Genomic DNA, 57671 nt, shown 5'->3' on the forward strand with positions numbered 1-57671 from the left:
AGAATCAGAAGTCGCTACACAAATATGTTCATTGGCAGAGTAATACATAAAGAATTTATTTATTTCCTTAATATAATATACCTCAGGTGCCCAAAACCATTTTCCACCCCAAGAATCTTCGGATTTTAAAGCTAAATCAGGCTCTTTTGTCCACTCTTTCAAATCATCAGAAGTATAAACTTCAATTCCTTTGTCTCCATTAGTTCCATAAGCATAATATTTTCCATCATGAAGCATGATAAACGGATCACCAAGCGGAACGGGATTTTTGAAAACAAATTCAGGTTTTTCAGATTTCGCACAGCTGTTTAATGAAACCAGCATAAGCATAATTAAATAACACAATCTTTTCATATCATAAAATTTAAAAGATTTGCCGGACAGGAATCCTCTGCCCAGCAAATAACAAACTAACTAATAATTCGGATTTTGTTTTACATTAGGGTTATTGTTTACCTCATCTGATGGAATTGGTAGAACCCTATGTTTCTTAACAACGAAATTTTCAAAATCAGGGTCTCGACTTTTCAATTCATTGACACCTTCTTGGTTGTCCAATAGACCCCATCTTTTTATATCCGCCCATCTATGACCCTCAGTAGCAAGCTCTAAGAGCCTTTCCATTTGTAAACGTTTTAAAAACGTTGTGCGATTAGTAGTAGCCGCAGTTTGGTTAACCGCCATTTTTGGCATATTTACTCGTGCTCGAACTCGATCTACCAACGCTACAGCTTCTGCTAATGAACCATTGGACTGCGCTACACATTCTGCATACATCAATAAAATGTCTGAATATCTAATCAACCGTACATTTGTAGGGTTATAATAATCATCGTAGTTACGATAATATTCTGAACTATATTTTCTAAAGAAAACTCGACCTCTATAATTGTCTTTGTTCCATTGCTCAGGATTGCTGGTCAGACTATAGATTTTAGTGTTGTTAGGAAAATCTAGGTGCATATCGCTATAGAATGCAGTATACCGGAGCCGAATGTCATTTTCATTATTGACATCTTTTTCTTTCTTGAATTCAGTAATCAACCACGGTCTCAATTCTCCATCGGTCCAGCCTATTCCTGGAGGAGCAAAGAATTGACCACGGTTAAGTCCTAAGTTTGGTTCTACTGCAAAATCTCCGTCACCTGCTGGTGCTGGGTTAGCGTCTGAATATTGAATTTCAAAAACTGACTCTTGATTGTTTTCTTTATCCTTACTGAAATTATCAAAATAATTTGCCGTGAGGTCATAATATTTCTTTCCAGCGCCGTTTACCAACCATTCTAAATCATTTTTAGCGTCTGTCCATTTATGTTGTTGCATATGGCATTTCGCACGGAAAGCAAATGCAGCACCCTTGGTTGCTCGCCCTTTATTGGGGTTGTCCCATTCTTCAGGTAATAATTCTGAGGCTTTTGTCAAATCAGCTACAGCTTGAGCAAAGATCTCAGTTTCAGTATGTCCCTCTGGTTGCATCCCTGGTGTCGAAGGCTCTAAGACAATTGGAAGACTTGGGTTTTCACTACCCCACAATAAGGCAAGGTAATAATAATACATCCCTCTCAGGAAATGCGCTTGACCTAAGACATATTCCTTCTGTTTTGCATCTGCAAACTCTATTTCTGGAACATAATGTAAAACCTGATTTGCCCGAAAAATTGCTTCATAAAAATCACGATAAGTCCATGCATTGCCTTCCCAAAAATTATAATTGTTATATCTAAACTGAGTCCATTCCTTTAATTCTGCCCAAGGACTTTGGCTGAAACCTTCATCAGAGGTAAGATCTAAGCGGAACCAAACCCAACGGCTAAAAGTTCCTGGCTTATAGAACATATTATAAACAGCATTGACACCGTATTGAGCATCTTTCTCAGTCTTCCAAAATGTAGTGGTCGTAATTGTATTTGGATTTTGAACATCCACATCACAGCTTGATAATAACCCAGCTGCAATTAATATATATACTAATTTTTTCATTGTTCGATCAATCTAGGTTAAAAAGTAATTTGTGCTCCGAAAGTAAATCCTTTAGGATTTGGAAATGCTCCACCATCATAGCTTCGTTCCCAGATACTGCGGTTCAAGAACTCGGGATCTAAACCTCTATATTTCGTAAAGGTGACTAAGTTCTGAGCGTTTACATATAATCTGATCTGACTGAACAAATCGCCGGTAATTGACTTTGGAAAGTTATATCCCAATGCCATTTGACGGATGCGAACATAATTTCCATTTTCCAACCAGCGGTCCTGATCACCACGAACATTCCTTGAGTCGGCATAAATTGGCCGAGGGTCTTTAGCATTAGGATTCTCAGGTGTCCAAGGGTCATAATCTACGCGATAATTGGAGTTATCATCAAACCTGTCATAACCACTCCTAGGACCATTGAATGAAAGGAATCCAAAAGCACCTGTGAACTGAAACTGCAAATCAAATCCTTTGTAGTCAAATCCTATATTTCCACCTATTTGATATCTTGGCATACTCCTTCCGATATACTGTCTATCAGCTTCGGTTATCTGACCATCATCATTGAAGTCGATAAATTTTACATCCCCAGGCTTAGCATTCGGTTGGATGAGTTCCCCTTTACTATTTTTATGATTCTGAACTTCTGCATCTGTACGAAAAAGTCCATCAGTTTTAATCAGATACCAATCACCTATAGATTCTCCGACTTTTGATTTTGTATTCCATTGTGTGAATTCATCTCGGTCGTAACCTAATTCAAGGATTTTATTCTTAATATATGAGCCGTTAAATCCAATCTGATAGCCAAATTCGCCTACACGATCTCTCCACTCAGCTGCCAACTCAACACCCCTATTCTGAAGGGATGCTGCATTCACAACAGGATTACCACCATTATTACCAGTTACCATTAAAATCTGCATTGGAGTTAACACATCTTTTGTTTGTTTATCGAAATAATCAATGGATAGGTTCAGCCTGTTATCCAAGAACACGGCATCAAAACCTGCATTCATTTGTGCAACCTTTTCCCATTTCAGGTCTTCGTTTGCTAATTGAATCTGGGTCATACCCGTATAAACCGCTTGGTCCGTGCCAAAAGCAACCTGAGGGAATACCGTAATAAAAGAAACCCAATCCCATACTCCTATATTGGAAGTTCCCAATACCCCGTAATTGGCTCTAAGCTTTAAATCATTGATCCAAGGAACATTAAAAAATTCTTCTTTACTGATACGCCAACCTGCAGCAACAGATGGAAAATAACCTACCCTGAATTTTGGGTTGAATTTCGACGATTCGTCTCTACGCATTGTTAAACTCAAAAGGTACTTCTCATCATAAGTATAGTTTACACGGCCAAAAACGGAAAATAATTTTTCAATATCTTGATAATTTCCGGTTTTAGGATTATTTAACGCAGCATCCAAATTGGTAAAATAATCATTTCCAGTCATTAAGACATCGTTTTTCGTTCCCCAGATTTGTTCATAGTTTGATGTTTGATAACTTGTTCCTACAACAGCTGAAACATCATGTTTACCAAATGTTTTGGCATACTCAATTGTGTTGTCATACACGTATCCGCGGTATTGAGCTTGATTTTTATTTAATGAAGACGGTACGTAAGGTTGGTTATAAGTCCAAAAACCTTCTTTGCGAAGTTGAAGATGTTTGTCATTGCTTAAATCAAAACCAAAGTTCAACCTATATTTTAATGATTTGAAAAATTCTAACTCTGTGAAAACATTTCCTCTGGTCCTTAAATTTCCATTTTCAGTCACCAAAAAATCTTCAATAGCGAACGGGTTTGTTCCAAAAGTTACATCTCTTCCGCCATCACCAAATCCATAGCCTCCTTTTGCGGCATTATTAGGGTCAAATACTGGAATGGTTGGCAACATTCGATATACATCAATTATGGGGTTTGTATTTAGTGCATCTATGCTATAGTTGCTTAATACAATATTTTCACCGATACTTAATTTGACATGATCTCCAAAATCTCTGGAAGTCGAAAGGTTGGACCTAAGGGTATATCGTTTACTGCTACTTCCAATAGTCGTAGCATCATTCCCTTGGTAATTTCCTGAAATGAAATATCTGCTTTGTTCGCTACCTCCTGAAAACGAAACATTATGGTCTTGTAACCATCCAGTTTTGAAAACTTCCTCTTGCCAATCAGTATTTGCTTCAAAGTGATTTGCAGGCTGTCTATTGGCGTTGCTGAATGCAAGGTCATTCAAGCTGATCCACAGATCTCGATCTGCCAAATCATATCTTGGCAACCATTGCGCTGTTCCTCTGGAAGAAACATCAATTTTCATCTTACCAGCCCTACCCTGTTTTGTTGTAATAATAATTACGCCATTACCTGCTCTAGAACCATAAATGGCAGCTGCAGAAGCATCCTTCAAGACCTGTATACTTTCAATATCATTGAAGTTAAAATCTCTATTAGCCCCCTGAACAATTCCATCCACAACATATAGGGGATTGCTGGAGCCAAAAGTTCCGGTTCCTCTAATTTCTACTTTACCTTCAGAACCTGGATTACCGGCAGTCCTCACATTTAAGCCGGGTAGAGTACCTAAAGCATCACCAACAGATCCACTGACTGTTGCATTCTTCATTTGGCTAGGATTGAAAACTGAAACAGCACCTGTCAAATCAGATTTCTTTACAGTTTGATAGCCAATCACGACAACTTCATCAACCTCCTCGTCGTCAGATAACATCGTGATTTGTAATGAAGGTTGATTTGAGATCACGACAGATTGGGAAGCCATCCCCACAGAGGTAAATTGCAGTTCCTGACCATTTTGTACAGAAATTTCGAAATCTCCATTATCATTGGTCATACTTACAGTGCTTGTCCCCTTTACGGCCACCGTCACATTAGCTAACGGCTCGCCAGCTTCGTTCGAAACCTTTCCCTGAATTATTCTGGTCTGCGCAAATGCACATACAGAAAATAAAATAGAGAAAAGGATAATTATACTTTTCTGCATTTTTGATTTTGGTTTATTAAATGGTTATTGATTTATATGGTTTATCTTTTATTCCAAATAAGCTGCTTACTTGGAATCAATTATTTTTCATCAAAATCGGTAAACATAAGTTTGAAAGTGTAAACTTTCAATCCTTTAAAACCCTTGGTTCGTGGTTCTAAATTTTAAATAAAAGAAAGTCAAAAAATTATCAATTCCTATCATTGGTTAATTTTTACAACTTTTTACTAATTATTACTATTTTTAAAAATAAACCTGCGTTATAAGCGTGCTTAAGCGATTAAACAAATTACCGTGAAAACTTACATCAATTATATTTCAACCTGCATTTTAGTACTTTTGATCCCACTCCTCTGCTTGAGTCAGAAATCCTCAAACATACACTTCAAAAAGTTACAAGTATCAGATGGACTATCTGAAAACAGTATATACTGTATACTACAAGACCAATCTGGCTTTATGTGGTTTGGAACTAAAGATGGCTTAAACCGATATGATGGTAATTCATTCAAAATCTTTCAAAAAGAAGATCATGATAAAAATAGTTTAGGGAATAATTTTGTAAGATCTATTGCCGAAAAAGATCAGAATACATTATATATAGGTACAGACCATGGTTTATTTATCATGGACAAGAACAAAGAAGTTTTCCAAAAGGTAGCCTTAAAAACTTCTAATAACACAAGGATAACTTCAGCCGTAAATTCATTGGTAATTACTAAAGATGGAACACTTTGGATAGGAACAATGAATCAGGGTATATTTCGGTATAACCCTAAGCAACAGAAGTTAGAACATCTGGAGATTGAAGGTATCGATTTGGGACAAAATGCCACTTGGTCGATTTTAGAAGACAAATCTGGAACTGTTTGGGCAGGAACTAGGTTGGGGTTGATAAAATTCAACTCTTCAATCCAAAAATTCCAAGCCATTCCTAATGTCTTTAATGCATCAGACAACCCTGAGTTTGAAATATTATCAATGAAGGAGGATAAAAAAGGTGATCTGTGGTTAGGAACGTGGAGAAAAGGACTTTTATGGTTCAATAAACAAAATGGTATAATTGGGTCATATATGAACAAAAGTGCCAATCCTTTTGTATCTCATATCCGATCAATTTTTGAATACAGTGAAAATGAATTTTTGATCGGGTCAGATGATGGCTTATATCTATTTGACTTATTTGGAAAACAAGTTAAAAGAGTTGATATCCCCCACTTCAAGCACAGCCTTAGTGATCAAAATGTATATTCTATCGCTCGAGATAGGGAAAATAGTATTTGGATAGGTACATATTTTGGTGGAATCAACTATCTGAACACTTCCCTGCTGCCGATTGAAACTTTTTATTCTGATGTCCTGAAAGGTTTTTTATCTGGAAAAGCAGTTAGTCAATTCGTTGAAGACTCAAAAGGAAATATGTGGATTGCGACTGAAGATGGAGGCTTAAACTACCTAGATAAAATAAATGGAACCATCAGTCAACCAATTCAGACTTCCTACCACAATACTCATGCGTTATTGCTTGAAAAAGATAAGTTATGGGTCGGTACTTTTTCTAGGGGTTTGGATGTTTATGATCTTAAAACAAAGACCTTAAAAAACTATAGGCATCATGCATCAAATGAACAAACAATAAATGATGATTGTATTTTTTCGCTATATAAAACTAAATCCGGTGACATATATATAGGCACACCAGTTGGAATCAATAAATTCAATAAAGAGACTGATACCTTTGAAAGGATTGAGGGAATACATAAGTTTATTTACGATATCAAAGAAGATAATGAAGGTAATATATGGTTAGCAACTTATGAATCTGGACCTATTAAATGGGATATAAAAAAAAGAACATGGATTCATTATGATCAAATAAAACCAAACGATCCAATTGCATCGAGTAAATTAACAAGTATATATCAAGACAGCCAAAATAGGATGATATTTACAAGTGAAGGGAAAGGCATATTTATCTATGATAGAACAAACGATAGTTTTAAAAATATTTCCCAAGCCAACGGCTTGCCCAACAATGTAATATATGGGGTTTTAGATGATCCTGATGGAAATTTATGGTTAAGCAGTAATAAAGGGATAATTCACTTCCACCCAGACAATCCCAAAAAACATGAATTATATACCATTGACAACGGTTTTCAAAGTAATCAGTTCAATTATAAGTCCTCGTATAAATCAAGAGACGGAAAGTTTTATTTTGGCGGAATAAATGGGTTCACTAGCTTCTACCCACAAACTTTCTCTGATATAAAGAATAAAGTAAAACCTAATATTGAAATTACGGGTCTTGAACTTTTGAATAATGAAAACAGTCAACTGTCAAAAGATATACAGGAGAAGTTGAACACCGATCAACCCATTATATTAAAACATGGTCAATCATCATTTACCATTTCATTCGTCAGCTTGAGTTACCTTTCTCCTAGTCAAAATCAATATTCCTATATGCTGGAAGGAGCAGATGATAATTGGACAAATGCAGCAAATCGACAATCAGTTTCCTATGTAAACTTACCAGCAGGAAAATATACATTTAAGGTAAAAGCTAGCAACAATGATAATTTATGGAACGAAGTAGGAACTAGTATACAAATAGAAATCTTACCACCATTTTGGTTGTCAATTCCTGCAAAAATATTTTACACTCTACTTGTACTAACTATTATATATCTAATTATCAGATATTATGAGAGATCAAATAAAGAAAAACATCAAAGACAATTAGCAAATTTCAAAATAGAGCAAGAACAGAAATCTTACGCTTCAAAAATTGAATTTTTCACAAATGTTGCCCATGAAATAAGAACTCCGGTAAGTTTAATTAGTGCCCCTTTGGAAGAAATTCTTGAAAAGAAAAACATAAGCACAGAGGTAAAAAACAACTTACATATAATCGAAAGAAACTGTGAGAGGTTGCATATTTTGATCAACCAATTATTAGACTTCAGAAAAATGGATGAAGGACGATTACAGATTCATCCTGAGAACATCGATCTGAAAGCTTTTCTGACCGAAATTTATGAAAGATTTAAAAAATCAGCTCATAGCAAAAAATTAAAATTGGATTTAGTTTTGCCATCCAAAGCAGAGGTAATTGTAGAGTCCGACTTAGAAGCAATTACAAAAATTATCAGCAACCTTTTGAGCAATGCAATTAAATTTGCAGATAGATTAATTGTTCTTGAACTCGGAATAAATGAGGATGAAACCTATTACATCAGTGTCAGTGATGATGGAAAAGGGATTCCTAATGAATACAAGAATCTCATTTTTGACCCGTTCTATCAGATTAGCTCCAATAAAAGTCATTCAGGAACAGGAATTGGACTTTCTTTAGTCAAACATTTCAGTAATCAATTGGGAGGAAAAATTGATATAAAGGACATAACACCAAAAGGAACAAGCTTTATTTTTAGCTTTACTAATTATCCAAAATTACCAGAAATAACATTAAATAGCTCTGACTTATATGACTTAGAAAATGAGCATTTTGAAACTTCCGGACTGCAAAAAATCCTATTAATCGATGACAATCCTGACATTACTTCTTTTATTGGGCAATCCCTTCAAGAGGATTATAAAATAGAAATCGTTGAAAATGGAAAATTAGCCTTGGAAAAACTTGAGGTGGAAAGCTATAACTTAATTATCTCCGATATTATGATGCCGGAGATCGATGGAATTAGCTTATCAGAGATTATCAAAAACAATGTTAATTATTCACATATACCTATAATTTTACTTTCAGCAAAAATTGAAAATTCAACAAAAATCAAAGGCTTGATGACAGGTGCTGATGTATTTGTTGAAAAACCCTTTTCTATTACTTACCTGAAAGCCCAAATAAGCAGTTTATTGAGAAATAGAAACAGTTTACTAGAGATTTTCAACAAAAATCCTCTAGCATCCTACTCTACCTTGGCGACTAATAAAAGTGATGATTCGTTCTTAAAAAACTTGAACGATGAGATTGAGAAAAATCTATCAGATGATCAATTTAATGTAGAATCATTGGTACATATTCTAGGTTTCAGCAGATCTAATTTTCAAAGGAAGCTCAAAGCCGTATCAGGTTATTCTCCTGGAGATTATGTTAGAACCTATAGACTCAAAAAAGCCTGCAACTTGCTCTTGGAAGGAAATTATCGAATAAATGAGGTCTGCTATATGGTAGGATTTAGTTCACCATCCTATTTTACAAAGGCTTTTATTAAAGCTTATGATATGACGCCAAAAGAATTTGTAAACAATTTTAAAGCTCAAGACGTGTAAATATGATTTTACAACATAATCGTAATTCAATAAATTCCAGAAAACTAGTATCTATATTCGGTAATAATTGTAAAAAGTGTATGGAAATCCGGTAAACCGTAAAGAATAGAGAATGTAATTCATTACATTCGACTATCACAATCACACTAACCACACATGGAAACTACTGACTTTAACATATGGCTTGACCATAATGTTAAGCTTTCTAACATCAATCAGGTTTGGACGCTGTACCATGCCGTAAGGTCTGAAAGCAATGAATTTTATTCCTATTCCATCCTTAGGGACGATGATAGGCTCTTGGTAAAATGTGCCAAAACTCAAGAAACGTTGATTATTCAAGATAATGAATCCAAAAACAGATTCTTGCACACCTTAGAATATCCTTTTCTGTATCAAGGGGGAATTGATACTGCCAAGGAATTGAACAAAGATTGGAGTTGAAGGATGGTTATTAATTAGATAAATGAAAATTAATTTTAAACTAGACATTAGGTAAAAAAAATCTGATTGGTAAAATACCAACCAGATTATCAAAATATTTCAAAATTCTTTTGTCAAAATATTATCTAATCAAAATCGAAGAGATCTGAAAGAAAGGATTTTTTCTTTCGAGGGTATTTCTGATTATGATTTCTGTAATCACGATCATCTCGTTGATCATAATATCGGTCATCTCTATAGTTTTCTTGATAATTTTTCATGTGTGAGGAATCACTGTTATCATAGCCTCTTGAAGGCCTATTTTGTTCAGGCCTATCTTCTCTGGAGATCGTTTGGCTAGAAGCATATTCCATCAACTTATCCAATTCACCTTTGTCCAACCAGACCCCACGGCAATTTGGACAATAATCTATCTCTATTTGATGACGTTCAGTCATTAATAATATTTCATTACAATTTGGACATTTCATAAGATATCTTTTTTAATTAAAGAGATAATTTAACCTAAATTTTTGTTATACCTGAATTATAAAGGTTTTTTTGACATTTTTTAACATGCAATTTTTTTTGATTCTCCTTTTCTATCGTCATTCGTTACTAAATCTGTAAATTAGTCAATCTAATTACAAACTATGTTTTCGACTCGCACTTATCAAGAAAGAAGGATTCAATTGGCCAAGGAAGTATCCAATGGCGTAATATTATTACTTGGAAATATTGAGAATCCTATCAATTTCGAACATAACACCTATCCTTTCAGACAAGACAGTACATTTCTATATTATTTTGGGATTAAAAGCCCATCTATTGCTGCAATCATTGACATTGATGAAAATAAGGAGATTATTTTCGGAGATGAATTAGACATGGATGCTCTTGTGTGGACTGGAAGACAAGAAACATTAAAAGAAAAAAGCATTAAATCAGGAGTTCAAGAAACACTGCCTTTTAAATTCCTTGAGAAATATTTGACCAATGCAAAATTTGCACACCGAACTATTCATTTCTTACCTCCCTATCAATCATCCAATAAAATCTTACTAAGTCGGGTTTTGGATCGTCATTTAGATGAGTTGAATCCTTCAGTCGACTTAATTAAAGCTGTTGTGAAACAACGCAGCATAAAAGAGCCACAAGAAATCGTTGAAATCGAGGAGTCCCTGCGCGTTTCTACAGAAATGCACTTATTGGCAATGAGGATGGCGAAGCCAGGAATCAAAGAATACGAGATCGTAAATGCGATGCAGAAATTTGCAGCAGACCAAAACTTCACATTTGCTTACCCTCCAATAGTTACTATTCATGGAGAAATACTCCATAATCAATTTCAAGAGAACTCGCTTAAAAATGGAGACCTAGTTTTAAACGATTCCGGTGCAGAATCTCCTATGGGATATGCTGGAGATCTTACAAGAACATTCCCCGTATCAGGAAAATTTAATGATCGACAAAAGGAATTATATAATATTGTCCTCGACGCTTATATGAAGGCTCGTGAATTGTTGAAACCTGGAATAAAGTTCAAGGATATTCATCTTCAAGCTGCAAAAACATTGGTTGAAGGATTGCGTAATGTAGGGCTAATGCGCGGAAATGTAGAGGACGCTGTTGCTAACCATGCTCATACCATGTTCTTTCAATGTGGACTAGGACATATGATGGGACTAGATGTACATGATATGGAAGATTTAGGAGAGCAATACGTCGGATACACAGAAGCTGAACCTAAGGACCAGAGTACATTTGGTTTAAAATCCCTCCGCATGGGCAAAGAATTGCAGACCGGAAATGTCCTTACCGTAGAACCTGGAATATATATCATTCCTGACCTTATTGATATATGGAAAGCTGAAAAGAAGAACCAGGAATTTATTAACTACGATGTCTTGGAAGAGTTCAGAAATTTTTCTGGAATTAGGATTGAAGATAATTTCTTGATTGAAGAAAATGGTTACCGATTGCTTGGACCTGACCTCATAAGGACCGCAGAAGATATTGAACAATATTGTTCTACGAACAGAATATAAATTAAAAATAAATCTGATTTTTTAACTTTCTTTAAACAAAGTTCCGCTGAATAAAATGTAAGTTTGCACTTGCTTATTTTCATAAAAATCAATAACTCAAATAGGCAATATTTTTTATTTATACAATGAAGTCGACCATTAAGTTCAACAACATAAACACCTTATTTTCAAAGTCTCTTAAGAAAAATATCAACGATTATTTTAATAGTACAGTACAGAAAAAAACCGGAAATAGAAAATTATTTCTAAAAGCAACTATCCTGATAATAAGCTTTATCACCTTATATTCTGTTTTGGTATTTGTGCAGCCTCATTGGGCTATCAGTATTCTGCTTTGCATAATTTTCGGAGTAAACCTAGCTGCAATTGGTTTTAATATTATGCATGATGCAGGTCATAATTCCTTTTCTGAGAACAAGAAGGTAAATAGTATCATGTCCTACTCTTTAAACTTGCTGGGAGGAAATATATACTTTTGGAAACAAAAGCATAATATCGCCCATCATACCTATACTAATATCGATGGTGAAGATCCTGATATTGAAGTTAGCTTTATGCGTATTCATCATGAACAAGAGCTAAAAAAACATCATAAATACCAACCTATTTATTTTATCTTCTTGTATGGCCTGTCATATTTGGCATGGATCTTTTATCAAGATTATGAAAAATACTTCCGCCAGAAAAAAAGCGGATTAAAAGATAAATTTGATTTTGACTTCCCTATTAAGGAAAAAGTAATTTTTTGGATCAGTAAATTAATGCATGCCTGCATATTTATTGTCATTCCGATTATCTACGTAGGCTGGCTTCCAACATTAATTGGAATTCTGATTATTGGAGCAGTTTGTGGAATCTGTCTAGCTGTAGTTTTTCAACTCGCACATGTTGTTGTTGGAACGGAATTCAAGTCTGGAGATCAACCAAAAATTGAAGAAGAGTGGATGATACATCAAATCCAAACTACTTCAAATTTCTCGACGAAAAACAGTGTGTTGACATGGTTATTGGGCGGATTGAACTTTCAGGTGGAACACCACCTTTTTCCAAAAATCAGTCATGTACACTATCCAGCCTTGAATAGAATAGTAAGGGAAACGTGTGAAAAGCACAATATAAAATACAACGAATTTGGCACCTTCTGGCAAGCCTTAAATTCCCACGTCAGAGTAATCAAGCAGATGTCAGTATAAACAAAAAAAAACAGCAATTAAATTGCTGTTTTTTTTATATCTATGAAATTCAAACTAGATTAATTCCACTTCAGAAATCTGATTTCCTTGTCTAGTACGTACTGCTTTATATTTAACGTTTTGATTAAGTGATAAAGGTTTTCCTGCTAGAGTGTCGTTAAAATAAACAGTTTCTCTAGTTTCATTATCACGAATAAATCCGTAATGTCCAGCTTCATTGTAATAAGAAACTCGTCCGATTAAAAACTCATCTTCAGCTTCTTTTGGTCTCTCTAAATCTTCTGGTTTAAACTTGTACTTTTCAGTTGGAGGAGTGTCAGAAATGTTACCAAACTCATCTACGTAAGCATACATTTCTTCCAGTGCTTTACCTTTATTGTTGTTAGCACGGTTTTGTTCTCTCTTCTCCTGCTTTTCTTGCAGTTTCTGTTGTTTTCTTTTTGCTAGTTCTTTTTTCTTGAATGTAAGTTGATTTCTCGGCATTAAAATGAATTAAGTTAAAAAATGAAAGGATAAATCTTAAGTGAGCTAGAATGGCTGAGGAAATAAGATAGGTGCCTTTTATGAATGTATACAAAGGTACGAAAAATTAAGGAGAATTGCTAATGAGATGATTGCTACCTTAAGTTCGAAATTATATTCTTACATGCTTCCTGAAGAATCCCTACATCTACAGAATATGAAATATAATCTATTCCAAATTGTTTCCATCTCAGCGCATCTTCCACATTATCTGTAAAAATTCCGGTTTTTTTACCTTTTGATTTACATTTGGATATAATAAATTCAATCTTTTCCAATACCAGAGGATGATTGATTTGGCCTGGAACCCCCATTGCCTGTGAAAGATCATAAGGCCCCAGGAAAATAATGTTGACATGCTCAACATTGATGATTTCCTCGATATTTACAATTGCTTCTGCCCCTTCCAACTGCAGAATTACATAAGTTTCATTGGATTGGGAGAAATACTCAAATCGATTCTTGTTGGAATACTCTGCCGCTCTTACAAACCTGCATACTCCCCTCATACCAATTGGTCCAAACTTAGCAGCTTTTACTGCTAGCATAGCATCTTCAGCATTGGTGATTTGCGGCACTTGCACTCCCTTTGCACCAATGTCTAAAGCTTTTCCTATATGAATTGCTCCATTTTCAGGCACTCTAATTATAGGGAAAGTTCCAGTCAGTTGTGCAGCTCGGACTAAATTCTGCGCATTTAGAATACTATTAGGTCCATGTTCTAGATCAATAATGATAAAATCAAAGCCCGCAAAACCCATCGCTTCTATCATGGATGGATCTGATGTTTTTGAAAATGGTCCGATTACACTCTGCCCTTTGTCTAGTTTGTTAATAAATCTCATGTCAATCAATAGGAATAGGTGAATAATTTTTAGAACGTGATTGAAATTCTGTAATAAATTTACTTATTTATTATAATATCCTCTTGAGTAAAAGTTTATTAAATAAAAAGTGCCCTTTCGGGCACTTTCAGAACATTATTTTCTTTCTTTAAACTTGTCGCCTTCAAAAATTAAAACTGGATTTCCTCGATCTATATTAACCTGATCATTCCAACGTTCTCTATTATAAAGAGCCTCTCCTTGTTTGTTATCACTTTCAAGCAAATCCCTTAATCTCTTTAGAGCAAGTTGCTTATTCTGCAGTTGAGACCTACTGTCCATCACTTGTACGGAATGGCCACTTGGTAAATGGATAGCCCTAACAGCTGAACTCACTTTATTCACGTGTTGCCCTCCAGCTCCACTGCTTCTCATAGTCTGGAATTGAACATCCTTTTCAGATAGACCTACATTTTCTTCCAATGGATCCAATTCTAGCACTTCAACAAACCAGTTTTTTCTAGGATGATTTGGCCTAAAAGGACTACGACAGATCCAAAGAACTACTCCAAGCCATCTGCTAATCAATTGAGGGCAGTTTTTACCTACGATTTTGAATTTCACTGATGATGGAAATGGGTCTTGAACATCCTTCACATTTATTATAATCTTCAAATCTAAAACCTCGGCTTCTTTTTGAATTTTCTGGAAAACATGCTGAACAGCTAAACAACATTCTTTGGGACCTCGTCCAGAACTTATTTCTATGATTTTTTCCATATCAAGTTATTTGTCCATTCTAACTATCTTAGGTGTAAATGTGCCTAAGACGTTTACCAATTCCTGTTGCAGGCTGATTACTTTTTCAATATCCTTGTAAGCCATTGGAGCTTCATCAACGGAACCACCAATCAATTCTACCTGATAGCTATCTAAAATCTTGGACATTTCACTTTTGCTGATGGAATTCTTACAAGCACCTCTAGACATCTGTTTTCCTGCTCCATGCGAAGCTGAATTAATACTTTCTATGTTCCCTTTACCTTCAACAATAAATCCTTTGGCTGTCATAGAGCCTGGAATAATACCCAACATTCCTACTGAAGCTGGGGTTGCTCCTTTCCTATGGACAATACATTCTTTATCACCTACTACTTCTTTCCAAGCAAAATTATGGTGATTTTCAATAGTAAGCCTTGGACGTTTACCAATGGCCTTAGCCAACCGTTGGTGGATGTTGTCATGGCAGGCTTTGGCATAATCGCCAGCAAGATTCATCGCAAGCCAATATTCTTGACCATCATGCGTATCAAGATCTAACCAAGCTAAGTGTTGAACATGTTTTGGTAAAGGACATTGCTTAATTGCCAAATAACTATAATGTTTGGCAATATTAGCACCAAGCCCACGTGATCCAGAGTGTGACAGTACAGCGAGATAAGAACCTTTTCCTAATTCCCAATTAGGTTTTGCATCAACGAGTTCTACAATTCCAAACTCCACAAAATGATTTCCACTTCCTGAGGAGCCTAACTGTTTGTAAGCTTTGTCCTTCAGTGATTTTAGTATTGGAATTTCTTGAAATTCCGGCCTTGAAAATAACTCATGATCAGTCCTAGTCTTTTGAGTTTCTGTTAACCCAAAGGCAGTATTATCTTTCAAGATATTTCTTAATTGAAATTCTTTACCTTTCATGTAAGATGCTGGAATATCAAAGATAGAAAGACTCATCCTGCAACCGATATCTACCCCTACACCAAATGGAATTACAGCATTGTCTGTTGCTAGTACCCCACCTATTGGCAATCCATATCCAGAATGTGCATCTGGCATAAGAGCACCCTGAACTGAAATTGGAAGCTTTAAGGCATCGTATAACTGTCTCTTTGCTACTTCATCGATCTCATTTTCTCCAAATACAGAAAATGGCACTCTTTGAGTTCTTAATTGTTGCAAGCGCACTTCAACAGGTTTTATCAATCCTTCAGCGACCTTCCCCCATGTTCCATGTCCTAGAAATTGATCGGGATTTAATAACACAGATCTTGCCTCTAATAATATTTGTTCTTTTTTTTCGCGTTTCCTATATCGCGTAATTTGACCCAATGCAATGTTAATTGCATTAATTTTTGGAAAACCCAATTTAATGAGGTCTTTCCCAGAAAGTTTACTTCCCATTATTATCTTATTATCTTATAAAATCCTGCTAAAAACAGGTGTTAAAATGGATAATTCGGGAATTTTTGAAGAATCAAATAGAATAATAAATAATAAATCTAACAGCCAACAAAAAAGCCCGAATGTCTTCGAGCTTTCTTCATATTGTGTTTAAAAACTATACGATTGAAAAAGCACGAAGAAAAGCTACAGCAAAACCATTTGCTGTTGAAGCTTGAAAAGTAGATTGAATCACAAACATATCTTCGTCTCTATTATTGGGTTAAAAAATATTTATCGCCACAAAGTTATTAAAATTTATTTCACAAAAAAAAATCCTAAAATCAATTTTCTATTTAAAAAATTTAAAAGTCATAATTATCTTGATAATCCTGCTCATTGTTATCAATGATTTTATCAATTAAAAACCATAAGATATCCCTTTCAGAACCAAATCGTTGAATCATTTTGTTCCAGGAATTTGCATTGAACTGTATTTCATTACCTTCATTATCTGAAAAATTCCATTTCCCAAAAACATCTTTTCCAATACTTGCAGAATAATTGTTCCATTTATACTCTAGATCTCCATGAACATTCCTTTTAATTGAAAGGGCACCATCCCTACCCTGCTCTTCAAAATAATCGTGGCCAAATATGTCTCTTCCAGATTCCGATTTATACCCCCTGTTATCTTCAACAATTTCTTTATTGAAAATATCGACCGAATGTTTAACCTTATAACCTTGTTCACGATACATCCTACGAACAAGCTTCCTGAATAATGCTGATTTTCCTGGATTATCGCTCATTATACCTGGATAATGCCTACCAAGATATTTCTCATCGAATTCAACAGAATTATTTGCATTATCTGAGAATTCTAATCCATTAAAAAAATTCTTCACCATGGTTGCTTTATATCTCCCATCCATCGAGTTGAATTCAAGATGTCCAAAAAAATCATTCCCGTAGGAACCCCTTTGAGCATATACATGAATACATAAAAATGTGGTAATAAGTAAGATTAGTAATTTTTTCATATCAAAACTTTTCAGTTGGAGTAAATTTATTTAAAAAAGATTAATGCAAATAAAAAATAATTTCTCCAATTGGTCTACTCTATTAATTTCACAAACATTTTAATTCGGAAAAATATAACATCATAACAGTTTTGTTTCAAATCACAAATTACATTTTAACCGCTATCCATTTTTTCTGAATTCTACTTTTGTATCTTTAGCTATTCAAACCAATATTATGAAAACTAATAGGCTTCTAGTAATCTACATAACCAGTTTACTTTTTCTATTTATCCTTGGATGTCAAAAGGATAATCACAAACCAAATGAAACAGACCAAATAAAAAAACTCACAACAAGCTCAAGAACTTCTCTTGGTGACAACTATTTAAATGGAGTCAATAATGAAGCTACTGAAAGTGAAATGGATTTAAAATATGATAAAGAAAACAAATTAATAGAAATTGGTTTGTTTAAATTCATTTATGGGGCAAACGGTAGAGTTGAAAAGAAAGTATTTATTAATCAGGATCCCAATTTTCCTTACGAAGAAATCTTTGAATGGGACCCACTCGGCAGATTGAAAGAAGTTAAAGTCTCAAGTGCTAACCAAAGTATTGAATTCACCACCGAGGATGGTGAGATCAGCAACAGCCTGATAATAGCTAAATTTGAATACAATTCAACAGAAAAAAAACCATCAAGAATTTATTATCGTGATCGTCTTTCCTTTTCAGACTCTAAGTTTTCAAAATTTATGAGTATCTCTTATAAATATCAGGGTGATGATATTTCAGAATGCTTGATGGAGGACATTAATATTCCCATTCTGAATCCTTATCACTTCATGTATATTGATATTAAAGTTTTCTACAAGAATGGAAATACAAAACATTATCTTAAAAATATTTACGATCAAATAGGCTTTAACCCTATTACAATTTATGAAGTAATTCCTGAGCATTTACCAGAAAAAGATATCGCAATCTTAGTGCAAGAGAATAATTCGGATCCAAATTTGGATTGGAATGATGCAACCAGCTACACAGTTGAAAAAGATAATAGATCAAGACCTATTGGGGTTTACAAGAAAAATTTGATCCTGAATCCTGAAAATGGAAATCCACTATTAAGCGAAGAATCAAAAACAATAATAGACTATAATTAGGTTAAATTAATGTTTATTGAATTAATATTTATTCAATTTAATTTCCATGTTTGAACATTTTTATTTACATTAGGGTTAATTATTGAACCACCGAACTAATTATTAATTATTATGAATGCTCTTGACGCGCATTTATACGAGATTTCCAAGGGAGTCAAATTTGGAGAATTGAATGTTCCGGATTTGGGTCAGATTGTTCCTGCGGCCTTAATGATGCAAGAAACCTCCAACAATGAACCTGTAGAATGTAGCTACATGAACAATTGGGGCACAAATTTTTTAGGAGTATGTCCTGAAGAAATTGTTGAACTTGGACCTTTGTATTATGAGAAATTCTTTATAAAAGAAGAAATACATTCTTTCTTTGGAGGGTTACAACAGTATATTAAAAATGCTGAATTTGATAAAACCTATAATTTTTTCCAAAGAGTAAAACATTATTCCTCTCAATCAATGATATGGTGTTTTACCACATGCAAAATCCTGGAAATTGAATCAACCAATAATTTAGTTGTATTGTCGACTCCAATTGATGGAATGGATTATTTAATCAAAAGAGTCAACAAAACATTAGACCTCGATGAATATCTAAGGGCAAATTATAAGAAATTTGCACAATTGACAAATCGAGAAAAAGAGATTATCCGATTGCTTTCCAATGGGCTGTCAACCCCTGAAATTTCAGATCAACTTTTTATTTCCTCACATACGGTAGCAACTCATCGGAAAAATATCTGTAAAAAGATTGAAAGTAGATCATTTGCAGAATTATTGAAATTCGCAGTCACATTTGATTTGACATAAATAAAAAACCTGAGCCGGGGAAGCTCAGGTTTTTTTTAACTAACCAATTATTAACCTAAATTATGAAATTATTTACTCATTACTCTTTTACTCTGTTTGTACAATATTAAACGCAAAGCCTATGCCCAAAGTATTTTATACATGTATAGTTAACATTTTTTAACAAGGATATAAAACTATATTACAAAACAAATGGCCTCTGGGAATCCCAAAGGCCATACTCATTAATCTGGTTAATATAGTTTGGTAAAATTTCTAAATCAATCCTCTATCCTTGCAATAAACCACTAACTGCTCATTTTTAGTGAATCCCAAAACTTCCTTCATCAGATTCAATCTCTTTTCGATACTACTCAATCCCGAAGGCTTGATATTTTTATCTTGGAGGATCTGTGGGATATTTTTTTGAAGAATTCCATTGGACAATGAAGAAATGATCTGTATATCCATGGCTGTAAATTCATGTGAATTTTTTGAACGCAATGCCAACCTTATATCAGGTGATTGGTAGATTTTATTGCTATCGACTGCTTTAAGGGCATCCTTAAAATGTTGGCCATCATGCCTAGCTTTTCTTACATAACCATCAATCTGATAATTTCTGAACAAGTCCTCAATTAAACTGATCCTTTCTATGGAAGAAAATACAATAACTTTGAGCTCTGGCTGTAATTCTTTTGCTGCTTTGATTAAATCTTTTCCATGTGTAATTTTTTGAGGTACAATATCATCCTCAAAAACAAGATCTGTAATCAATAAATCATAAGGTTCACCTTCGCGGATCGCATTTCTGATCCATGTTAGTGCATCGTCGCAATAATAAACATACTTTGTTTCTGCAACACCATATTCTTGAACAGTACGGTGAACAGATAAGTTTGCAACTTCATGATCTTCAGCAATCAGTACTTTTTTAAACATAAATGCCTATTTATTAATAGGGATTTCAATATTAATCCCTAATCCATTTTCAAATTGTTTCTCAAAAGTAATTTTACCTTTTAAATTATTTATACGGTTTTCCGTATTACTCAATCCATTTCCAAATTTTTTATCCTCAGGCATTCCAATCCCATTGTCTTTGTAAAAAATCAATAGATTGGAACCGTCATAATCAAATCGAATAATAACTTCATCAGCCCTACTATGCTTTTGCATGTTTACCATTAATTCCTGTAAAATTTCTTCAATGTTGATCTTTAGATTTGAACTGCACATATCCCAAACAGCTTGATCATTACCCGCAATTAATACTGTTCTATATTCATTTGAAAATGACTTTAGGAGATCTGAAACAACGAGATGGAAAGCTACTTCTTGTTCTGCTTCATCCTCAACCTCATAAGAAATGTCCCTCGATTTATCATACATGATTTCCAAGCGATCCAACAACTCCTCCCTATCAATTTTATCTTTGTTTTCTAGTTCAGCCATAACCCTATAAATTCCATTTGCAACAACATCGTGTACTTTCCGAGAAGTTTTCAGCTGACTTTCTTTAATCCGGTTTGCAGCAGCTAGCTCTAATGTAACTTTTCTGCGCTTATATAATATCCAGATATAATAACTGGTCAAACCAATAATTATTAAAACCATACAAAAAATTGCTAATTGCAAATTTATCCTATATTGTTTTTTATCGATTTCATTCTGAAGTTTAAGGTTATGAGCTTTATTCTTTTCAACTTCATATCGTACCAGAGCAAATTGATTTTTCGCGGTCATACGAGCCAACTCTACGCTATCTACTATTTCCTGGTATTTTTCAAAACTTGATTTATCAAATTCATCCATTGTCAATAACAAATATCTTTTCATGGAAGCTAATCTAGCATCTGAATTTTTAATTTTATTGGCAATTTCTATTTGTTTTTGAGTATAATAAAGTGCAGAATCCTGGTTTCTATCAAGATAATAATTTGCTATGTTGGAATAACTAGAATTCAGACCCCATAAATCATCCCGATCGGCTCTTATTTGTAATGCCTTCAGCATTTCTGGGATTGGATTGTAAGATGAATCTAATAAAAATTTAGCTCTTGAATAATTTGTTATAAATCGTGCATAATCTGTTGAATTAGAATCTGTTTTAGGAATGATTTCTTGAAAAATATCAATAGCTTTTTTGTAGTTCTTTATATGCATATAATTCGTTGCCAAATTGTTTATAAAAACATTACGACTTGTTGAATCTAAAGAATATTTAATAGCTAATTCAATATATTCGTTCGACTTTTCAGGCTCCTTTAAATATTCTGCGACATTACTCAAATTGCCATAAATACTACTAAGTACATTAAACTCACTACTGTCATTGGTATCTAAATAATTCAGGGCTTGAATTGACGTTTCTTGAGAACCATAGTAATCACCCAAATCTGTTTGATTAATTGCCATGTTTACCAAGCTACTCGCAACCCCTAGACTGTCTTTATTTTCCAAATAAAGTAGCCTAGCTTTTTCAAAGTATACAAAAGCACTATCAGGTTCATTCTTTTCCAAAAATTCATAAGCCTGCTCATAGAAATGATTTTTTTCATGAGGCTCGTCCGGATTCACTTGTTTATTGCAAGATACAAACAGCAATATCCCTGCAATCGCTAATAATGGTTTCAATGGTAAATAGTTAAAGCACTAAAATAATAATTTATGCATTATGTTTAATCCCTCCACACTAATAATTACAGATATGAAACAATTTTTCACTCAAGGAAAGCACAACTTATTAGAAATCTTTAGAGTAATCATCATATCAAACTCTTTTATTAAACTAAAAATCAAATATTTACAAAAACCAAATCAATTCCTCAATCTTTAACTTTTATAAAGTTACAAAGGATAATTTTTGAAAAATTTAATTTGACAATTTAACAAGAATGACACTAACATCCCGTTTCACAATAAAAATACCAGATAATTTATGCGTAATTAATATTCATCGATATTAATCGAGAATGTTTTTCGCTTATAAACAGTAGATATAACACTACGAAAAAAGAATTTCCTTTGTGATTACGCATATGTTATATCATAAATTCACTTGCCTTTCTTAACTTCAACAGCAAAACTCAACAAACAACAGCAAATACATACATTATGGGATTTTTAAATAGATTATTTGGAAAATCTTCATCGAAAAAAGAAACCGAAAAACCAGAAAAACAAACCACAGAAAATACTCCTACATTCGAGCCTATAAAAACAGAATTAGAATTATTAGAAAGATATGTTGCCTTGGGATTTGAGAAACAGATAGATTTTTCGGAACTAATTGAAGGGAGAAGCTGGGATGCGGATTTAACTCGCGGCACCATTACTTTTGGAGAAGACATGGAGTTTCCAATTCAAATTATAGGAAGTTTTTCCTATTCTGTCAACACCTGGTTATGGGCGTGGGCAAATAGTCAGTCAAACTTACCGGAAAATTTAATGGTAGACGCAAAGAAATTAAAAGCATACGGCGTGCAACATAAAATTGACCAACTCAGGACGCCAGAATATACTATTAAACAGGAGGACCTACATCGATTAGGATTAATAGCAGTCGGAATGTTTAATGCTGATGGATATTATTTCGCTGATTATGGAAGTGGAATAATGCTCATGACAGTGAAATCTGATGAAATTAGAAAAAACAGGAAAATTGGACACTATAGAATATTTACAACATTCCCACAAGTAATTTCAAACTTCAATCTAGACCACAAAAATGCTTTCATAGCCTATTTAAAAGCAAAAGGCTACCTAATAGAAGAAAAAGAAAATAAAATAATTGGAACTAAAGGTTCTGATAGATGTGTAGCCATCTTAGATCAATCGCATAGAATAATAAACCTGGAAGGATAATATTTTCAAAGAATATTAATGGCCTCTGATTGCTTTTATTAATTCATCTTTGGTCATATTATGCCTATTTTTAATACCAATTTCTTTTGCCTCTGCCATTAGGTCTACCTTGGTCCTTTCGTCTAATTTTTTAGACCTGTGATCGATGGTACCTGCGGCTTGGGCATTAGAAATTCGTGCCGCTTTTTCTTTGCTCATTCCTTTATCTACCAAAGCATCATAGGTATCAGGCTTCTTGATTTGTGGAGCTTTATCTCTAGGCATAACTTTAAATTTTAATATATCTTTAGAACACCCAGAATTAATAATTGTTGAATCTTATTGAACTTCTTGATTTTTTGGAATTTGGACATTTCGCTTTGAAAAAACAGTTGTACCAATACTCGCCAAAACTACACAGGCGACAGATAACCATTGTGTAATGGTCAAAAATTCATGTAAAAATACGAGACCAGAAAGTGCAGCAAACGCTGGTTGCAAACTAGTCAGAATACTGAATGTCTTAGTAGGAAGTTTACCCAATGCAATCATATCTAAGGAAAAAGGCAAAGCTGAAGATAAAATGGCAACCAATAGACCTTTTCCAAATAGACTCAGGTTTAAATGCAAAATTGCTCCGTCCCATAATGCAAAAGGTAAGATAAAAAGGGTTGCTATAATCATTCCGGCGGAAACAGCTTGTCTTCCTTCCATAATCTTTGAAACTTTGCTCCCCATCATGATATATACAGCCCAAAATGTCCCTGCCAACAAAGCAAATAACAAACCTAAAGGATCAACACCATTACTTTGCCATGGGACAATCAAGAGAATCCCTGCGCAAGCTAAAACAGCCCAAACAACATCCAGCAATTTCCTAGACAGTGCAAATGCCAAAAACAATGGCCCTACAAACTCAATAGTTACACCCAGGCCCAATGGTATTCTTTGAATTGCCATGTAAAAAATCAAATTCATGACAGCAATCCCAAGACCATAAGCAGAACAATACAACCATTGCTGCTTTGTAAAAGTATGGAGTTTGGGCCTAGTAATGAGATATAAAATTATTGCTGAAAGTCCAATCCGCAATGCCGTGGTAGCTATTGGACCTATAGCTGGAAATAATTGCTTTGCAAAGGAAGCTCCGCCCTGTACACAGATCATAGATAAAATGGCGGCAGTAACGGCAAATTTTGTGTTTCGGATCATGTATTTCACCCAGGTTATTGCCGTAAAGATAAGGCAACTAGATAATTTCTCCTCAGGATTTGTTAAATTAAGTTATCACACAATTATCTTTGAACGATAAATCTTAAATTAGAATATAGTTTTAGGAACCAAAAATCATATCATGAAATTCAAACTAATTATTTTCATCATATTTAATTTCCTATTCACATCAGGTCTATATGCTCAGATTCAGTACAGCTATCCGGGAACTATCTTTTCCAGTGATAGTACTCTTTTATTAAAAAACATCGAAGTAATTAATAAAAGAACAAAGCAAACCTTATATTCAGGTGCTGACGGATCATTTCACATTGACGCAAATCCATATGACAGTATCATGTTTGTCCATCCTCATTGGAATACACTCACTATAGAAGCTTACGATTTGCCAGAGTTGGTATACCTTCAGAAGAAAGCTATCGTATTAGAGGAAATAGTCATAATGGGAAATACAAAAGCAGCAAGATTTAAGGAATTGCACGCCATGAAACATGATTACAATGTTAAGGGTGGCTTACATTATTCTGGAAAACCACCATGGTACCTCCTTTCTCCTTTTGGAGGCTCACCCATAACTTTCTTTTATGAAAAATTCAGTGCTGCAGGGAAAAACGCACGAAGATTTGAAAAGTTCATGAATCAAGAAATCGAAAATATGGAGGTCGACCAAATATTCAATAAGGTTTCCATTTATGAAATTATTCCAATGGAGAATGATGAACTCGAAAAATTTATGGTTGAATATAGACCAGACCTTGAAACTGCTCAATATTGGACGACTTATGACTTACATGTATATGTAAAAAATTCCTACAAAGAATTTAAAGAAAAGAATTCCCAAAACCATATAAACCTAAAGTAAACAGCACTACATACAGGCTTTTACGTGTAGTTTAAATAACAAATTATTTCTTTTAGTTAATTCATTTAGTTAACTTGCCCAAGCTTTAGGGGTGTCTGCACTTGTTGCAGGCTGAGATTTTACCCTTACAACCTGATCTAGATCATACTAGCGGAGGGAAAAGTAAAATGTCTTTCATGGGTCGCCTGTATCCAATGTAGCCATTCCTAAAGCATATTTATTGCTTATAAACTTTAATGGAATGGTATTAATCATCAATCATCAATTAACAAACTTTGCTTTTCCAATTAACAATTTGGAAGAATTAATGCATTTGGAACTCAAAGGCAAAACAAATGGCGTAGCTATAGCTCTTAACAATCAAGTTATTCCAAGAAACTCCTGGTCTGTTACTCCATTGGCAGACAACGATTCAATTCTAATCATTACCGCAACCCAAGGTGGATAATCCTAAAACAAAAAATCATGAAAGAACAAGAAATAACAACGAACCCATTTTCAAATTCGAAAAAAGTATTTATCCCCGGAAAGATCCATCCCATACAGGTTGCGATGAGAGAAATATCGCTAACTCCAACAAAACTTTCCAATGGCTCCGTGGAAATTAATCCTCCAATCACTATTTATGACACCTCCGGTCCTTATACAGATGAAAACGTCACAATTGATATCCGAAAAGGAATAAATAGACTCCGAGAAGAGTGGATATTAAATCGTAATGATGTAGAAGTCCTGGACAATATAAGTTCTGAATATGGCATCCTAAGATTGAACGACTCCAAATTGGATGAGCTGAGATTTTCATATAACCACAAACCGAAAAGGGCTATCGAGGGGGCAAATGTAACTCAGCTACATTATGCTAGAAAAGGAATCATTACACCAGAAATGGAATATGTTGCTATAAGAGAGAATCAAAAGATAGAACAACTGGAAACTGTTACAAAAGGAATGGCAGAACAACATCCTGGTCAAAATTTCGGAGCAAAAACACCAACTTACATTACAGCTGAATTTGTAAGAGATGAGATTGCTGCAGGTAGAGCTATCATTCCAAACAATATTAATCACCCCGAAAGTGAACCAATGATCATCGGCAGGAATTTCTTAGTGAAAATCAATGCCAATATAGGTAATAGTGCAGTCAGTTCGAGCATCGAAGAAGAAGTTGAAAAGGCTGTATGGGCCTGTCGCTGGGGCGCTGATACCATAATGGACCTTTCAACAGGAAAGAACATTCATGAAACTAGAGAATGGATAATTCGAAATTCTCCAGTTCCAATTGGAACAGTACCAATCTATCAAGCATTAGAAAAAGTAAAAGGAATTCCTGAGGACCTTACATGGGAAATTTTTAAAGATACATTGATCGAACAAGCTGAACAGGGAGTCTCTTATTTTACCATTCATGCTGGTGTATTATTGCGATATATTCATCTTACCGCCAAAAGGGTAACCGGAATTGTTTCTAGAGGAGGTTCCATCATGGCAAAATGGTGCCTATTTCACCACAAAGAGAATTTTTTATATACCCACTTTGAAGAGATATGTAAGATTATGAAGCAATATGATGTTGCTTTTTCTTTAGGAGATGGCCTGAGGCCAGGATCTATTGCTGATGCCAATGATGCTGCACAATTTGCCGAATTGGAAACGTTGGGAGAACTAACGAAAATAGCTTGGAAACATGATGTTCAGGTAATGATTGAAGGTCCCGGTCATGTCCCAATGCATATGATAAAGGAAAACATGGAAAAACAGTTAAAAGAATGCGATGAAGCACCATTTTACACTTTAGGACCATTGACGACAGATATAGCTCCAGGATATGACCATATCACCTCTGCAATTGGAGCTGCAATGATTGGATGGTATGGCTGTGCCATGTTGTGTTATGTCACTCCAAAGGAACACTTAGGCCTGCCAAACAAAAAAGATGTAAAGGATGGAGTTATCACCTATAAACTTGCTGCACATGCAGCTGATTTAGCAAAAGGCCATCCAGGAGCACAATATAGAGACAATGCCCTCAGCAAAGCGCGATTTGAATTTAGATGGGAAGACCAGTTCAACTTGTCCTTAGACCCTGATACTGCTAGAGAATTTCATGATGAAACACTGCCAGCAGATGCAGCAAAAGTTGCTCATTTCTGCTCAATGTGCGGCCCAAAATTTTGTTCAATGAAAATCACTCAAGAAATCAGGGAAGCAACCGAAGAAGGTTTGCTCGCGAAATCCCAAGAATTTATCGAAAAGGGTAAGGAAATATATCTATGATCATTGTAATTTCTCCATTGAGCATCATATCCAATGAAATAAATCATGTAAATGAGATGTTTGAAAATGGAATGGATCTTTTCCATTTCAGGAAATATGGTTTACAAGATGAAACAGTATTGGAATATTTGAATAAAGTAAATCCTATTGATAGGATGAAAATAGTGCTTCATTCGCATAAACACCTATCACACGAACTTGGAATTAATCGCTTGCATTTTAATACTGAGGATAGAATTAGTTTACACCCAGATTTAATAGCTATTGGGCAACAACTATCCACATCTACTCATTCAATTGATGAATTCAATGCTTTAAATCAAACATGGACTTATGCTTTTTTAAGTCCAACTTTTAAAAGTATCTCCAAACCCGGTTATGGTAAGCTAAAGACAGTATTGAAAGACATTAAATTCAGAAATAACCAAGAAATGAAACTAATTGGTTTAGGAGGCATAAATTATCAGAACATGGACCAAGTCTTACAAAATGGAGCAGATGGAATAGCACTAATGGGATCAATATGGAATCAAAATAAACCAGCAGCATATATAAAAGCATGCAAACAAAAGGAAAGGATTTGGAATGAAATTGAAAATGAACAATCTTGAAAGAATCCAGTATATATCTGATGGATTTGATTATAACGATCAAATTGAAAACGTCAAAAATGCTTTAGACAACGGAATACAATGGGTTCAGTTAAGGTGGAAAACTTACCCTACAACTAATGAGCTTCACAAACTTGCCTACAATATCAAAAAACTATGTCAAGAATATAAAGCAACCTATATAATCAACGACCATGTATCTCTTGCGAAGGAGATGGATGCTGATGGCATCCACTTGGGATTAAACGATGAGTCAATTGACTCAGCAAAGAACATATTAGGAGAATCTAAAATATTTGGTGGAACCGCAAATACTTATGAAGATGTTATTCGACGTCAAAGGGAAGGCTGCGATTACATTGGCTTAGGACCAATGAGGTTCACGCCTACAAAAAAGAAGTTAAGCCCTATCCTAGGATTGGAAGGTTATAAAAACATCTGTAATAAAATTAAAGCTGGAAAAATTGTTACTCCTCCAATTTTTGCTATTGGAGGTATAGAAGAAAATGATATCCAAAAGCTCATCCACATCGGTATATATGGAATAGCAGTATCCGGTTTGATAAAAAGAAATCCTGAATTGATTACAAAATTGAAAACAAACTATGAAGAACAAATTAATAATTGCAGATAAAGTATTTAGTTCCAGACTGTTCCTTGGCACGGGTAAATTTGGCGATTTAACACAGATGTCGGAATCTGTGTTAGCATCACAGACAGAATTAGTTACATTAGCATTAAAACGAATTGATTCCAAATCCCAAGAAAATAACCTGTTGGAATCTTTAGTCCTGCCACAAGTTAGTTTACTACCTAATACCTCCGGAGCAAGAAATGCCAAAGAAGCTGTGTTGGCTGCTCAGTTGGCTCGGGAAGCATTGCAGACAAATTGGGTAAAGCTTGAAATACACCCTGACCCACGCTATTTAATGCCTGACCCTATAGAAACGTTGAAAGCTACAGAAGAACTGGCAAAATTGGGCTTTGTAGTCATGCCATATATCCATGCAGACCCCGTACTATGTAAAAAACTGGAAGACGCTGGAACCGCAGTCGTCATGCCTTTGGGCGCTCCAATAGGTAGTAACAAAGGACTAAAAACTGTTGATTTTCTTGAAATAATTATTGAACAAAGTCAAGTACCAGTTGTTGTTGACGCAGGAATTGGGACACCCTCCGATGCAGCCAAAGCTATGGAAATTGGTGCAGATGCAGTTTTAGTAAATACAGCAATTGCAACCGCATCAAACCCGATCAAAATGGCCGAAGCATTTAAATTGGCAGTCATAGCTGGAAGAATAGCTTACGAATCAGGTCTCGCATCAGAGAATAATAAAGCTAATGCATCCTCCCCACTCACCTCTTTTTTAATGGACTAATAATGGAAATAAAAGATTATTTAAATCAATTCAGTTGGTCTGACGTTGGAAATAGAATAATGAGATGTACTGAAATTGAAGCTCAAGCATCTTTAAATCGACCAAAAAAAAACATTTTGGATTTCCTCAACTTGATCAGTCCGGCAGCAGAACCACTATTGGAAAAAATGGCAATCATGAGCAATCAGATTACCCAACAAAGATTTGGTAAGACAATTCAGCTATATGCTCCTATGTATTTGAGCAACGAATGTCAAAATATTTGTACCTATTGCGGTTTCAGTATGGACAACAAAATTAAAAGAAAGACACTGAGCAATACAGAAATTGTTCTAGAAGCACTTGCCCTAAAGGACATGGGCGTAAACCATGTCTTATTAGTTTCTGGTGAAGCCAATAAAATTGTTGAAATAGAATATTTTCTGAATGCAATCCGTCTTTTAAAACCCTACTTTTCAAATATTTCAATCGAGGTCCAACCTCTATCTCAATACGAATATGAAAGACTTCATCAAGCTGGAGTTCACTCTGTCTTGGTATATCAAGAAACCTACCATGAAGAAGTTTATAAAACTTATCACCCAAAGGGAAAAAAGTCTAACTTCAATTATCGGATCGATACACCTGACCGTATAGGTTCAGCTGGAATCCATAAAATTGGAATGGGGGTGCTTTTGGGCCTTGAAGATTGGAGAATCGATAGCTTTTATAATGCTATGCATTTGGAATACCTTCAAAAAAAATACTGGCAAACCAAGTATTCCGTATCATTTCCCAGGCTCAGACCAGCCGAAGGTTTTGTAGAACCTAATTTTATTATGGAAGACAAACATCTACTCCAACTAATCTGTGCATATCGATTATGGAATCCAGACTTGGAGATTTCCATTTCTACTCGGGAAAGTGAAAAATTCAGAGATCATATTATTAAATTAGGCGCTACAACAATGAGTGCAGCTTCAAAGACGAATCCAGGAGGATATACGGTAGATCCGCAATCATTAGAACAATTTGAAATCTCCGATGAAAGAAGCATGCAGGAGATAAAAAATAAAATAAAAGAAGTCGGTTATGATCCAATTATGAAGGATTGGGACAACTGCTTCTCTGCAATCAATTAGGTAAATTATGGATCAAGAATTCAGTCGATATAGTAGACAGATTTTTATGGAAGAAGTCTCGGTCGAAGGACAACGGAAATTGAAGAATTCCAAAGTATTAGTAGTCGGTGCAGGCGGGTTGGGCTCTCCTGTAATTCAATATCTATCTGCCGCAGGTGTTGGAAAACTAGCCGTAGTTGATTTTGACATTCTGGAAATCCACAACCTTAACAGACAAGTGATACATCAGGAAAAATTTATCGGAAAACCCAAAGTTGAAAGCGCTGAATCATTTGTCAACCAATTTAATTCAAGTATAGAATTTATTCCCATAAACTCAATGCTGTCTGAAGATAATATCACCTCCATCTTGGCAGATTTTGACATAGTGGTTGACGGATCTGATAATTTTGAAACTCGATATTTAGTAAACGACTATTGTATCAAATTGGACAAACCTCTCGTTTATGGAAGCATATTCTCTTTTGAAGGTCAAGTTGCAGTCTTCAATTACCAAGGCAGCAAGCAGTTGAGAGACTTATTCCCTACTCCTCCAAATGCTGAAGATATTCAGAATTGTGACCAATTTGGTGTACTAGGTGCACTGCCAGGGATTATTGGAAGTATGATGGCCATGCTAACATTGAAAATAATCATTGGATTGCCAATTCAACCAAACCAGCTAACTCTCGTCGATTGTTATAACTGGTCCTTTAGGCAAATAAAATATTAAGATAGTAATTAGTGTGACCCTAATTCTTAAAAACCAGGATGGCAGGGTAATCCCTGCCAATCCTGTAACAAACTAATAAATCTAATATAAAACACCAATAACTATTTCTTTAAAACAATGGTTTGACCTAATGAAAAAATAATCTGCGAATAGTTTTTATCTTTTTGAACCGTGGTACCATTTAACTTTACAACCACATGATATTCTCCAGGATCCGTAGGTATATCAAAAAGAAAGGAGGTCGCCTCTTCCTCAATTGTATGACTGAATACTGAAATATGCTTAGTTGGACCAATAATTTTATTCACCTCTAAAAATACCTTCAGTGGCCTTTCAATTTCTGAAGGAATTTGTTGCGGAATTTGCCAACTCAATTTAACTTGACTTGTTCCCACAGCCTCAGATTTCAAATTCTCAACAGTTGGCAAACTGACTCCTTCTTTTACATCAAACTCATCTTTACGACACGCAGAAATTATTACCATAACAATCAGCGCTATTATATATCTTTTCATAATATATCTTTTTAATATCCCGGATTTTGTTTGTATGATCCCTTAGACCAATTCATTTGTGGTTGTGGAATGGGCAAATACTCATCTCGCCCAGCTACAAACCTTCCTTGATTGTACCAATCAAACCTTCTTTTTTCTTTGTTCAAATATTCATTCATGGTTTCTGAAAGAAGCCCCCATCTCAATAAATCAAAATATCGCCTTCCCTCATTAGCAAACTCTAACCTGTTCTCCCAGATTATGGCCTTCTTTAAATTCTCTTTGTTCAAAGTAAAATTCACCCCTGGCTTGTATAGTTCAATTTTATAATTCATCCATAGCGTACCATCAGCTTTTTTCAAATGTGCCAAGCTTGTAGCTGCTCTGCTCCTCACCCTATTCACCAAGTTCAACGACTCCTGCAACTGTCCCTGCTCCATCAAAATCTCAGCCTTCCAAAGTAATACTTCAGAATACCTAATTTCCTTTTTATTCATGGAATTATAAATGTAGAATGGCTTGAATAAACAATTACAATTTGGATCAACTTGTTCTTTCATAGAATTGAAATAACCATATTGAAAAGGTGCTCTCGAGCCTGATTCCTGATAGATAATTGCATTATTATATTTCCAAGGATAACCTGGGATTGCAGCAGTATGCCCTAAACGAGGGTCAAAAGAATGAGATGTGAAATATTCTTTATACTTGTCTCCCATAAATTCTGTGTTATTATAGTTTTCAAAATCAGGTAAACCAGTATTATCTGTTTTAAAGGCATTAATCATTGTATAAGAAACCTTGTGGAAATCACAGCAACTGAAAAATGGAGTCCACCATGGCGCATTTAACTCATCCCCACGATTTATACGCCCATCTGTCGTTCCATCATCAATGGAATATTGAATTTCCCATAGTGATTCCTTCGTCTTGTTGTCAAATTCAGGCAGGAAATTGTTTGCAAAATCTTCTTCTAAGTCAAATTGACTTTTGTCCTTAGTCATAATTTCATTGATATGCACCAATGATTTTTGCAAAGTCTCTTTATTGATATTGACTACTTTATGTTGGTCATTTTGCTCGTATGCCCTGAAAAGTAAAGCTTTTGCAGCAAATGCATGCGCAGCATATTTTGTAGGTCTACCTTTCTCTGTCTGAATATCTGGCAAAACTTTAGCTGCATCTTCAAAATCCTGGATGATTCTATCCCATATTGGCAAATCATTTTTCATATCATCAGGTCTATTGGAAATCCCTTCAACAATCACTGCATCATTAGGAACCGTATCATCGATAAATGGAATATATTTCCATCGCAATTTCATCCCCAAATAGATCCAACTGCGGAGAAATTTCATCTCTGCAATCCGCTCTTCCTTAAGTTCATATTCTGCCGCATCCATCTCATTCAATAGACGGATAGCCGTGTTGCACCGACTGATTCCTACATACCCTAAATACCAAGGGCCATCATTATTGCCAATATTGGGGGTTACGGCCGTATAAATTTCCATCTCATACCAAGGAGTTTGGTCACTGAGACCTCCACCACCTTTATAGGCATCATCAGATCTGACACTCTGAATCCATGGTGCATGAGTGGTACCAAAACCTAAACCAGGCATAGCCGCATAAGCGGCCACAACAAAATTGTCAATTAATTCAGGCTTGGAAACCTGCTCCTCCGACAATACTCCTTTTGGATTTACATCTAAAAATTTGGAACATCCAATCAATGAAAATGATAAGAAGATATATATTATAGATTTTAAATTTTTCATGATAGCTAAGATTAAAATGAAACATTCACACCGAAATAAAATGAGAATGGCATTGGATAACCAGTTCCTGGATTTTCTGGATCCATTCCAGTAAACTTGTCCTCGCCCCAAGATTTCTTCAGAGCAAAAATATTTTGACCAGTTACATAAACTCGTAGTTTGCTCAGTTTAATTCTTTCAATGGTGGAAAGTGGAAGTGAATATCCAATCGTCACATTCCTTAATTTGACATAGGAACCGTCCTCTACGAAATATGTAGAGAATCTTTTTTCAGCATTGGCGTCTCGTCTGGATAGTGCCGGAATATCAGAGTCAGGATTCAAAGGAGTCCATGCATCTAAAATCCTACTAGGGTGGTTACGGTCATTTTGAACACCAATGTTCCAAAAATCACTTAGCTCCTTCCATGTATTACGCACAGAATTCCCGAAAATCCCTTGCATAAAAAGAGTGAAATCAAAGTTTTTATAGGCTCCTTCGAAATTCAACCCCGCTGCCAATTTGGGATCCGTAACGCCAATCCAAGTACGATCGAATATCTCATTGATTACTCCATCACCATCCAAATCTTTATATCTTATACGGCCAATTCCCTTACCTGGTTGGTTTGGCCCATTATCAACCTCCTCTTGCGTTCTATAAATCCCATCAGCAACCAAACCATATAATGAATTCAACGGACGACCAATAATATCATCCAAAAGTCCATTTCCACCATATCCAAACCTTACATTCTCTGGCAATGAATTTACTTGATGCTTGTAGGTTGATATATTCCCTGAAATGGAATACCTGAAATCTTCCTTGGCAACCGCCCAGGTCAACTGTGCCTCTATCCCTTTGTTGGTCATGTTAGCAGCATTGACCCAACGATATCCCCCCTCGCCGAGTGCAGCAATGTATGGCGGCTCAAACAACATATCAGTCGTTTTCTTATTGAACCAATCCAATGAACCATATAATCTGTTCTGTAACAAAGTGAAATCAGCACCAATATTGAATTGTGTGGTGGTCTCCCATTTTAAATCAGGATTACCTAAGCTTGCACGCCTAAAACCTGTTGGTATACTTCCACTTTCATTACCTCCTATTGCATATGAGGTTCCATTAACATCTGTAACATAAATATTTACCAGTTTGCCTGAGTTCAAAGGTGAGGCATTTCCATTCTGACCCCAACTCGCCCTAAATTTCAAATCATCAATCCAATCCACTTCTTTCATAAATTCCTCGTTCTTGATTCTCCATCCTACAGAAAATGATGGGAAATTCCCGTACCTATTGTTCTTACCAAATGAAGAAGAACCATCACGACGAAATGTAGCCGAAGCAAGATATTTATCAGCAAATACATAATTGGCTTTCGCAAAGTAAGAAAGCATAGTTCTTTCATTTCCACCCCCGTTGAACGTACGTTGCTCACCAGTAGCAGTTGACAAATATGCATAGTCACGTTCTTCGAGTAAGATATCAGATCGATATCCATTTAAGGTCTCATTCAAAAATTTATAGGCTTCCATACCAACCATGAAATCAAGTTGATGCTGTCCCGTCGAAAGATTATATAACAAAGTATTCGTCCAGGTTTGACCCAAATCATGCCAATTATTTTGACTCACACCATTGATCGTACCAGCCTTACCCCCTGCTTCATTCCACTTTTTATCGATCTTTCGGTCGTACCACATACTATAATCCACACCATATTGTGACCTGAAAGTTAAATTGTTGATGATTTCTGCCGTCAAGTAAGCTGAACCCAAAACTTTCATAAAGTTGCCCGTATTGTCTTGGTTCAATTTCATGTCACGGATAGGATTCGCAAAATCATCCATGCCCAATGGCATGGCAACTCCACCCCATTCACCATCATTGGCATAAACAGGAATATTCGGAGGCATTACTAGAAGATCATAAGTCTTATTGATATCACGCATTCTCAAATTCGTTAAAGTCAAATTCTCCCCTATCTTGATCCTGCCATCCAACAGTTCATATTCATTATTCATCCTTGCGGCCAAACGCCTAAAAAATGATGTAATCTGGGTACCTTCATTGTTATAATAATTCACTGAGAAAAAACTCGTGGAATTTTCTGTACCTGAGGTAATGGAAACTTGATGGTTTTGTTGGATTCCAGTTCTCATACCTTCATTAAACCAATTTGTATTCGCTGAAGGCATAGTCTTAGCCTCATTTAACCATTCAAGAGGCTTAACGCTATTAAGAACGGGTATTCCTTGAGCATTCAAATCCCAATCGTATTCATAATACCTGATACCTTTTGGATCGTCTCCATCATTGACAGTAGCTTGCCATAACGCCCTCCCATATTCTTCGGCATTTAGCATCTGTGGTACATTTCCAGGATTATTTGCAGCTACATAACCTTCATAAGTGACCCGAGCTTTTCCTTTTACACCTTTACGGGTTGTCACTAAAATAACACCACCAGCTGCCCTAGATCCATAAATTGAGGCTGAAGACGCATCCTTTAGGAACTGAATATTTTCAATGTCATTTGGATTGATATCTCGAAGGTTAATGGAAACAGGTTGACCATCCAAAACAATTAATGGAGGCGACGAATTAAAAGAGGTAATTCCACGAAACTGGATGCCCACATTTTCAGCTGGGTTACCATCAGTTGTAACGCGGACACCCGGGACCTTACCCTGCAATGAACGCATAACATTTGCACTTGGGTTATTTACAAAATCTTCCCGTTTAACAACAGAAACAGCACCCGTCAAATCCGCCTTACGCTGAGTCATATAACCAGTGACCAATACCTCCTCAACACCTAATTCATCCTTCTCCAATACAATATTGGATGCCTGTGCAATCGGAATATCAATACGTTTATAACCTAAGGCTGTTACCCTAATTTGAGTACTGTTGCCAGACTCTAAGGTAAATTCCCCGTTTTCACCTGTAGCGGTTTTCTTGCCATTCGGAAGTGCAGCAACTGTGGCTCCAACCACCGCAGCTCCTTCTTTATCCACTACTTTCCCAGTGACCGCCCCTTGCTGAGCCAAAACACTGTTCATGCCCATTAATTGGAACCAAATAAACAGAACAATGAGTCCTGAAAATCGGTAATTCTTCATAGGTAAATTAGACATAATTGTTAAGTTAATCGATTAAGCATTTCGACAACAATAGCACAAATGCTACTTATCGGAACGAAAATTTAATTAGTAATTCAGTTTATAATTAATACAAGTTTAATGCTTAACCGATTAAGTTCCAAATTAAATTATAATTTTTATCTTACAATTAATTTGGAACTAGCTTAATATGCCTTAAATCAGTCTTCTTTTGAACCATCATCAGCCATTCTTACAACTTTCGGGTGAAAGCTTGCAACAACATTTACTAAATCTGTCTGTGCTGCCATGACTTCATGTATATTTTTATAGGCCATTGGAGCCTCATCCAAGTCTGCACCGATCAAAGTTATACCCAAATCCTCTAGTTTTTTGGAAACTTCAGACCTAGATAAAGTTTTGATGGCTTGGGTTCTGCTCATTAATCGACCTGCGCCATGCGAAGCAGAGTTGATGGATTGCTCTTCACCTTTTCCACGAACCAAGAATCCTGGCGCTGCCATGGATCCAGGTATAATTCCCATCACCCCTTCTCCAGCTGGTGTAGCACCTTTGCGGTGTACAATGACATCCTCTCCTTTCCATTTCTCTTTCCATGCAAAATTGTGGTGGTTTTCAATTTTCGCCAACCTTTCTGCCCCTAGTTCTGACAATACTTTTTCATGAATCACTTCATGACAGGCTGAAGCATAATCACCAGCTAAATTCATCGCCATCCAATATTCTTGCCCTTCAGCAGAGTCTAAGTCAAAGTAAGCCAAATGCTTGGCTTCATAGGGAAGCTTGCATAATTCCATGGCCAACTTCGTATAATGGTTGGCAATCATAGCCCCTAAACCTCTTGATCCGGAATGAGTTAGTAGGGCCAAGTAGGTGCCTTCATGAATTCCAAGCTCCTTATCTTCTGCCTGAAATTCCATAATTCCAAATTCCACAAAATGGTTTCCTCCACCAGATGACCCTAATTGGGTCCAAGCCTTGTCCTTCAGATTCTGAATAAAAGGGTTTTCATTGAACAATTCATTCTCCAATACTTCATGATCCAATCGCTCATGTTTTAGAAATCCATTTCCTGCACCAAATCTTGTGGTTTTCATCAAGATTTTCTTAAGATCATCATGATGGCTTTCTAGATATGTTGCTGGCAAATCAAATATGGACAAGGCCATTCGGCATCCGATATCCACGCCTACTCCATAAGGAATAACGGCATTGTTTGCCGCCAAAACACCTCCTATAGGCAAACCATAACCTTGATGAGCATCTGGCATCAATGCACCAGCAACTGTAATCGGTAATTTCATGGCAGTGTTCATCTGTTTTTTCGCTCCTGCCTCAATTTGATCCCCACCATAAACCTCATAAGAATCAACCTCAGATTTCAACTTAATATATTCTTTTTCAAGTTTATCCACATTCAATAGCATGTTCGAGAGTGGAGCAAAAACTTGATCCCCTAAATATGCCTCCGGATTATCCAAAACTTCTTTGAATTTCTCCAACATCTCATCTCGCTTATAACCTAAACGTAATCGGTTTATTTTTAAGGCTACGCCCAATGCTTCATTTTCTTTATATCCTAAAGCAATTAAATCATTGCCATTTATTCTCATATTTTCCATAATATCTTAATTTATCAATTTTAATACTGTTTTTAATCAGCAGGACCAAATTGTCCTGCTGGGCTTCCTATTTATTTAAGAACAATTGTTTCAATTGATCCACGATTTGTCCATTGCCAGAAACTGAAATCGAATTGATTTTATCAGCAATTTTCTCAACGTATTCCATTTCTTTCAATCTGAAGAGCATGGCATTTTCTTCAAGCAATTTTGCCGTATTCAGCAGGCTTCTTGTAGATGCTGTTTCTTCTCTCCTAGTGATGATATTGGCCTGTGCTTTTTTCTCGGCAACCAATACCTGGTTCATAATATCTCGAACTTCCCCAGGAAGAATGATGTCCTTAATACCCGCCGAAATCAATTTTAATCCTAGCCTATTCACTCCTACAACATTCTTCATCAAGATTGTCTCGGCAATAACTTCCTTGTTTTCTAAAAGCTGATCCAAATTTTGATTTCCAACCATCAATCTCACCTCCATCTGCATCAAATTATATAATTGATCGATATAGGAATGGTTTTCCAACAAGGCAACTTTCATATCACTCACTTGATATTGAATGTTGAGATTCAGTCTGATTTGAACTTTGTCCTTGGTCAATATTTCTTGTCCATGAATATCCATCTGAACTGTCCTGAAATCCACTTTGAGAACTTCAATTCTATTAAAGCTTTTCCAATAGTTATATTCCCCTGGAATAAGTTCTCTTTCGAATTTACCATTGACCATTAAAATCGCTCCTTCATAATCTCTAACAATATATCTATTGATATAATACATCAAAGCTGGAGATTCCATATATGCTCTATTTATTGAATCAGGAACTTCCCAATGGTTCATATTTTCTATTTGAAAATTATAGGTTAACAAACCCTTCCAAAAGAAATATCGACCAGGACCCAACACATTTGTAAATAAATTGTTGATAAAAACTAAACAGATCTCATTGTCAAGTACATCTACGATTTCAACCAATTCTGCAAATCCAGGTACAGTCAAAAGCACATCCGTATTATGATTTACATGAAAATAATCTGCCATATTGTATCGATCAACTGATTCACCAAACCCTAACCAATAGGTTCCTTCAGTTAATATGCGTTTTACAGCATTATTTTTGATAACCATACCTACTTCATTTTTGTTAATTACTATCCTTTTCATTGCATTATAATTTATTATTTATACTCTATTAATCATTTTAATAAAGCCATCGTTCATCTTTCATCAGTTCAAGCCGGAATCTAGAGGTAGTTTTAAAACTTACCGAATTATAGATCTTTATATTCCCGATGGATCAGGATTCTATCAACGTATAAATCTTTTGTTTTAAGACTAGCAAAAAATTGCTAAGACTCTTACTAATTGCCAATAACAATTATGTTTTGGCCGAAAAATAAACGATGAGCTTTAGGTTTTTTTCGTGAGAAAACCATAACTCTCAGGAACGCAAAAAGCGTTAAAAGGACATCAAAGATGTCAGTGTGGCTTTCGCCGGGGTTTGTTATTCTACCAATTGAATTAACCTGACGAATCAGGTGCAGGAGTCGAACCTGCAACACACAAAGTATGAACTATAACCTCTCCTATCGACCAGTATACTTTAACCTATTGGCTAAGCACTAATCTGCTATACAGAAACAGATGACTAGGATCTCAATTTGAGATTACAGACCATATATCCAAACGGATATATATCGTTAAAAAAAGCTTACCGCTTGTTTGATCAAAGAACAATGTCATACCTGACATTACAAAGATGCTAACACCAGTGCGCAGCCTTTATGCGCAATAAAAATTTATGATTATAAAAAGATGAAAATATATGTAAGATATTAATATTCAGTAATATAATTTTTATACAAAACATCTAGATTCCTTTTTAAAAAGAATACTACGCAAATACATTGCGTAGACAAAACTTTTTACTTAAATTAAATTATTGCTTTGAAAAGAAAAATAAGATGTCAACAAACAAACTAGCATTAATCCGTTATAAAATCATTGACCAATGTTTACAACAAAAACATAGGAAATGGACCCTTGAGGATCTAATAGAGAAAGTGTCTGATGGTCTATACGAATTAGAAGGTATTAATAATGGCGTTAGTAAACGGACAATACAAAGTGATTTACAATTAATGCGAAGCAACAAACTAGGGTACAATGCCCCAATAATTGTCAAAGACCGCAAATACTATAGTTATGAAGATCCGAATTATAGTATCAGCAATTCGCCCCTTTCATCTGTTGATATGGAGAAAATGAAAGAAGCTGTTGACCTTCTCAAACATTTGAATGGATTTAATTTTTTTGAAGAAATGAGCGACATGATTGTCCGATTGGAAAGTCATATATACTCTAATAATACGCATGGGAAATCCATTGTGCAAATGGAAGGAAATCCCCTATTAAAGGGAATCAAATGGATAACACCGCTATATAAAGCTATTAAAGAAGAAATTCCTTTACTGATAAAATACAAGTCATTCCGATCACAACAGCCTATTGAAAAGATATATTATCCCTATTTATTAAAAGAATTCAGAAATCGTTGGTTTTTGATCTGCAAGCAAAAAAACATCGATAACATTATCACATTAGCATTAGACCGAATCGTCGATTTAGATGAGATGGCAAAAGCAGGCTTTAAACACTATGAAGGCGTAAATTTTGACAGATATTATAGTGATGTGATTGGAGTAACTAAATCGGAAAAAGATCGAGGCCAAAAAGTATTGTTACAAATAGACAAATCAAATGCCCCGTATATCGAAACTAAACCCATTCATTCTTCTCAACAAATAATTAATAGATCGGAAGATGGATCGATTATAATCAGAATTGATGTGGTTTTAAATTTGGAATTAGAACGTGAGATTCTAGGTTTTGGAGAGTGTATAAAAGTTTTAGCACCTAAATCATTGGAAAAAAGAATTAAATATAGATTGAATCGGGCATATAGAAAATATGAATTAACTCCACCGGAGAAACCAATACAAGATAAATTGAATACCCCAGAAAATGGATAATTCGCAAAGAGATTTGTTTTATATGTACATTTAAGGTTATATTAAAATAATATTCATGAAAAAAATTCCAAAGACGGATCAAAAGACGAGAAAAGTAACATCTGGTCCCGTTCGTGAAAAAGCAAGAACGATGAATAAAATCGTGAATGCTGTTGGAAAAGTATTGAAAAAACACGGCTATCCTGGTCTATCGATTGCCAATATTGCAACTGAAGCAAAAGTTGACCGAAAACTTATCTATACTTATTTTGAAAACCTGGACAACCTTGTAGAAACTTTCATTCAAAAAAGAGATTATTGGAAAACTAAAGCAAAGACTACCATTACAACACTATTGAACCAAGATGTAATAAGTCAAAATGAAATGCAAAACTTATTAATTGGACAATTTGACACCGTGATGAAGGATGAAATCCTTCAACGTATTTTACAATGGGAGTTATCAGAAGACAAGGATATTCTCAGAAAACTTGCCAACAGTAGAGAAGAAATTGGGGAACAATTGATTCAGAGATATGAAAAATCATTTATTGAAAGCAATGTGGATATCCGCGCTGTTTTAGCTTTACAGACTGCAGGTTTGTATTATCTGGCGATGCACGCTCAAACTAATGGCAGCACATTTTGCGGATTGGACCTTAATTTGGGTGTAGATCGAGAAAGAATAATCAATGCTTTGAAAATGATACTAAATAAAACGCCTACATGAAGAGAACTATTCCCATAGATATTAATATTACTTTAAAAGCTCTGGTAGAAAGTGACGCCATCCGTATGTTTAACATTATCAATAAGGAACGAGAGTATCTAGGAGAATGGCTCCCATTTGTACAGTTCACCAAAAAGGTTGATGACAGCAAAGGATTTGTTGAAATGGCAATGTTGAGCAGGAAATTGAAGAAAGATTATGTTTACAAGATTTGTCTAAATGACAGGATGATTGGATTAATCGGAACAAAAGAAACCGACATGATCAACAGAAATACCGAAATTGGATATTGGCTCTCCGAAGAATACCAAAACCAGGGAATTATGACAAAATCTGTCAGTGCCTTAATAAAAACCCTTTTCGATGATTTAAATATTGAACGCGTTCAAATTTGTTGTGCCATAGGTAATGAAAAAAGTATAAATATTCCAAAGCGTTTAGGGTTTAAACTCGAAGGAACAAAAAGAAATGGTGAATGGATCGGAAATTATCAATTCAGGGACTTACTGGTATTCTCAAAATTAAAATCCGACGAAGAACAATAAATATTAAAGCCGGAACAGTTTACGCTCCGGCTTAATTTTTTGGTTTGGCAACTACCTAATTATTATTTTCTTTTTTCGCTTCTTTCATGGGGTTTGGTTCTGCTGACTGACCTCGCGCCGACCTACCATTTTGTTGATAAAGCTCGAATCTTGACGGTTGGGAAGTTCGTGGCCACGAATTATTTGACTCATCTATGTCTGCAGTCTCACGGAATGGATCTAATTTTACAGAAGCAACCTGCTTTGTTTTCGCAAAAACTTTAGTAGCCTCATTTTCATCCATCCTCCAGATATATGCCGGTACATTATCGATTTCCTTGGAACCATCAGTAAAGGTCCACTCAATTATTAAGGGCATGACCAATCCGCCATTATTTTTAAAATTCAACTCATAAAAAGAGGTTTTACCATTGAAAATATCCTTCTCCTTTTCGTTCAAATTATCATAAAATTTTTGATACGCAGCTTCATCAGAAGGTTTCACTGCAAATCGATCCCATTTATTGTAGAAATCTAATAAGGAAGTATCTTTATCCACCAAAAAAGCCATGTTCTCTTCCATATTCCGTTGGCGGGTAATACTGTTTAGGTCCTTTTCGAAAGCTTCTTTTCTTTGTTGTTGTGTGACTTTTGGATCCCCTCCACTCATTCTATATTGGGTAACATTTTCCAAGGATATTTCAACTGGGTCAGTAGTGAAGAACCAACCTCTCCAGAACCAGTCCAAATCTACTGCTGACGCATCTTCCATAGTACGGAAGAAATCCGCAGGAGTAGGATGTTTAAATTCCCATCTTTTCGCATATTCCTTAAATGCATAGTCGAACAACTCCCTCCCCATAATGGTTTCACGAAGAATATTCAATGCAGTAGCCGGCTTTGCATAAGCATTCGGACCAAATTGGACTATGTTCTCAGAATTGGTCATGATAGGCTCCAGCTGATCTTTTGGCAACTTCATGTAGTCTACGATTTTGTGGGCCGGGCCACGACGCGAAGGAAAATCTTTATCCCATTCCTGTTCAGTAAGATATTGAAGAAAGGTATTTAAGCCTTCATCCATCCATGTCCATTGTCGCTCGTCTGAATTTACGATCATTGGAAAGAAATTATGACCAACCTCATGAATAATAACACCAATCATTCCATATTTCACAGCTTCTGTATAAGTCCCATCCTCATCAGCACGACCATAATTGAAACAGATCATTGGATATTCCATACCGTTTGCTGCTTCTACAGAAATGGCAACTGGATAAGGATAAGGAATGGAAAATTTTGAATAGGTCTTCAGGGTATGCGCAACTACTTTAGTAGAGTATTTACGGTAAAGTGGATAAGCTTCAGGACCATAATAAGACATAGCCATCGGTTGGTTGCCAGGTACACCGTCGTTCACCTTCATCGCATCCCAAATTAACCTTCGTGAAGTAACAAATGCAAAATCACGAACATTTTTAGCCTCATAAACCCAAGTCTTTTTAGCAGAAGACTTTTGTTGAATAGCCTTATTAGCATCCTCCAAGGTAACAATCTCTACCGGTTCCTTTGTTTGCTGTGCTTGTTTCCAGCGTGCTAGTTGTGTAGAATTTAATACTTGTGCATAATTTTGACACTCACCTGTAGCTCCAACAATATGGTCAGCAGGAACGGTGATGTTTACTTTATAATCCCCAAAGACCAAAGCAAATTCCCCACGTCCCGTAAATTGCTTATTCTGCCATCCTTGGAAATCTGAGTAAACCGCCATCCGGGGAAACCATTGTGCTATCGTATATAAGTAATTGTCATCTTTAGCAAAATGTTCATAACCTCCACGACCATTTTCGACCATCCGGTCAGTAATTTTATAATCCCAATCTATTTTTAATGAAATCTTCGCACCAGGTTTCAATGGAGTTGGAAGGTCAACACGCATCATCGTATAGTTTATGACATAATCCATAGCTTTGCCCGATGCATCTGTCAATTTTCGAATATTAACTCCATAACCCTTTTGTTCAGGTACGATAGACTTCAAAGACTCTAACGACATTCTTTCACGCAAACTGCTCTGGTCAAATCTTTTGCTCTCAGCATTATCAGCATGCTCATTTTCATCCAATTGTAGCCATAGATAACTCAATGGATCCGGAGAATTATTGGTATAAGTAATTGTTTCCGATCCTTTCAACAGCTGATTTACCTCATCAACCTCTACATCGATTACATAATCAGCTTTCTGTTGCCAATACATCGAACCAGGAGCTCCAGAGGCAGTCCTGAAAATATTAGGGTCAGAAAGCAAACTGCCAAGTTGTTCAAATTTATTCCCGTGGTTCGACCCTGGATTATTTTGCATTTGGGAGAATGCTGTTTGAAGTGTTGATACCCCTACCAACGCCAAACAAAAGCCTCTGATTAGTTGATTATTTAATTTCATAGTGGAATACGTTCAAGTGCCATGATAAATGAAATCCCTATTACCGCAGAAGACAAAAAGAAACTCCAATCCCTATTTGACACGGAGAAAATCTTTAACATCAATTCAGATAAAAGAATAACGAAAAATACGATAATAAGCTGTCCAAATTCTAACCCTATATTGAATGACAATAGGGGCAATACAATATTCGCCTCTTGACCCAATAAAGATTGAAGGTAATTTGAAAAACCCAGTCCGTGAATCAAACCAAAAAACAGTGTCATTGCATATAAAATATAAGGATTGCGCTGTTTCCTTCTTTTGGGAAGATTATATAAAGCGGTTATCAAAATGGTAACTGGAATTAAAAATTCAACCCATCCTGTATCAACTTTAACAATCTTAAAGGCTGCAAGAGCTAATGTGATAGAATGACCAACCGTGAATGCAGTCACCAACCAAAGTAATCGTTTCCAATCTTTAAGAGTATAGCTGCAACACAAAACCAGTACAAATAAAATATGATCATATCCAGTAAGGTCTAGGATATGCTGCCAACCGAGTTGAAAATAAATGGAAAATTCACTCATTAATTAGGTTATTGTAATAAAAACATAACAAAATTAATATTATTTTAATATTGACAAATGCATTTGCAATTTTTAAATAATTTAGCACATAATTGTTGCAAAACTAGAAGGAATGAATTCGTTAAAAAACAGAATATTATTAACAATTGTAGGTTTGAGTACCGCTCTTATTGCATTTGCACATCCGTTTTATGTAAGCATCACATCCATAGATTACAATGCAAAAAATAAAAGAATTGAAGTATCCTGTAGGCTGTTTTACGATGATCTGGAAGTCGCGCTGAAAAATCAAACAGGAAAGAAAATTGATGTCATAAATCCTAAAAACAAAGCAGAAGCCGACTCTGCTATTTCAAGATATATACAACACAATCTGAAATTAGCAATTAACAATCAAAACAAAAACTTGAAATTTGTTGGTTATGAAATCGAAGAAGATGTTGCTTGGTGCTATTTGGAAATCCAAAACATAAATGCTGTCAACAAAATAGAAATTGTCAACCAACTTTTATATCGAGATTTTAAATCCCAATCTAATATTATGCACCTCAAAGTGAATAATATGAAGAAAAGCACCAAACTAGACAATCCTAAAAGGACCGCATCATTTAGTTTTTAATAAGAATATTTTACAGGGAAACGGGGATTTGGGAATTACACACCCCTTAGAAACACAAAATGCTTTTTTCTCAAAAAGCACATCTAAATTTAATTTGTTTTGTTTTTTAGAAGAGTTAACTTTTCTTGTTAACACTTCTTTGTTTTGGTCTTGGTTGGTTTCCGATAAACCCGACATTCGTTACATAAAATGATAATGGGTTCTGAATCAATTTTTCTTTTTTACTTCTTTCTTTTTTAATCATATATATTACCTTTCTTTTTGGTATGCAGGTAATATAACAAATTTTGAGCCAAAAAACAAATTAAATTTATTAAAGACAATAGACATAAGACATAAGACACAAGATGAGCTGGAAAGTACCAATTCTATTGTCTATTGTCTAATGTCTAATGTCTAACCCCTAATTCCTCACATCAACCGCATGTCGATGAATGAATTCTGAGGGGGAGCTATGCAAAATGTGTTTGAATACTCTGTTAAAATGAACAACGGTATTGAATCCACATTGATAGGCAACTTCAGAGATGTTTTCTGTGGATTTGTTGATCAATAATTGACAGGCTTTTTCAATTCTGATTTCATTCAAAAAGGTCACATACGTTTTCATTGTATGCTTTTTAAAGTACTTACAGAAGGCGGATGGCGTCATATGGATAAGCTGGGCAACTTCATCGATGCTGATCTCTTTATTATAATTTTCCAGGGAGAACCTCAATACCTCATTGATCCTTACACCTACTTTATCGTTGAAATTAGATTCCGGCAATCCCGAATAAAGGGAAATCATCTCTTTTTCATTTGCTATCAAATAATCAAAGATTTCCAAAACACGCATTAATTTGGACAAGCCTTCTTCACGCATTAAGGATTGAAATTTTAACCTAACTGGTATACTGGTCTTTGGCAGGAACTTTTTGCTTGAGTCTAGTGAATTAAAAATGTCTCGAATTCTATGAAGTTCTTGCATATTGAAAAATGCTTGCATTTTATCAAAAGCAACGAAGATGTGAACAACATGGATCTGCTCGTCATCTGACCCTTCTTTAATAAAAACATGAGGATCATTTGCTTTCAATATATAGATTTCATTTTCAAAGAATGGTTGTATCAAGTTTCCTATCACTACCGAACCTCTCCCCTTCAATATATAAGAAATCTGTATTTCTCTATGTCTGTGGTAGTGGCTATAAAAATCATCTCTAAGGTCCTCTTGGACATAAAACGAACCGGCACCAAAGGCAGGCACAGTAAACTCAATAGGATACCTCGCTTCCATTGTCTTAATAGCTTCCATACAATCCATTTTTTTTCCTTGGTACCGTTGGCTGTCGGCAACAAAGGTTTGATATTCATAATTTAGTTACAACAAAAATATCATTTTTTTGTAATCCTGCCCTATGATTTGGAATTATATTAAAATATTTTTTTAAGCCCTGGTTTTAGCCACTAATTCTGAACTTAATACCTTCTTTTGAATGGTATTTTCTTTCATTTGACTAGTTAATATTGTAACACTTTCTTTAGCAAGGTTTTCTATCGGTTGTTTTACATGAATTATAGGGTGATAAAAGAAATCATATACTTCACTGGAGTCAAAACACATGACATTAAGGTCATCTGGAATTTGAACTCCTTGTTGAGTAAGGTATTTCAAACCAGCAATAGACAACGTATTGGTCGCAAAGACAATAGCATCAGCTTTTTGGGTTTTTAGGATATATTGAATGTTCTTGCCCAGTTCAGCCTGCTGTTTGTTGAAATTAATCTTATAAACTTTCGAACCAATGGATGCAGTAGCGTCCAAAAATCCTTGTTCACGATCTTTCATATGTTGAAGACTGCTATCATAGCCTATGAAAGCTAAATTCTTATATCCTAATTCAATTAAGTAACTAACTGCTTTTCCCATTGACTCCTTATTGTCAGTTACTACATAACTGGAATTGACATGTTCAAAGTGCCTATCGATCAGGCAAATCGGGATACCTAACGAAATAATATAATCGATGGTCTCCTCAGAGTGGTCTGGCGGCGAGATAATAAAACCATCGACCTGTCTTTTGATGAAAACATCCACAAGATTCTTAAGTTTTTCTGGACTCTCATCTGAACTGCCAATAATGGTTGTTAAACCAAACTGTCCTGACTCATCCTCCACGCCTCTTGCAATAGATGCAAAGAATGGATTCGATATATCGGCAACGATAAGTCCAATGGTATTGGTTTTTCCGGTCTTTAAACTTTTGGCAATATGGTTCGGCTGGTAGTTCAATTCTTTCGCGGCTTGCCTTATTTTTTCGGCAGTTTCTTTACCAACTCTCCCTTTTTCCTCATTACCGCTCAGCACATAAGAAACCAAGGCCGTTGAAACACCTATCTTCTGCGCTATATCCTTTAATGAAACCTTTTTTACCATTTTGTAAATATATTATTATTAATTCATAATTAAGATTAGCTTACCACTTATCCATAAAGTTAGGACCCCAATGGTCAATCACGCGATTTACTGCCTCAGCAGCAGCCCCATTCCCCCAATCATAAATGGTAAATTCACCGATACCAATACCATTTGCATCAGTCCGCCCATCATGACCGTAATTTTCCATCATAAAACCGTAATCCTTCTCCCCCAAAAATGGCCACCGTCGCTGCCATTGTTCCTTAGTTTCGATATTCTCAGGGCTGTACATCATTACAAATGACGCCTTCAGTGCAGAAATCCCACGTTCCATATAATCTTTGCGATTCAATTCTTTGCCATATTCCATTATCAATTCAGCAAATAAACTTTGCCTCGAATCATTCCATTCAGCATCTGCATTCATAACGCCAAACCCGCCCAACGCATGGATATAAATAAATGAAGGTTGCCATACAGCTTGCCACATCAACAACTCATCCATTACCCGCTGTCCTTTCATCAAATATGCTTGTTCATTCGTCACACGATAAGCTTCCATGAATGCATGAGCAACGTAATAGATACTTAAGGTATTTTGCTTAAACATATTATTCCGAACCAGCTTTTTATCGACCAAACTATCATGACCATAACGACTGCAGGACCAATAGGTCTCAAAATCCTCCCATTTCCCAATAGGTACAATTTCTTCTTCAATCACCGACAATGCCTTTAAAGCCGCATTCTTATACTTTTCATCATGCAAAACCTGATATAACTTTAAAAGGAATGAAACCGACATTGCTGATTCTGGAGATTTGCTCAAAATCTCCATATCCTTTTGATCTTCTAAGCTTAACCAAGCAGGGAAATATCCATCCGGACGTTGGATTCTTAATAACGACTCAGCATAGCTTTTAGAATAATTTAATAACCGCTCATCCTTTTCCAATTCAGAATACCAATCTAACATTAACATCGCAGTATAACTCATGTCAAGAATGTGATAAGGTGCAGTTTTTGGATCCCATGTAAATGGATTACGATTTGAGTTGCCAAAATAATAAGTATCCCATCCTGCAGAACGCCTGTATTTTTTACCATTAATATCTACATCAACCATTTCTGTCCCAATTAAACCCGGAAAAAAACCATTAATTTGAGGAAATGAAAGTGCTAATTCTTTTGTTTGATTGGCATAACTTAGCAGTGAATCGACTCCTTTTCTTTTTGCATACCTAAAAAGACCAGAAGCAGACCTTAAGGAGTTGAACCAAGCCTGGTTCCAAATTGATCTAAATTCCCTTTCATTTGTTTCTTCACGGTAATTTGGGCTTTGAGTAACATTCACAATAAATGTAGGTGCACCAACTCTCCTATCATTTAAGTCAAATTCTTGCCAAACCGCATCTCGCCAATGATTAAATGCCCATTGATATGTATAATCAACATAAGAATCTAAATTGTTTTTTGAAAATGGCTCACCTTTAGCATAAAATGGCGAACCCCATTTTTGCCACATAAAAGAATTTACACTAGCAAATGGGTTCTCTATGTTCCTTTGATCCGACGAAACCAAAACATAAAAAGAAAGCGTATATATTCCTTTAGAAAAATGAGTTTTATCCTCTTTTTCATAAAGTACATGGTCTGTTATTTTGGAATTCGCTTGACCTATTGTCATTACATTTTCACTTGCATTTAAATCAAGATACCATGGTACAACAGGTTTTTTTTCTAATAAAGTTACATCAGGAATAATACTTATACTCTTTCTCTTATCCTGTACAATCATTGCCGGTGATCGAAATACATGTTGTGCAATGATATGATTGTCTGTAGGTGTAAGATGAGGTGCCCAATGAAATGTTGGATTAAAATTGGGATAAATATTCAAATACAAACTGGTTAAATTAATATCCTTTTGTAAATCCCAACTCACATCAACTTTATAAATATGAGAATCAACTTTATTGAAATTTAATTTTGGCCCCTTACCTTCAACTTTAGAATATTCTAGATGAGAAATATATCTTTTTAACTCCTGAGGCATCTCTTTCCCCTGTAATGTTTTACTTGATAGATTTAAAAAACAAAAACAAACAATTAAAATATACTGACCAAACAAATTCATATAGCTCCTATAATTTATTGATTGCCGATCCTAAAGTATTATATTTCTTATACCTTATATCGTATATATCTTTCATTTCAGGATTCGGCAAATATTCTTTTTCAAAACCTGAACCCATCCCTTTCATCGCCTCTGATAAAGTAGGATATACTCCAGCTGCTGTTGCTGCTAGCATACAAGCTCCTAAAGCACAGGTTTCATCAGATCGATGAACTTTAATAGGCCTTTGTAAAACATCTGCCAAGGTTTGCATAACATATTCGGATTTCTTTGCAATACCACCTATGCCTATTACCCCTTTGATAGGCACACCTTGCTCCTCTACATGCTCCACAATAGCTCTAGACCCAAAACATGTTGCTTCAACTAAAGCCTGAAAAATATTAACTGGACTACTCCCTAAATCCAAATTCACGAGTGCAGCAGTTAAGGAAGGATCAACATTCGGTGTTCGACGGCCGTTAAACCAATCTAAAGCCAACTCAGAATTCTCAGTAACAGGCTGTTGTTTTGCCAATTCGGAAAGATCAGAAAGTAAATTATGCTCTAGCTCTTCTTTAAAATCAAGAACAGCCTGACTACCCGATGATGCACTACTCTTCAAACTATTCCGCATTGGCCACAACAGCAAATTCTTGAGCCAATTGTAAACATCCCCAAATGCAGACTGACCAGCCTCCAATCCAATATATTGTGGAACAATAGATCCCTGAACCTGACCACAGATCCCCTGAACCAACTTGTCCTTTAAATCTTCTTTCTCAATTACCATCATGTCACAGGTAGAGGTACCCATCACCTTACACATAAAACCCGGCTCAATTTGAGCTCCAATTGCACCCACATGCGCATCAATCGCACCTACTGTAATCAAAACATCTTCGCTAAGACCCAATTTCTCTGCCCATTCCGAGGAAAGATTCCCAACAACCTCATCAGCCGTATATACTTTCTGATCAATAGATTTATAAATCCGATTTAATTTCGGATCCAAATATTCAAAGAACGCTTCTGGAGGATATCCTCCTAGCTCCTCAGCCCATAATGCTTTATGACCTGCAGCACAAACATTTCTCCTAATCAGATTCGCATCCTGATGCCCCGTCAATAAAAATGGAAGCCAATCACTCTGTTCTACCCATGAATAAGTTGCATCAAAAACCTCTTGGTCCGTTCTTGCCAAATGCAACAATTTCGACCAAAACCACTCTGATGAATATGCCCCACCACAATAACTTAGATAATTCACATCAAAGTCCTTAGCCTTTCTATTGATCTCTTCAACTTCTTTAATAGAACTATGGTCTTTCCAAAGAAAAAACATAGCGTTAGGATTTTCTGAAAACTTGGAGGATAAAGCTAAAGGCTGCCCTTTCTGATCTATTGCTACAGGAGTCGAGCCAGTAGCATCAATTGAAATAGCAACTACTTGAGATTTAACCTCAGAACTCACCTGATTTAAACAACTTTTTAAGCATTCTTCAAGACTTTCAATATAATCAAGTGGATGTTGTCTAAACTGACTTGATTTAGGATCACAGTATTTCCCTTCTTTCCATCTTTTGAATGGTGAAACTGCCGACCCCAACACTTCACCATTGGAAGTATCCACTAACAGAGCCCTGCTCGAATCAGTCCCAAAATCAACACCTATAACATATGTCTGTTTCATGAAAATCCTTTTTAATGTACTGGATTTGACATATCCAGCTTCCCTTCAACTTTACCAACTCCCCAAATCGCAAAAATCGCGATGACGATATAACAAAATACCGGTACAATAAAACCCATCGCCATGGAGCTATGATCAGCGATCAAACCCATCAACGGAGGACAGAATGCCCCTCCTGCAACTGCCATTACCAAAAAAGAAGAACCTTTCTTCGTCAATGTCCCAAGGTTGTTGATGCCTAAAGCAAAAATTGTTGGAAACATAATGGACATAAAGAAATAACTTAAGAATAACGCAAATACTGAAACCCATCCCAAATTCATAAATACCAGAATATTCAAAATGACATTCATAATAGCATAAAATCCCAACAGTTTATGCGGAGCAATAAACTTCATTAAATATGAACCCGTTAATCGACCAATCCAAAAAGCACCCATACCACCAATTGCTAAAATCAAAGAAGCAGCCTGCTCATCATTCTTTGGCATAAAGAAATCACCAAATGCCCCTAAATGACTCATTATATCGGAAATTGGAGTCTTAAGATCATGGATGGCATCTATGACATAGTTAATAAAAAATGAATTGGTTCCTGTTTGTGCCGCTACGTACAGAAATTGTGCAACCACTGCAAAAATAAAAACAGGATGCTTCAATAAATTCCGCATTGGAGGATTTTCTTCATATTCCCCAGCCTCTTTCTTTTCTTTGATTTCAGGCAATTTGATTATCAGAAATACAATGGCAACTAGTACTACGACACAACCGATACCGATATAAGGTTGTACCAAAGAGTCAAATTTATCATGTTCGCCTTCGGATTCTGTACCGAAAATCATAAGACCACCGATTAAAGGACCTAGAATCCATCCCAAACCATTGAATGATTGAGAAATATTAATCCTTCTGGCAGCCCCATCTTTAGAACCTAATACAATAGAATAGGGATTTGCAGCAGTCTCTAGAAATGCCAAACCACAGGCAATTACAAATAAAGCCGTCAAAAATGGAATAAAGGCCGCTAATTTGGCCGCAGGATAAAACATAAAAGCACCTATAGCAAACAACACCAACCCGAAAATAATCCCTTTTTGATATCCATACTTCTTAATGAACAATCCTGCCGGAATGGCCATAGCTAAATATCCTATATACAATGAAAATTGTACAAAACCAGACTGAGCCTTTGAAACATGCAATAAATCCTGGAAATGTTTGTCTAAAACATCCAAAAATCCATGGGCAAAACCCCACAACAAAAATAAACTACAGATAAACAGAAACGGAACTAATAGATAATTCCCTTCATCATCCCGAAACAATGATTTCTTTTGGTTTGCCATTATCATTTATTTATAAAGTGGTCCAAAAACCTCACAAGCTCTATAATCTGATCCTTCTGAATCCATGCCAAACGCAGCCCAAGTTGCTGGCCTGAACAAACGATCAGATGGTACATTATGCATACAAACAGGGATACGTAGCATCGATGCCATCGTAATCAAATCATGACCAATATGACCATAACTGATCGCGCCGTGATTTGACCCCCAATTTGCCATAACTGAGTATACATCTTTAAATGCTCCCTCTCCAGTTAATTCAGGCACAAACCATGTGGTTGGCCATGTTTTATCAGTACGTTCATCCAGAACTTTATGGACTTTTTCTGGAATATCGATAGTATGCCCTTCAGCAATTTGCATTACAGGACCTATACCTTTTATTAAATTAATCCTGCACATAGTGACAGGCATACCCCCTCTAGTTAGGAAGTTGGAAGAATATCCACCTCCTCTGAAATAATCACGATTCGCAGGATACCAAGTTGTAGCTTTCAGACAGGATTTAACCTCCTTGTCTGAAATCTCCCAAAATGGTTTCATAATTGGCTTTCCATCTTCACTTTGCTGCCCAGTACCATCTAATGTTGCCGATCCGGAATTTATCAAATGAATAAAACCATTCTTTGCATCACCTGTAGGCTTCCAGCCGCTAACACGTTTCACAGCTTCTGGCGACCAATAAGTGCGGACATCAGCAAAAATCTGAGCCGTATTCGTCAATAGATAATTAAAAGCCATCGAAACACCATTCAAGGAGTCGTTCTCGGTCGCTACCATATACGGATTTCTAACACCATTCCAATCAAATGAGGAGTTGAGGATAGCCTCTGAAAAATCCCCATTCGGTAAAAAATCAGTCCATTGACGCTGCCCCTGAAATCCAGAAATAAATGCATTGTGACCCATGGCCTCTTCAGCATGCCCCATTTCTTTAAGTTTTGGGTTACCCAACATGAGATCCCTAATAATCAAGGTCATTTTTACCACAAATTCCCAATCCTCATCCTTTTCCTTTCGATTTTTGACCTTATGCTTCTGATTATAGTCTGCTCCTTCTTTACAGTATTTTTTAGTCCATTCCAATGCTCGGCCAAACTCTTCCTCATCATAAATCCCTAATTGTACCCTTCTCAATACTTCTGAGGAGTCTACATATTCATTGCGCATACCTAAGTATTCCTGGAAAAACTCTGCATTTACAATGGAACCTACAATACCCATCGAAACTGAACCAATTGCCAAGTAACTCTTTCCACGCAAGAAGGCAACCGCAAGACCAGATTTGGCAAAAGACAATAATTTGCCTCTAACATCCTCCGGAATAACAGAGTCACCCATATCTTGAACATCATGACCGTATATACTGAATACTGGCAAGCCTTTCTGGTTGTGTGCTGCAACTGTAGCTGCCAAATAAACAGCCCCAGGACGCTCTGTCCCATTGAAGCCCCAAATGGCTTTTGGACGAATAGGATCCATATCCATCGTCTCAGAACCATAACACCAACATGGAGTTACGGATAACGAAACACCAACATGGTCCAAATCAAACTTCTCCTGGCAATCCGCAGCTTCCTTCACCCCACCAATACAACTGTCTGCAATAACGCATTGTACAGGACTTCCGTCCGGATATTTTAATTCGGACTCATATAATTTCGCCACAGCTTTCGCCATGTTCATTGTTGTATCTTCCAAGGACTCCCTAATGCCGCCCCAGCGACCATCAATAATAGGTCTAATCCCAATTTTTGGATATGTACTCATTTTCTTTTTAGGTTTAGAATGCAGACTGAATGTCTTGAACTGAAATATTAAATAACTTGGTTAACAAAATAGAAACCTGCTCTTTATCCCCCATAAAATGATAAACATTATGGCTGTGGTCTAACTTTTCAGAAGGCTTTAGAAATGCTGCAGGAGATACACTCTCTATTTCATAGAATGGACCCATTTGACCACCATCTTCCAAAGGCCCATCATTATAGGCATTGACGGCATCGCCAATAAAAGGATCCTTCTTAGTAGTCCATTCTTGGTTAAGGTAGGTCTTGCCTGAATCTATGGTGAATTTAGTAACTGTTAAAATACCATTAGCTAAATCATAACTCCCTGCAATGGTCTTCGCCCTTTGTGGAGATAACCCAAGTTTGCCCCTCGATTTACCATCAGCCTTAAAATATAAAACACCATCCTTGTAGGAAATACGGTCTTTATCAATTTCTCCAAAATAATCGGTAGTCGCAATCTTACCCTGAGCAGTTTCCTCATAAGGAACCAAAATAACAGTACTATCGGTAGGCATAAACATGTCTAAACTCCATAAACATGGCGCACCAGTTTCTTTAGTCCATGCTTCTTTGCCAGTATTGGTAATGCTGTTCAGTGTACTGAAACCAACTGACTTTATTTTGTCGCTTAATTGAATCCCTAAATCAGACTCAATCTGAGAATTGCTCAACATCTTGATATCACGATTCAATTTCATTGTTAATACAGTTCCAGCATAATTCTTGAGCTCCGTATCCTTCTCCATCTTGGCAGAACTGCCATCAGCAGATATTAACTTCCAGGATTCAGTGTCAATGGATGTTGGCGTCTTCCAATTTTCGTAGACCATCTCCTTTCCATTTTCAAAATACAAGGAAAATGGCCCTCCTTCTGGACCCAACCATAAACGATCCTCACCGCCATAAGCATTCATATGTGGGTCAACTGGCGCCGAAAATGCCTTATAGTTAACCCAGCCAAAACTCTTCCCATCTGGCCCATCTGCAGTCGATGTAAAAACTTTACCCTGATATTTAGGCGATACAAGAATTTGACCTAGACCACTTTCATTACTGAGAATCAAAACACTATCGTATTTTTGAAGGAATTCTAGATCATATCCAAACTGCCCTTCTTTGTATGTTGTGTTCACTGTATCTTGTTTTGAAGTTTCACCTTTCTTATTTTGTTGACAAGCCGTCAGTAGAATACCCGACGACAAACCTATCAATGCAAATGCAAGTTGTTTTTTCATAGAATATTAGTTTACTTCTAAATCATTTTTAGCAGGTAAATTAGGAAATTTACCGTGTGGCTCTGCTTGATACCAATAGGCTACTGAAATCATATCTGATTTTTGAGGAAGGTATCTCCCCTCGGAACGCCAACCTAAATCTTGAATCGTAACTTTCAGGTCTCCATCAAATCTAACGGGATCCATTACATGCCAACGGTACATACCAAATCTTTGCTGAGATTCATATACACCATCGGGCCTGATTACCTGATGCAAACCAGCATATGGGGTAGAATATTCTTGATATTGTCTTGTGGACTTATTTTCGAAATTATAAGAACCGCAAAAATAATCCTCAAGACCAGTCCCAACTATAGTCGCATAATCCTTGTCTCCATCCATAAAGAACTTGATTTCACCTTCGCCCCACCATCCTATATTGTTCACTCCAACAGCTAAATAGGTACCCACATATTGACCTTTTCCTTTAATACCATCTATAATCGTATGCAAAGAACCTTGAGTAGGATTTGAACGGCGATATTGCGCATGGAAATAAGCCTCATCTTCAGGAACCTCTGTAACAGCGTAATCAATCTGATAATATAGATTCATCGGCTCGCCAGAAATGTTTTCCATCGTAATTTTACAGCTCTTACGAAAGGGCATCTTCCAATAAGAATTAAATGCACTTCCTGGATTTACGGTCATTGCAATAGAATTCAATGGCGCAAAT

Annotated in this window: 47 protein-coding genes and 1 riboswitch (2 of these 48 only partly in view); of the genes, 19 read left to right on the top strand and 28 right to left on the bottom strand. The window is 35.9% G+C overall.

Annotated features, from left to right (window positions below; translation table 11 throughout):
• From CRT24_RS11515 to CRT24_RS11525, 3 genes are all read right to left on the bottom strand, one after another.
• Nucleotides 1–324 carry the beginning of a glycoside hydrolase family 43 protein gene (locus CRT24_RS11515; RefSeq protein WP_257214027.1) on the bottom strand. Its footprint begins 591 nt before the window's first position, so only the first 324 of its 915 coding nucleotides appear in the window; the start codon lies at nt 322–324; its stop codon lies off the left edge, out of view.
• Between the two features lie 90 nt (nt 325–414).
• Entirely contained in the window at nt 415–1980 is a 1566-nt protein-coding gene (locus CRT24_RS11520; RefSeq protein ID WP_099371382.1) for a RagB/SusD family nutrient uptake outer membrane protein, read from the bottom strand.
• Nucleotides 1981–1997: 17 nt separating this feature from the next.
• Entirely contained in the window at nt 1998–4988 is a 2991-nt protein-coding gene (locus tag CRT24_RS11525; RefSeq protein ID WP_099371383.1) for a TonB-dependent receptor, read from the bottom strand.
• Nucleotides 4989–5282: 294 nt separating this feature from the next.
• Between CRT24_RS11525 and CRT24_RS11530 the strand changes: the two genes are divergently transcribed.
• Together CRT24_RS11530 and CRT24_RS11535 are read left to right on the top strand one after the other, a co-directional pair.
• Nucleotides 5283–9281, top strand: a complete 3999-nt coding sequence (locus CRT24_RS11530; protein WP_257214028.1) for a two-component regulator propeller domain-containing protein — start codon at nt 5283–5285, stop codon at nt 9279–9281.
• 156 nt (nt 9282–9437) lie between these two features.
• A complete protein-coding gene (locus CRT24_RS11535; RefSeq protein ID WP_099371384.1) occupies nt 9438–9725 on the top strand; it encodes a hypothetical protein in 288 nt (95 codons plus the stop codon).
• A gap of 125 nt (nt 9726–9850) precedes the next feature.
• Here the strand turns inward: CRT24_RS11535 and CRT24_RS11540 are convergent, their stop codons facing one another.
• The gene (locus CRT24_RS11540) at nt 9851–10195 is read right to left on the bottom strand and encodes a zf-TFIIB domain-containing protein (protein ID WP_099371385.1); all 345 of its coding nucleotides are present in this window, start codon (nt 10193–10195) and stop codon (nt 9851–9853) included.
• Nucleotides 10196–10357: 162 nt separating this feature from the next.
• On the opposite strand from CRT24_RS11540, the gene CRT24_RS11545 reads away from it, so the two are divergent.
• Together CRT24_RS11545 and CRT24_RS11550 are read left to right on the top strand one after the other, a co-directional pair.
• Nucleotides 10358–11752: an aminopeptidase P family protein gene (locus CRT24_RS11545; protein ID WP_099371386.1), complete on the top strand. Its 1395-nt coding sequence runs from the start codon at nt 10358–10360 to the stop codon at nt 11750–11752.
• Nucleotides 11753–11877: 125 nt separating this feature from the next.
• Complete coding sequence (locus tag CRT24_RS11550) at nt 11878–12945, top strand: acyl-CoA desaturase (protein WP_099371387.1); 1068 nt, start codon at nt 11878–11880, stop codon at nt 12943–12945.
• A gap of 54 nt (nt 12946–12999) precedes the next feature.
• On the opposite strand, the gene CRT24_RS11555 is transcribed toward CRT24_RS11550, so the two are convergent.
• From CRT24_RS11555 to CRT24_RS11575, 5 genes are all read right to left on the bottom strand, one after another.
• A complete protein-coding gene (locus tag CRT24_RS11555) occupies nt 13000–13428 on the bottom strand; it encodes a cold-shock protein (protein ID WP_257214029.1) in 429 nt (142 codons plus the stop codon).
• A gap of 134 nt (nt 13429–13562) precedes the next feature.
• Nucleotides 13563–14312 carry an HpcH/HpaI aldolase/citrate lyase family protein gene (locus tag CRT24_RS11560; protein ID WP_099371388.1) on the bottom strand — a complete coding sequence of 250 codons (750 nt, stop codon included), beginning with the start codon at nt 14310–14312 and terminating at the stop codon, nt 13563–13565.
• A gap of 135 nt (nt 14313–14447) precedes the next feature.
• Entirely contained in the window at nt 14448–15071 is a 624-nt protein-coding gene (prfH, locus tag CRT24_RS11565) for a peptide chain release factor H (protein WP_099371389.1), read from the bottom strand.
• A gap of 6 nt (nt 15072–15077) precedes the next feature.
• The gene (locus tag CRT24_RS11570; protein WP_099371390.1) at nt 15078–16469 is read right to left on the bottom strand and encodes an RtcB family protein; all 1392 of its coding nucleotides are present in this window, start codon (nt 16467–16469) and stop codon (nt 15078–15080) included.
• Between the two features lie 344 nt (nt 16470–16813).
• On the bottom strand, nt 16814–17491 hold the full coding sequence (locus CRT24_RS11575; RefSeq protein ID WP_099371391.1) for a hypothetical protein: 678 nt from the start codon (nt 17489–17491) through the stop codon (nt 16814–16816).
• Nucleotides 17492–17708: 217 nt separating this feature from the next.
• On the opposite strand from CRT24_RS11575, the gene CRT24_RS11580 reads away from it, so the two are divergent.
• On the top strand, nt 17709–18638 hold the full coding sequence (locus tag CRT24_RS11580; RefSeq protein ID WP_099371392.1) for a hypothetical protein: 930 nt from the start codon (nt 17709–17711) through the stop codon (nt 18636–18638).
• Nucleotides 18639–18749: 111 nt separating this feature from the next.
• A complete protein-coding gene (locus CRT24_RS11585; RefSeq protein WP_099371393.1) occupies nt 18750–19442 on the top strand; it encodes a response regulator transcription factor in 693 nt (230 codons plus the stop codon).
• A 255-nt stretch (nt 19443–19697) separates the two neighbouring features.
• Here the strand turns inward: CRT24_RS11585 and CRT24_RS11590 are convergent, their stop codons facing one another.
• Nucleotides 19698–20363, bottom strand: coding sequence for a response regulator transcription factor (locus tag CRT24_RS11590; RefSeq protein WP_099371394.1), 666 nt, complete (start codon nt 20361–20363; stop codon nt 19698–19700).
• Nucleotides 20364–20369: 6 nt separating this feature from the next.
• Nucleotides 20370–21944, bottom strand: coding sequence for a sensor histidine kinase (locus tag CRT24_RS11595; protein ID WP_144034571.1), 1575 nt, complete (start codon nt 21942–21944; stop codon nt 20370–20372).
• Between the two features lie 594 nt (nt 21945–22538).
• Here CRT24_RS11595 and CRT24_RS11600 point away from each other — a divergent pair.
• Complete coding sequence (locus CRT24_RS11600; protein ID WP_099371396.1) at nt 22539–23288, top strand: DUF6882 domain-containing protein; 750 nt, start codon at nt 22539–22541, stop codon at nt 23286–23288.
• Between the two features lie 15 nt (nt 23289–23303).
• Here CRT24_RS11600 and CRT24_RS11605 read toward each other — a convergent pair whose 3' ends face one another.
• Both CRT24_RS11605 and CRT24_RS11610 read right to left on the bottom strand, forming a co-directional pair.
• Nucleotides 23304–23552, bottom strand: a complete 249-nt coding sequence (locus CRT24_RS11605) for a Rho termination factor N-terminal domain-containing protein (RefSeq protein WP_099371397.1) — start codon at nt 23550–23552, stop codon at nt 23304–23306.
• 54 nt (nt 23553–23606) lie between these two features.
• Nucleotides 23607–24479 (bottom strand): DMT family transporter, encoded by an 873-nt coding sequence (locus tag CRT24_RS11610; protein WP_099371398.1) that lies wholly within the window; start codon nt 24477–24479, stop codon nt 23607–23609.
• A 142-nt stretch (nt 24480–24621) separates the two neighbouring features.
• On the opposite strand from CRT24_RS11610, the gene CRT24_RS11615 reads away from it, so the two are divergent.
• The 8 genes from CRT24_RS11615 (at nt 24622) to CRT24_RS11650 (ending at nt 31462) form a co-directional block, all read left to right on the top strand.
• Nucleotides 24622–25362 carry a hypothetical protein gene (locus tag CRT24_RS11615; RefSeq protein WP_099371399.1) on the top strand — a complete coding sequence of 247 codons (741 nt, stop codon included), beginning with the start codon at nt 24622–24624 and terminating at the stop codon, nt 25360–25362.
• A 77-nt stretch (nt 25363–25439) separates the two neighbouring features.
• A riboswitch (TPP riboswitch) is annotated at nt 25440–25538 on the top strand.
• Nucleotides 25539–25603: 65 nt separating this feature from the next.
• Nucleotides 25604–25810 (top strand): sulfur carrier protein ThiS, encoded by a 207-nt coding sequence (thiS, locus tag CRT24_RS11620; protein WP_099371400.1) that lies wholly within the window; start codon nt 25604–25606, stop codon nt 25808–25810.
• A 17-nt stretch (nt 25811–25827) separates the two neighbouring features.
• Entirely contained in the window at nt 25828–27639 is a 1812-nt protein-coding gene (gene thiC / locus CRT24_RS11625) for a phosphomethylpyrimidine synthase ThiC (RefSeq protein WP_099371401.1), read from the top strand.
• Entirely contained in the window at nt 27636–28250 is a 615-nt protein-coding gene (locus CRT24_RS11630) for a thiamine phosphate synthase (protein ID WP_099371402.1), read from the top strand. The genes thiC and CRT24_RS11630 overlap by 4 nt, the downstream gene beginning before the upstream one ends.
• The gene (locus tag CRT24_RS11635; protein ID WP_257214030.1) at nt 28225–28884 is read left to right on the top strand and encodes a thiamine phosphate synthase; all 660 of its coding nucleotides are present in this window, start codon (nt 28225–28227) and stop codon (nt 28882–28884) included. The genes CRT24_RS11630 and CRT24_RS11635 overlap by 26 nt, the downstream gene beginning before the upstream one ends.
• Nucleotides 28856–29629: a thiazole synthase gene (locus CRT24_RS11640; protein WP_099371403.1), complete on the top strand. Its 774-nt coding sequence runs from the start codon at nt 28856–28858 to the stop codon at nt 29627–29629. Before CRT24_RS11635 ends, CRT24_RS11640 begins: the two co-directional genes overlap by 29 nt.
• 2 nt (nt 29630–29631) lie before the next feature.
• The gene (gene thiH, locus CRT24_RS11645; RefSeq protein WP_099371404.1) at nt 29632–30750 is read left to right on the top strand and encodes a 2-iminoacetate synthase ThiH; all 1119 of its coding nucleotides are present in this window, start codon (nt 29632–29634) and stop codon (nt 30748–30750) included.
• Nucleotides 30751–30757: 7 nt separating this feature from the next.
• Nucleotides 30758–31462, top strand: coding sequence for a HesA/MoeB/ThiF family protein (locus tag CRT24_RS11650; RefSeq protein WP_099371405.1), 705 nt, complete (start codon nt 30758–30760; stop codon nt 31460–31462).
• 101 nt (nt 31463–31563) lie between these two features.
• Here CRT24_RS11650 and CRT24_RS11655 read toward each other — a convergent pair whose 3' ends face one another.
• The 5 genes from CRT24_RS11655 to CRT24_RS11675 all read right to left on the bottom strand — a co-directional run bounded on the left by CRT24_RS11655 (nt 31564) and on the right by CRT24_RS11675 (nt 39634).
• Entirely contained in the window at nt 31564–31977 is a 414-nt protein-coding gene (locus tag CRT24_RS11655) for a DUF4945 domain-containing protein (protein ID WP_144034572.1), read from the bottom strand.
• Nucleotides 31978–31988: 11 nt separating this feature from the next.
• Nucleotides 31989–33737: a RagB/SusD family nutrient uptake outer membrane protein gene (locus tag CRT24_RS11660; RefSeq protein ID WP_099371407.1), complete on the bottom strand. Its 1749-nt coding sequence runs from the start codon at nt 33735–33737 to the stop codon at nt 31989–31991.
• Nucleotides 33738–33748: 11 nt separating this feature from the next.
• Nucleotides 33749–36862 carry a TonB-dependent receptor gene (locus CRT24_RS11665; RefSeq protein WP_099371408.1) on the bottom strand — a complete coding sequence of 1038 codons (3114 nt, stop codon included), beginning with the start codon at nt 36860–36862 and terminating at the stop codon, nt 33749–33751.
• Nucleotides 36863–37047: 185 nt separating this feature from the next.
• The gene (locus CRT24_RS11670) at nt 37048–38469 is read right to left on the bottom strand and encodes an RtcB family protein (protein ID WP_099371409.1); all 1422 of its coding nucleotides are present in this window, start codon (nt 38467–38469) and stop codon (nt 37048–37050) included.
• Between the two features lie 67 nt (nt 38470–38536).
• Entirely contained in the window at nt 38537–39634 is a 1098-nt protein-coding gene (locus CRT24_RS11675; protein WP_099371410.1) for a slipin family protein, read from the bottom strand.
• An 800-nt stretch (nt 39635–40434) separates the two neighbouring features.
• Between CRT24_RS11675 and CRT24_RS11680 the strand changes: the two genes are divergently transcribed.
• From CRT24_RS11680 to CRT24_RS11690, 3 genes are read left to right on the top strand one after another with little or no spacing between them, the layout of a single operon-like run.
• Complete coding sequence (locus CRT24_RS11680; protein ID WP_099371411.1) at nt 40435–41502, top strand: YafY family protein; 1068 nt, start codon at nt 40435–40437, stop codon at nt 41500–41502.
• 55 nt (nt 41503–41557) lie between these two features.
• Nucleotides 41558–42211 carry a TetR/AcrR family transcriptional regulator gene (locus tag CRT24_RS11685; protein ID WP_099371412.1) on the top strand — a complete coding sequence of 218 codons (654 nt, stop codon included), beginning with the start codon at nt 41558–41560 and terminating at the stop codon, nt 42209–42211.
• Nucleotides 42208–42756, top strand: a complete 549-nt coding sequence (locus CRT24_RS11690) for a GNAT family N-acetyltransferase (RefSeq protein ID WP_099371413.1) — start codon at nt 42208–42210, stop codon at nt 42754–42756. The genes CRT24_RS11685 and CRT24_RS11690 overlap by 4 nt, the downstream gene beginning before the upstream one ends.
• 55 nt (nt 42757–42811) lie before the next feature.
• On the opposite strand, the gene CRT24_RS11695 is transcribed toward CRT24_RS11690, so the two are convergent.
• Together CRT24_RS11695 and CRT24_RS11700 are read right to left on the bottom strand one after the other, a co-directional pair.
• Entirely contained in the window at nt 42812–45178 is a 2367-nt protein-coding gene (locus CRT24_RS11695; protein ID WP_180269122.1) for a M1 family metallopeptidase, read from the bottom strand.
• Complete coding sequence (locus CRT24_RS11700; RefSeq protein WP_099371414.1) at nt 45175–45750, bottom strand: HupE/UreJ family protein; 576 nt, start codon at nt 45748–45750, stop codon at nt 45175–45177. The genes CRT24_RS11695 and CRT24_RS11700 overlap by 4 nt, the downstream gene beginning before the upstream one ends.
• Before the next feature lie 112 nt (nt 45751–45862).
• On the opposite strand from CRT24_RS11700, the gene CRT24_RS11705 reads away from it, so the two are divergent.
• Nucleotides 45863–46369 carry a DUF6702 family protein gene (locus CRT24_RS11705; RefSeq protein ID WP_099371415.1) on the top strand — a complete coding sequence of 169 codons (507 nt, stop codon included), beginning with the start codon at nt 45863–45865 and terminating at the stop codon, nt 46367–46369.
• A 403-nt stretch (nt 46370–46772) separates the two neighbouring features.
• Here CRT24_RS11705 and CRT24_RS11715 read toward each other — a convergent pair whose 3' ends face one another.
• From CRT24_RS11715 to CRT24_RS11750, 8 genes are all read right to left on the bottom strand, one after another.
• Nucleotides 46773–47666 carry an AraC family transcriptional regulator gene (locus tag CRT24_RS11715; RefSeq protein ID WP_180269123.1) on the bottom strand — a complete coding sequence of 298 codons (894 nt, stop codon included), beginning with the start codon at nt 47664–47666 and terminating at the stop codon, nt 46773–46775.
• Nucleotides 47667–47798: 132 nt separating this feature from the next.
• On the bottom strand, nt 47799–48788 hold the full coding sequence (locus CRT24_RS11720) for a LacI family DNA-binding transcriptional regulator (RefSeq protein ID WP_099371418.1): 990 nt from the start codon (nt 48786–48788) through the stop codon (nt 47799–47801).
• A gap of 40 nt (nt 48789–48828) precedes the next feature.
• Nucleotides 48829–50826: a hypothetical protein gene (locus tag CRT24_RS11725; protein ID WP_099371419.1), complete on the bottom strand. Its 1998-nt coding sequence runs from the start codon at nt 50824–50826 to the stop codon at nt 48829–48831.
• An 88-nt stretch (nt 50827–50914) separates the two neighbouring features.
• Nucleotides 50915–52579 (bottom strand): ribulokinase, encoded by a 1665-nt coding sequence (locus CRT24_RS11730; protein ID WP_099371420.1) that lies wholly within the window; start codon nt 52577–52579, stop codon nt 50915–50917.
• Between the two features lie 11 nt (nt 52580–52590).
• On the bottom strand, nt 52591–53925 hold the full coding sequence (gene fucP, locus CRT24_RS11735) for an L-fucose:H+ symporter permease (protein ID WP_099371467.1): 1335 nt from the start codon (nt 53923–53925) through the stop codon (nt 52591–52593).
• Nucleotides 53926–53931: 6 nt separating this feature from the next.
• Nucleotides 53932–55695 (bottom strand): L-fucose isomerase, encoded by a 1764-nt coding sequence (locus tag CRT24_RS11740; protein WP_099371421.1) that lies wholly within the window; start codon nt 55693–55695, stop codon nt 53932–53934.
• A gap of 13 nt (nt 55696–55708) precedes the next feature.
• Nucleotides 55709–56953: a DUF6786 family protein gene (locus CRT24_RS11745; protein ID WP_099371422.1), complete on the bottom strand. Its 1245-nt coding sequence runs from the start codon at nt 56951–56953 to the stop codon at nt 55709–55711.
• Nucleotides 56954–56959: 6 nt separating this feature from the next.
• Nucleotides 56960–57671, bottom strand: partial view of a glycoside hydrolase family 172 protein gene (locus CRT24_RS11750; protein ID WP_099371423.1) — the 3' portion only. The gene runs 455 nt beyond the window's last position; only the last 712 of its 1167 coding nucleotides appear in the window; its start codon lies beyond the right edge, outside the window — the gene reads right to left on this strand; its stop codon occupies nt 56960–56962.

Source organism: Sphingobacterium sp. 1.A.5 (assembly GCF_002734235.1).
In the GTDB taxonomy this organism is placed as follows: domain Bacteria; phylum Bacteroidota; class Bacteroidia; order Sphingobacteriales; family Sphingobacteriaceae; genus Sphingobacterium; species Sphingobacterium daejeonense.

Coding starts and splice junctions, on each gene's coding strand:
- CRT24_RS11575 (WP_099371391.1), bottom strand. CDS start 17,491: ATGAAAAAATTACTAATCTTACTTATTACCACATTTTTATGTATTCAT.
- CRT24_RS11690 (WP_099371413.1), top strand. CDS start 42,208: ATGAAGAGAACTATTCCCATAGATATTAATATTACTTTAAAAGCTCTG.
- CRT24_RS11715 (WP_180269123.1), bottom strand. CDS start 47,666: ATGGAAGCTATTAAGACAATGGAAGCGAGGTATCCTATTGAGTTTACT.
- CRT24_RS11600 (WP_099371396.1), top strand. CDS start 22,539: ATGGGATTTTTAAATAGATTATTTGGAAAATCTTCATCGAAAAAAGAA.
- CRT24_RS11665 (WP_099371408.1), bottom strand. CDS start 36,862: ATGTCTAATTTACCTATGAAGAATTACCGATTTTCAGGACTCATTGTT.
- CRT24_RS11550 (WP_099371387.1), top strand. CDS start 11,878: ATGAAGTCGACCATTAAGTTCAACAACATAAACACCTTATTTTCAAAG.
- CRT24_RS11705 (WP_099371415.1), top strand. CDS start 45,863: ATGAATTCGTTAAAAAACAGAATATTATTAACAATTGTAGGTTTGAGT.
- CRT24_RS11605 (WP_099371397.1), bottom strand. CDS start 23,552: ATGCCTAGAGATAAAGCTCCACAAATCAAGAAGCCTGATACCTATGAT.
- CRT24_RS11730 (WP_099371420.1), bottom strand. CDS start 52,579: ATGAAACAGACATATGTTATAGGTGTTGATTTTGGGACTGATTCGAGC.
- CRT24_RS11535 (WP_099371384.1), top strand. CDS start 9,438: ATGGAAACTACTGACTTTAACATATGGCTTGACCATAATGTTAAGCTT.
- CRT24_RS11615 (WP_099371399.1), top strand. CDS start 24,622: ATGAAATTCAAACTAATTATTTTCATCATATTTAATTTCCTATTCACA.
- thiC (WP_099371401.1), top strand. CDS start 25,828: ATGAAAGAACAAGAAATAACAACGAACCCATTTTCAAATTCGAAAAAA.
- CRT24_RS11660 (WP_099371407.1), bottom strand. CDS start 33,737: ATGAAAAATTTAAAATCTATAATATATATCTTCTTATCATTTTCATTG.
- CRT24_RS11655 (WP_144034572.1), bottom strand. CDS start 31,977: ATGAAAAGATATATAATAGCGCTGATTGTTATGGTAATAATTTCTGCG.
- CRT24_RS11585 (WP_099371393.1), top strand. CDS start 18,750: ATGAATGCTCTTGACGCGCATTTATACGAGATTTCCAAGGGAGTCAAA.
- CRT24_RS11560 (WP_099371388.1), bottom strand. CDS start 14,312: ATGAGATTTATTAACAAACTAGACAAAGGGCAGAGTGTAATCGGACCA.
- CRT24_RS11540 (WP_099371385.1), bottom strand. CDS start 10,195: ATGAAATGTCCAAATTGTAATGAAATATTATTAATGACTGAACGTCAT.
- CRT24_RS11525 (WP_099371383.1), bottom strand. CDS start 4,988: ATGCAGAAAAGTATAATTATCCTTTTCTCTATTTTATTTTCTGTATGT.
- CRT24_RS11635 (WP_257214030.1), top strand. CDS start 28,225: ATGAAATTGAAAATGAACAATCTTGAAAGAATCCAGTATATATCTGAT.
- CRT24_RS11685 (WP_099371412.1), top strand. CDS start 41,558: ATGAAAAAAATTCCAAAGACGGATCAAAAGACGAGAAAAGTAACATCT.
- CRT24_RS11610 (WP_099371398.1), bottom strand. CDS start 24,479: ATGATCCGAAACACAAAATTTGCCGTTACTGCCGCCATTTTATCTATG.
- CRT24_RS11580 (WP_099371392.1), top strand. CDS start 17,709: ATGAAAACTAATAGGCTTCTAGTAATCTACATAACCAGTTTACTTTTT.
- CRT24_RS11640 (WP_099371403.1), top strand. CDS start 28,856: ATGAAGAACAAATTAATAATTGCAGATAAAGTATTTAGTTCCAGACTG.
- CRT24_RS11545 (WP_099371386.1), top strand. CDS start 10,358: ATGTTTTCGACTCGCACTTATCAAGAAAGAAGGATTCAATTGGCCAAG.
- CRT24_RS11740 (WP_099371421.1), bottom strand. CDS start 55,695: ATGAGTACATATCCAAAAATTGGGATTAGACCTATTATTGATGGTCGC.
- CRT24_RS11650 (WP_099371405.1), top strand. CDS start 30,758: ATGGATCAAGAATTCAGTCGATATAGTAGACAGATTTTTATGGAAGAA.
- CRT24_RS11670 (WP_099371409.1), bottom strand. CDS start 38,469: ATGGAAAATATGAGAATAAATGGCAATGATTTAATTGCTTTAGGATAT.
- CRT24_RS11680 (WP_099371411.1), top strand. CDS start 40,435: ATGTCAACAAACAAACTAGCATTAATCCGTTATAAAATCATTGACCAA.
- CRT24_RS11725 (WP_099371419.1), bottom strand. CDS start 50,826: ATGCCTCAGGAGTTAAAAAGATATATTTCTCATCTAGAATATTCTAAA.
- CRT24_RS11590 (WP_099371394.1), bottom strand. CDS start 20,363: ATGTTTAAAAAAGTACTGATTGCTGAAGATCATGAAGTTGCAAACTTA.
- CRT24_RS11555 (WP_257214029.1), bottom strand. CDS start 13,428: ATGCCGAGAAATCAACTTACATTCAAGAAAAAAGAACTAGCAAAAAGA.
- CRT24_RS11695 (WP_180269122.1), bottom strand. CDS start 45,178: ATGAAATTAAATAATCAACTAATCAGAGGCTTTTGTTTGGCGTTGGTA.
- thiS (WP_099371400.1), top strand. CDS start 25,604: ATGGTATTAATCATCAATCATCAATTAACAAACTTTGCTTTTCCAATT.
- CRT24_RS11745 (WP_099371422.1), bottom strand. CDS start 56,953: ATGAAAAAACAACTTGCATTTGCATTGATAGGTTTGTCGTCGGGTATT.
- CRT24_RS11520 (WP_099371382.1), bottom strand. CDS start 1,980: ATGAAAAAATTAGTATATATATTAATTGCAGCTGGGTTATTATCAAGC.
- thiH (WP_099371404.1), top strand. CDS start 29,632: ATGGAAATAAAAGATTATTTAAATCAATTCAGTTGGTCTGACGTTGGA.
- CRT24_RS11700 (WP_099371414.1), bottom strand. CDS start 45,750: ATGAGTGAATTTTCCATTTATTTTCAACTCGGTTGGCAGCATATCCTA.
- CRT24_RS11630 (WP_099371402.1), top strand. CDS start 27,636: ATGATCATTGTAATTTCTCCATTGAGCATCATATCCAATGAAATAAAT.
- prfH (WP_099371389.1), bottom strand. CDS start 15,071: ATGGAAAAAATCATAGAAATAAGTTCTGGACGAGGTCCCAAAGAATGT.
- CRT24_RS11570 (WP_099371390.1), bottom strand. CDS start 16,469: ATGGGAAGTAAACTTTCTGGGAAAGACCTCATTAAATTGGGTTTTCCA.
- fucP (WP_099371467.1), bottom strand. CDS start 53,925: ATGGCAAACCAAAAGAAATCATTGTTTCGGGATGATGAAGGGAATTAT.
- CRT24_RS11720 (WP_099371418.1), bottom strand. CDS start 48,788: ATGGTAAAAAAGGTTTCATTAAAGGATATAGCGCAGAAGATAGGTGTT.
- CRT24_RS11675 (WP_099371410.1), bottom strand. CDS start 39,634: ATGAAAAGGATAGTAATTAACAAAAATGAAGTAGGTATGGTTATCAAA.